Annotated in this window: 51 protein-coding genes, 2 tRNA genes and 3 rRNA genes (2 of these 56 running past the window's edge); 25 read left to right on the plus strand and 31 right to left on the minus strand. The window is 60.5% G+C overall.

Annotated elements, in window-relative coordinates:
* Positions 1 to 1,937: the 5' portion of a PAS domain-containing sensor histidine kinase gene (locus tag FIV35_RS01970; RefSeq protein WP_034136722.1), read on the minus strand. The gene continues 808 nt to the left of window position 1, outside the view; only the first 1,937 of its 2,745 coding nucleotides appear in the window; the start codon lies at positions 1,935 to 1,937; its stop codon lies off the left edge, out of view.
* Entirely contained in the window at positions 1,934 to 2,377 is a 444-nt protein-coding gene (locus FIV35_RS01975) for a TadE/TadG family type IV pilus assembly protein (RefSeq protein WP_034136723.1), read from the minus strand. Before FIV35_RS01975 ends, FIV35_RS01970 begins: the two co-directional genes overlap by 4 nt.
* Positions 2,378 to 2,449: 72 nt before the next feature.
* Here FIV35_RS01975 and FIV35_RS01980 point away from each other — a divergent pair, with 72 nt between their 5' ends.
* Both FIV35_RS01980 and FIV35_RS01985 read left to right on the plus strand, forming a co-directional pair.
* Positions 2,450 to 2,899, plus strand: a complete 450-nt coding sequence (locus tag FIV35_RS01980) for a prepilin peptidase (protein ID WP_034136724.1) — start codon at positions 2,450 to 2,452, stop codon at positions 2,897 to 2,899.
* A gap of 125 nt (positions 2,900 to 3,024) precedes the next feature.
* Positions 3,025 to 3,807, plus strand: coding sequence for a response regulator transcription factor (locus FIV35_RS01985; RefSeq protein ID WP_034136725.1), 783 nt, complete (start codon positions 3,025 to 3,027; stop codon positions 3,805 to 3,807).
* Between the two features lie 7 nt (positions 3,808 to 3,814).
* Here FIV35_RS01985 and FIV35_RS01990 read toward each other — a convergent pair whose 3' ends face one another.
* Genes FIV35_RS01990 through cpaB form a run of 8 tightly spaced genes read right to left on the minus strand, consistent with a single transcriptional unit; the run spans position 3,815 to position 11,221 of the window.
* Complete coding sequence (locus FIV35_RS01990) at positions 3,815 to 4,084, minus strand: DUF3613 domain-containing protein (RefSeq protein ID WP_034136726.1); 270 nt, start codon at positions 4,082 to 4,084, stop codon at positions 3,815 to 3,817.
* Positions 4,085 to 4,095: 11 nt separating this feature from the next.
* A complete protein-coding gene (locus tag FIV35_RS01995; protein WP_034136727.1) occupies positions 4,096 to 4,806 on the minus strand; it encodes a tetratricopeptide repeat protein in 711 nt (236 codons plus the stop codon).
* An 11-nt stretch (positions 4,807 to 4,817) separates the two neighbouring features.
* On the minus strand, positions 4,818 to 5,705 hold the full coding sequence (locus tag FIV35_RS02000; RefSeq protein WP_034136728.1) for a type II secretion system F family protein: 888 nt from the start codon (positions 5,703 to 5,705) through the stop codon (positions 4,818 to 4,820).
* A 1-nt stretch (position 5,706) separates the two neighbouring features.
* Entirely contained in the window at positions 5,707 to 6,588 is an 882-nt protein-coding gene (locus FIV35_RS02005) for a type II secretion system F family protein (protein WP_034136729.1), read from the minus strand.
* Positions 6,589 to 6,599: 11 nt separating this feature from the next.
* Entirely contained in the window at positions 6,600 to 7,865 is a 1,266-nt protein-coding gene (locus tag FIV35_RS02010) for a TadA family conjugal transfer-associated ATPase (RefSeq protein WP_034136730.1), read from the minus strand.
* The gene (locus FIV35_RS02015) at positions 7,862 to 9,055 is read right to left on the minus strand and encodes a CpaE/TadZ family protein (RefSeq protein ID WP_034136731.1); all 1,194 of its coding nucleotides are present in this window, start codon (positions 9,053 to 9,055) and stop codon (positions 7,862 to 7,864) included. Before FIV35_RS02015 ends, FIV35_RS02010 begins: the two co-directional genes overlap by 4 nt.
* A complete protein-coding gene (locus tag FIV35_RS02020) occupies positions 9,052 to 10,269 on the minus strand; it encodes a type II and III secretion system protein family protein (RefSeq protein ID WP_034136732.1) in 1,218 nt (405 codons plus the stop codon). The genes FIV35_RS02015 and FIV35_RS02020 overlap by 4 nt, the downstream gene beginning before the upstream one ends.
* Before the next feature lie 19 nt (positions 10,270 to 10,288).
* Positions 10,289 to 11,221 carry a Flp pilus assembly protein CpaB gene (cpaB, locus tag FIV35_RS02025; protein ID WP_034136733.1) on the minus strand — a complete coding sequence of 311 codons (933 nt, stop codon included), beginning with the start codon at positions 11,219 to 11,221 and terminating at the stop codon, positions 10,289 to 10,291.
* A 331-nt stretch (positions 11,222 to 11,552) separates the two neighbouring features.
* On the opposite strand from cpaB, the gene FIV35_RS02030 reads away from it, so the two are divergent.
* A complete protein-coding gene (locus tag FIV35_RS02030) occupies positions 11,553 to 11,744 on the plus strand; it encodes a Flp family type IVb pilin (protein ID WP_034136734.1) in 192 nt (63 codons plus the stop codon).
* 60 nt (positions 11,745 to 11,804) lie between these two features.
* Entirely contained in the window at positions 11,805 to 12,215 is a 411-nt protein-coding gene (locus FIV35_RS02035) for a response regulator (protein ID WP_034136735.1), read from the plus strand.
* A gap of 14 nt (positions 12,216 to 12,229) precedes the next feature.
* Here FIV35_RS02035 and FIV35_RS02040 read toward each other — a convergent pair whose 3' ends face one another.
* Positions 12,230 to 13,078 (minus strand): MaoC family dehydratase, encoded by an 849-nt coding sequence (locus FIV35_RS02040; protein ID WP_034136736.1) that lies wholly within the window; start codon positions 13,076 to 13,078, stop codon positions 12,230 to 12,232.
* A 2-nt stretch (positions 13,079 to 13,080) separates the two neighbouring features.
* Positions 13,081 to 14,433, minus strand: coding sequence for a 3-oxoacyl-ACP reductase (locus FIV35_RS02045; protein WP_083377912.1), 1,353 nt, complete (start codon positions 14,431 to 14,433; stop codon positions 13,081 to 13,083).
* Between the two features lie 117 nt (positions 14,434 to 14,550).
* Between FIV35_RS02045 and FIV35_RS02050 the strand changes: the two genes are divergently transcribed.
* Positions 14,551 to 15,828 carry an acetyl-CoA C-acetyltransferase gene (locus tag FIV35_RS02050; protein ID WP_034136738.1) on the plus strand — a complete coding sequence of 426 codons (1,278 nt, stop codon included), beginning with the start codon at positions 14,551 to 14,553 and terminating at the stop codon, positions 15,826 to 15,828.
* Between the two features lie 135 nt (positions 15,829 to 15,963).
* A complete protein-coding gene (locus FIV35_RS02055) occupies positions 15,964 to 16,863 on the plus strand; it encodes a PA4780 family RIO1-like protein kinase (protein ID WP_034095704.1) in 900 nt (299 codons plus the stop codon).
* Positions 16,864 to 17,236: 373 nt separating this feature from the next.
* Here the strand turns inward: FIV35_RS02055 and cueR are convergent, their stop codons facing one another.
* The 3 genes from cueR to FIV35_RS02070 form a co-directional block, all read right to left on the minus strand.
* On the minus strand, positions 17,237 to 17,638 hold the full coding sequence (cueR, locus tag FIV35_RS02060) for a Cu(I)-responsive transcriptional regulator (protein WP_034136739.1): 402 nt from the start codon (positions 17,636 to 17,638) through the stop codon (positions 17,237 to 17,239).
* Positions 17,635 to 19,836: a heavy metal translocating P-type ATPase gene (locus tag FIV35_RS02065; RefSeq protein WP_034136740.1), complete on the minus strand. Its 2,202-nt coding sequence runs from the start codon at positions 19,834 to 19,836 to the stop codon at positions 17,635 to 17,637. The genes cueR and FIV35_RS02065 overlap by 4 nt, the downstream gene beginning before the upstream one ends.
* Positions 19,837 to 19,902: 66 nt before the next feature.
* A complete protein-coding gene (locus FIV35_RS02070; protein WP_034095721.1) occupies positions 19,903 to 20,283 on the minus strand; it encodes a hypothetical protein in 381 nt (126 codons plus the stop codon).
* Positions 20,284 to 20,431: 148 nt separating this feature from the next.
* Here FIV35_RS02070 and FIV35_RS02075 point away from each other — a divergent pair, with 148 nt between their 5' ends.
* Both FIV35_RS02075 and FIV35_RS02080 read left to right on the plus strand, forming a co-directional pair.
* Positions 20,432 to 20,623, plus strand: coding sequence for a heavy-metal-associated domain-containing protein (locus tag FIV35_RS02075; RefSeq protein WP_034095722.1), 192 nt, complete (start codon positions 20,432 to 20,434; stop codon positions 20,621 to 20,623).
* Positions 20,624 to 20,708: 85 nt separating this feature from the next.
* The gene (locus tag FIV35_RS02080; RefSeq protein ID WP_034111610.1) at positions 20,709 to 21,902 is read left to right on the plus strand and encodes a multidrug effflux MFS transporter; all 1,194 of its coding nucleotides are present in this window, start codon (positions 20,709 to 20,711) and stop codon (positions 21,900 to 21,902) included.
* 9 nt (positions 21,903 to 21,911) lie between these two features.
* Here the strand turns inward: FIV35_RS02080 and FIV35_RS29530 are convergent, their stop codons facing one another.
* The 3 genes from FIV35_RS29530 to FIV35_RS02090 form a co-directional block, all read right to left on the minus strand.
* Positions 21,912 to 22,085: a hypothetical protein gene (locus FIV35_RS29530; protein WP_167389858.1), complete on the minus strand. Its 174-nt coding sequence runs from the start codon at positions 22,083 to 22,085 to the stop codon at positions 21,912 to 21,914.
* Between the two features lie 145 nt (positions 22,086 to 22,230).
* A complete protein-coding gene (locus FIV35_RS02085; RefSeq protein ID WP_034095724.1) occupies positions 22,231 to 23,244 on the minus strand; it encodes a zinc-binding alcohol dehydrogenase family protein in 1,014 nt (337 codons plus the stop codon).
* A gap of 24 nt (positions 23,245 to 23,268) precedes the next feature.
* Positions 23,269 to 23,562 (minus strand): putative quinol monooxygenase, encoded by a 294-nt coding sequence (locus FIV35_RS02090; protein ID WP_034136741.1) that lies wholly within the window; start codon positions 23,560 to 23,562, stop codon positions 23,269 to 23,271.
* Positions 23,563 to 23,666: 104 nt separating this feature from the next.
* On the opposite strand from FIV35_RS02090, the gene FIV35_RS02095 reads away from it, so the two are divergent.
* The 3 genes from FIV35_RS02095 to FIV35_RS02105 all read left to right on the plus strand — a co-directional run bounded on the left by FIV35_RS02095 (position 23,667) and on the right by FIV35_RS02105 (position 26,892).
* A complete protein-coding gene (locus FIV35_RS02095) occupies positions 23,667 to 24,596 on the plus strand; it encodes a LysR family transcriptional regulator (protein WP_034136742.1) in 930 nt (309 codons plus the stop codon).
* 134 nt (positions 24,597 to 24,730) lie between these two features.
* A complete protein-coding gene (locus FIV35_RS02100) occupies positions 24,731 to 25,420 on the plus strand; it encodes an ArsR/SmtB family transcription factor (protein ID WP_034136743.1) in 690 nt (229 codons plus the stop codon).
* 101 nt (positions 25,421 to 25,521) lie between these two features.
* Positions 25,522 to 26,892, plus strand: coding sequence for an MFS transporter (locus tag FIV35_RS02105; RefSeq protein WP_034136744.1), 1,371 nt, complete (start codon positions 25,522 to 25,524; stop codon positions 26,890 to 26,892).
* A 49-nt stretch (positions 26,893 to 26,941) separates the two neighbouring features.
* On the opposite strand, the gene FIV35_RS02110 is transcribed toward FIV35_RS02105, so the two are convergent.
* Positions 26,942 to 27,895, minus strand: a complete 954-nt coding sequence (locus FIV35_RS02110) for an adenosine deaminase (protein WP_034136745.1) — start codon at positions 27,893 to 27,895, stop codon at positions 26,942 to 26,944.
* Positions 27,896 to 28,088: 193 nt separating this feature from the next.
* On the opposite strand from FIV35_RS02110, the gene FIV35_RS02115 reads away from it, so the two are divergent.
* A complete protein-coding gene (locus FIV35_RS02115; RefSeq protein ID WP_034136746.1) occupies positions 28,089 to 29,180 on the plus strand; it encodes a calcium:cation antiporter in 1,092 nt (363 codons plus the stop codon).
* A gap of 34 nt (positions 29,181 to 29,214) precedes the next feature.
* On the opposite strand, the gene FIV35_RS02120 is transcribed toward FIV35_RS02115, so the two are convergent.
* The 6 genes from FIV35_RS02120 to FIV35_RS02145 form a co-directional block, all read right to left on the minus strand.
* Positions 29,215 to 30,573: an 8-oxoguanine deaminase gene (locus tag FIV35_RS02120; RefSeq protein WP_034136747.1), complete on the minus strand. Its 1,359-nt coding sequence runs from the start codon at positions 30,571 to 30,573 to the stop codon at positions 29,215 to 29,217.
* A gap of 174 nt (positions 30,574 to 30,747) precedes the next feature.
* Positions 30,748 to 31,434 carry an SDR family oxidoreductase gene (locus FIV35_RS02125; protein WP_034111622.1) on the minus strand — a complete coding sequence of 229 codons (687 nt, stop codon included), beginning with the start codon at positions 31,432 to 31,434 and terminating at the stop codon, positions 30,748 to 30,750.
* Between the two features lie 57 nt (positions 31,435 to 31,491).
* Positions 31,492 to 32,073: an IMPACT family protein gene (locus FIV35_RS02130; protein ID WP_034111623.1), complete on the minus strand. Its 582-nt coding sequence runs from the start codon at positions 32,071 to 32,073 to the stop codon at positions 31,492 to 31,494.
* Between the two features lie 12 nt (positions 32,074 to 32,085).
* Complete coding sequence (locus tag FIV35_RS02135) at positions 32,086 to 32,745, minus strand: TetR/AcrR family transcriptional regulator (RefSeq protein ID WP_034095734.1); 660 nt, start codon at positions 32,743 to 32,745, stop codon at positions 32,086 to 32,088.
* 87 nt (positions 32,746 to 32,832) lie between these two features.
* Complete coding sequence (locus FIV35_RS02140; RefSeq protein WP_034136748.1) at positions 32,833 to 34,227, minus strand: uracil-xanthine permease family protein; 1,395 nt, start codon at positions 34,225 to 34,227, stop codon at positions 32,833 to 32,835.
* Positions 34,228 to 34,315: 88 nt separating this feature from the next.
* Complete coding sequence (locus FIV35_RS02145) at positions 34,316 to 35,236, minus strand: LysR family transcriptional regulator (RefSeq protein WP_034095736.1); 921 nt, start codon at positions 35,234 to 35,236, stop codon at positions 34,316 to 34,318.
* 124 nt (positions 35,237 to 35,360) lie between these two features.
* On the opposite strand from FIV35_RS02145, the gene aptA reads away from it, so the two are divergent.
* From aptA to FIV35_RS02200, 10 genes are all read left to right on the plus strand, one after another.
* Complete coding sequence (gene aptA, locus FIV35_RS02150) at positions 35,361 to 36,710, plus strand: omega-aminotransferase AptA (RefSeq protein WP_034136749.1); 1,350 nt, start codon at positions 35,361 to 35,363, stop codon at positions 36,708 to 36,710.
* Positions 36,711 to 36,749: 39 nt separating this feature from the next.
* Entirely contained in the window at positions 36,750 to 38,243 is a 1,494-nt protein-coding gene (locus FIV35_RS02155; protein WP_034136750.1) for a CoA-acylating methylmalonate-semialdehyde dehydrogenase, read from the plus strand.
* A 633-nt stretch (positions 38,244 to 38,876) separates the two neighbouring features.
* Positions 38,877 to 40,413 (plus strand): 16S ribosomal RNA (locus FIV35_RS02165).
* A gap of 81 nt (positions 40,414 to 40,494) precedes the next feature.
* Positions 40,495 to 40,571 (plus strand) — tRNA-Ile (locus tag FIV35_RS02170).
* 30 nt (positions 40,572 to 40,601) lie between these two features.
* Positions 40,602 to 40,677: transfer RNA gene (locus tag FIV35_RS02175), tRNA-Ala, on the plus strand.
* 247 nt (positions 40,678 to 40,924) lie between these two features.
* A 23S ribosomal RNA gene (locus FIV35_RS02180) occupies positions 40,925 to 43,816 on the plus strand.
* Between the two features lie 155 nt (positions 43,817 to 43,971).
* Positions 43,972 to 44,087 (plus strand): 5S ribosomal RNA (gene rrf / locus FIV35_RS02185).
* The 16S, 23S and 5S rRNA genes sit together here with 2 tRNA genes alongside, the layout of an rRNA operon.
* Before the next feature lie 224 nt (positions 44,088 to 44,311).
* Positions 44,312 to 44,971, plus strand: coding sequence for a paraquat-inducible protein A (locus FIV35_RS02190; protein ID WP_034136764.1), 660 nt, complete (start codon positions 44,312 to 44,314; stop codon positions 44,969 to 44,971).
* Positions 44,958 to 45,581 (plus strand): paraquat-inducible protein A, encoded by a 624-nt coding sequence (locus FIV35_RS02195; RefSeq protein ID WP_034095740.1) that lies wholly within the window; start codon positions 44,958 to 44,960, stop codon positions 45,579 to 45,581. The genes FIV35_RS02190 and FIV35_RS02195 overlap by 14 nt, the downstream gene beginning before the upstream one ends.
* Entirely contained in the window at positions 45,574 to 47,877 is a 2,304-nt protein-coding gene (locus FIV35_RS02200; RefSeq protein ID WP_034136765.1) for a PqiB family protein, read from the plus strand. Before FIV35_RS02195 ends, FIV35_RS02200 begins: the two co-directional genes overlap by 8 nt.
* Positions 47,878 to 48,021: 144 nt before the next feature.
* Here FIV35_RS02200 and mksF read toward each other — a convergent pair whose 3' ends face one another.
* The 3 genes from mksF to mksB are packed head-to-tail and all read right to left on the minus strand — an operon-like array spanning position 48,022 to position 52,833.
* Positions 48,022 to 50,862, minus strand: coding sequence for an Mks condensin complex protein MksF (gene mksF / locus FIV35_RS02205; protein WP_034136766.1), 2,841 nt, complete (start codon positions 50,860 to 50,862; stop codon positions 48,022 to 48,024).
* The gene (mksE, locus tag FIV35_RS02210) at positions 50,859 to 51,566 is read right to left on the minus strand and encodes an Mks condensin complex protein MksE (RefSeq protein WP_034136767.1); all 708 of its coding nucleotides are present in this window, start codon (positions 51,564 to 51,566) and stop codon (positions 50,859 to 50,861) included. The genes mksF and mksE overlap by 4 nt, the downstream gene beginning before the upstream one ends.
* Positions 51,556 to 52,833: an Mks condensin complex protein MksB gene (gene mksB, locus FIV35_RS02215; RefSeq protein WP_017529959.1), complete on the minus strand. Its 1,278-nt coding sequence runs from the start codon at positions 52,831 to 52,833 to the stop codon at positions 51,556 to 51,558. Before mksB ends, mksE begins: the two co-directional genes overlap by 11 nt.
* Before the next feature lie 186 nt (positions 52,834 to 53,019).
* Here mksB and FIV35_RS02220 point away from each other — a divergent pair, with 186 nt between their 5' ends.
* Positions 53,020 to 53,763 (plus strand): hypothetical protein, encoded by a 744-nt coding sequence (locus tag FIV35_RS02220; protein ID WP_052198902.1) that lies wholly within the window; start codon positions 53,020 to 53,022, stop codon positions 53,761 to 53,763.
* Entirely contained in the window at positions 53,756 to 54,208 is a 453-nt protein-coding gene (gene rimI, locus FIV35_RS02225; protein ID WP_034136769.1) for a ribosomal protein S18-alanine N-acetyltransferase, read from the plus strand. The genes FIV35_RS02220 and rimI overlap by 8 nt, the downstream gene beginning before the upstream one ends.
* 56 nt (positions 54,209 to 54,264) lie before the next feature.
* On the opposite strand, the gene FIV35_RS02230 is transcribed toward rimI, so the two are convergent.
* Positions 54,265 to 54,669 (minus strand): hypothetical protein, encoded by a 405-nt coding sequence (locus tag FIV35_RS02230; protein ID WP_034095747.1) that lies wholly within the window; start codon positions 54,667 to 54,669, stop codon positions 54,265 to 54,267.
* 138 nt (positions 54,670 to 54,807) lie between these two features.
* On the opposite strand from FIV35_RS02230, the gene can reads away from it, so the two are divergent.
* Positions 54,808 to 55,452 (plus strand): carbonate dehydratase, encoded by a 645-nt coding sequence (can, locus tag FIV35_RS02235; RefSeq protein WP_010213394.1) that lies wholly within the window; start codon positions 54,808 to 54,810, stop codon positions 55,450 to 55,452.
* Here the strand turns inward: can and FIV35_RS02240 are convergent.
* Both FIV35_RS02240 and FIV35_RS02245 read right to left on the minus strand, forming a co-directional pair.
* Positions 55,449 to 55,970 (minus strand): SET domain-containing protein, encoded by a 522-nt coding sequence (locus FIV35_RS02240; RefSeq protein WP_034136770.1) that lies wholly within the window; start codon positions 55,968 to 55,970, stop codon positions 55,449 to 55,451. The genes can and FIV35_RS02240 overlap by 4 nt on opposite strands.
* Before the next feature lie 145 nt (positions 55,971 to 56,115).
* On the minus strand, positions 56,116 to 56,285 hold the 3' end of the coding sequence (locus tag FIV35_RS02245; RefSeq protein WP_034136771.1) for a hypothetical protein. The gene runs 1,000 nt beyond the window's last position; 170 of the gene's 1,170 nt are visible here — the last part of the coding sequence; its start codon lies beyond the right edge, outside the window; it ends in the stop codon at positions 56,116 to 56,118.

The following is a 56,285-nucleotide window of genomic DNA, read 5'->3' on the forward strand; positions in this document are numbered from 1 at the left end:
TCCGACCACACCCACCAGGCATGTTCGCGCCCCGGTAATTCCAGGCTGATTTCCGCCGTGCTCACCGGGAACTCCGGGGTCAGCTGATGGATGCGCTGCACAAAGGCCTGGCGCTGTTCGTCCGACAACCAATGGCCCAGGTTCATACCCGGCAACTGGGCGGGTGGGCATTCGAGGTAGTTGGCCAGCGGCGTGTTGCCGAAGGTGAGGGTCAGGTCCGGGCGGTAGCGGCAGATCATCGCCGGCGAGTCTTCCACCAGGATGCGGTAACGCTCTTCGCTTTGTTGGATGCGGTCGGCGGCCAGGGTCGCTTCGGTGACATCCAGCCACAAGCCCACGGCTTCCACCGGTATGCCAAGGTCGTCGCGCAGCAACTTGGCCTCGTCGAGCAGCCAGTGGTAATGCCCGTGTTTGTCGCGCACGCGGTAGCGGCTGCGCACACTGCCGTCGCGCAGCAGTTGGCGCGTGCGCTCGAAGTAGAGGTCGCGGTCGTCGGCGTGGATCAGGGCCGGCAGGTGTTCGTGGTCGCAGTCGGGCAGGGTCCAGCCGAGCAGCGGCAATAGGCTGTCGCTGAAGAATGCCGAGTGCAGCGCGCCGCTGACATAACGCTGCACATAGATCACCGCCGGGGCGCTGGCGATCAGGTTGTCCAGGCGCGCATGGGCGGCGGCGGCGTGCAGTTGCTGGTTCTTGATGTCGCTGATGTCCAGCATAAAACCGACCCAGCGCCGGTTTTCGCCTTCGCCCAGCACCTGGCCTTGCACGCGATACCACAGCGGGTTTTGCGTGGCGTCGCTGCGTTGCAGGCGCACCCCTGCCAGCAGCGGTGTGCCTAGGGTTTGCAAGTCGTGCAGGCGGCTGTGCAGCTCCTGGCGGTCGGCGGGATGGATCAGTTCCAGCCACCGCGCCAACGGTTGCCGGGTGGGGCCGTGTTCCAGGCTGAGGCTGTGCAGCAACTGCGGAGCCAGTTGGATTTCATCCGTGCCGGGCAGCAGTTCCCACCAGCCGGTGCCGAGCAGGCCTTGCAGGGCTTCGACCCGTTCCAATTGCTGGTGATGGTGCTGTTCGCGCAGGCGGCTGAGCAGCGGACCGGCGAGGGCGGCGGCCAGGTCCAGCCAGTCCTGGTCGCGCATAGGCGCCTGGCCTCGGTAGAAACCGCACAGCAACCAGGCGGCGACCCCCTGGCCGTCCCGATATGGCACCAGAAAACCGTCTGCTTGCCCGAATACGCTGTGCAGACGCGGGTTGTCGCTGCGGCCTAGTGTTTCGTCCAGGCGCAGCGGTACGTTGCCGTGGATGCTGTCCAGGCGCGTGCCCAGACGCTGGCCGGTTTGCCACAGCGCGGGTGCGTCGTGGGCGGCGTACTGGCTGTAGATCCGCCAACCCTGATCTTCTTCATCCAGCAGCGCCAGGGCCACGCAAGGAATTCGCCAGCGCTGCGCCAGGCTGCGCAGGTGCTCATGGAACACTTCGGGCAAGCGGCTGAGGCTGCACACCCGCAGTTGCTGGCTTATCTGGCAGGCCAGCAGATGGTTCTGTTCGCGGTCCTGGGCCAGTTGCTGGCCGGCGAGCAAATCGCCGACGTCCTGCACACGCAACACCCAGCCGTCGCTGTTCGGTTCGACCCAGCCACGGGTGTGCAAGACCTGGCCGGCGGTGCCTTGGAAATCCAGGTCCAGGTTCTGATGCTGCCACTCGGCCGGGTTGCCTTCGATGCTCAGGGCACTGCTGGCACATAACAAGGCGCTCAGGTGGGGCCGAGGCTCGTTTAAAGCGCCCGGTGCCAGTTGCGCCCTTAACGCGACGCTGAGTGTCAGGACATGGCCTTGATGATCCAACTGCACCGACAGGCCTTTGCCTGTGCTGGCATGCGGCTCGACGCTTACCGCGCCAGTACGGCCGAGCAGCCTGTCGAAGAGGTTTTCGCCCGGGGTCAAAATTGCAGGCTCGAACGGGCGGACAGGTTGGTTGGCAGCCTGGGGACGGTACCCACGCCCGGCAGCACCAACGCAGGGAACACCGCATAGAGTTGGCTGGTGGGGTAGGCGATCTCGACGGTCAATGTGTTGGCGCTGTAGGTCGCGTTTACGTACTCACGCTTGAATTGGAAGCTGGAGGGGATCCAGCTCAACTGGCTCACCACGGTGTCTTTGGCGCGTTGGGTCAGCTGCGTCCCGTAGGCGTTGCCGGCGCTCGTCGGGTCCACCGCCATGGCCTGGCGCACGGCCTCGGCGGCGGCCTGGTTGAACGACTGCATCAACAGCAGCGGCAGGCTGAAGCTGATCAACCCGTAGAACACCGCAAAGAAAATTCCGAAGACCAAGGCAAATTCGATGGCGGCTGCGCCTTTTTGCAGGCGAGGGAGGCCGGTTTTCATGACTGCGTCTACCCTGACGGCTACTACTTGATATCAGCATAGAATCAATCAGCGAAAAGGGACTTTTTTTACGTGATTCAGGGCGTGGTGATACTGGTGTGGCTGGGCCTTTGTGCCGTGCAGGACGTGCGCCAGCGGCAGATCGCCAACCCGTTGACCCTGGGCGTGGCCTTAGTGGCGCTGATCTACCTGAACGCCAGCGGCACCACTTGGCTCGGCGCGCCCGCCGCTGACGGCGGTTGGGCATTGGCCCTGGCGCTGCTGTTGACCCTGCCAGGCTACGCCCTGGGACGGTTCGGCGCGGGGGATGTGAAGTTGCTCGCAGCGCTGGGCTTGGCCAGCGAGGTGGACTGCCTGCTGTGGTCGTTGATCGGCGCGGCCTTTGTGCAAGGTGGCTGGGTGCTGGTTCATCAACGGCTTGCGGTGCGCCCACCGGGAACGGCCGCGAACCCGCCAACAAAGCAGCCGTTCGCACCCTGTGTACTGGTGGGGTTTGCACTCTATTGGCTGTGGGCCCATTAGTCGCAGGAACGGCCCGGTGCGGTGTACAGAGTGACAAACTGCGTCTAGGTTTAGGAGGGACAGGCAATCGCCGTAGTCGTCAAATGGATAGGTCGCCCTTAGGCTTGCCAGGCATGGAGTAGCGCGTGAACAGGCTGACATCGGCAGTGAAAGTGCTCGTGGTCGACGATCAACCCCTGATCGTTGAAGAGCTGTGTGAGTTTCTTGAAAGCAGCGGTTATGGCTGCGTCCCCTGTGAATCGAGTCACCATGCGTTGCAGTGTTTTAGCGACGACGTCGAGATCGGCCTGGTGCTGTGCGACCTGCATATGCCGGACATGAATGGCATCGAACTGGTGCAGGCTATGCAGAAGATTGCCGGCAAGCAGCGCGCGTTCGAAGCGATCATGCTCACCGGTCGCGCCGACAAACAGGACGTGATCAAAGCGCTGCGCGCGGGGATCGCGGATTACTACCAGAAACCCATCGACCTCCACGAATTGCTCGAAGGCATCCAGCGCCAGGAAGCCGCCTTGGACGAGCGCCAGAAAGAGCTGCAACTGGGGCACCTGAACCAGAAGTTGCAGTATCTCTCGGCCTCGATCAATGACCTGTACCACGACCTCGACAAGGTGCGACGCGGCCCTGGAAGCACCGAACACGGCGAACTGCCGGTGGAGGGTGCCGCGCCGTTGGCGCTATCGCCGATCCTCGCGCAGTTGTCCCCGCGCCAGGCCGATGTGGCGCGGTTGGTGGGCAAGGGCCAAACCAACTACCAGATCGCCTGTGAGCTGGGGATCACCGAAAACACGGTCAAGCTGTACGTGTCCCAAGTGTTGCGCCTGACCCATATGCACAATCGCACTCAGTTGGCATTGGCCCTGTCGCCGAACGGGACGGCTCTGCGCCAGCGCGTTACGGCGCACTGACGGCGCTTTATCGGCCGGTGCCGCCGGACGCGGCGGCGCCACTGCCCTGTTCGAAGAACTCCGGGATCGGATGCTTGTTGCTGTCCAGCCAGCGCTGCAATGCCTGCTCACGCTCGACGGGGCTGCTGCTTTGCGGCGTGGGCGAGGCGGCGTGGCCGTTGACCTGCAACGTCAGCCACTGTTCAGTCTCGGCTTGCTGCGGCGAGGACGGCCCCGGTTCGATAGCTGACGCCGCCAGGGGCAGCAAGGCCAGGCATAGCAGATGCTGGGTTTTCATGGTGTCGACTCCTAGCGCAGGTTCATCGGCGGCGCGTCGCTAGCGGCCGCTACGTTATGAGCGGCCGTGCTGGAACCCTTGAGCTTTTGCGCACGAGCCTGGGCCTCGGTGACCTGCTCCGGGCTCAGCCCCAATTTGCTGACCACCGTCGCCGCTTGGCCCCAATCGTCTTGGTAGATCAGCAGAGTCACCAGATTGACGGCTGCGAGCAGGTCGTCCTGCTTGAGCTCGATAGCGGTCATAAACTCAAAGCGCGCGTCTTCCAGCCGCTGTTGTTTGAGGTACACCACGCCCAGGTCATTGCGGATTTTTTCGTCGGTGGGCGCCAGCCGGGCAGCCCGTTGCAGGTGGGCCAGGGCCTGGGCTGCATCGCCTTGTGTCGCGGCCAGTTGCCCCAGGCCGTGTTCGCCTTCGGCGGTCATGCAGGTGCCGAGCAGGCTGCGATACAACGGCTCGGCCTCGCTGCGTCCGAGCAAGCGGTAAGCTCGGGCCTTGCGCTGGCGCACCTGGGGCAAGGCATCGGGCAGATTTTGCAGGTTGGCCAGGCTGGCGTGCAGCTTGCCTTCGTTGGCCAAGTCATCGGCCAGGTTCAGCGCCAGTTCCTGTTCCGAACCGGGCTTGGCGCATTGGCCGGGCGTGGTTAGCGCGGCCCACGGCGATTGACCGTTGCTGGCGCAACCGCCGAGCATCATCACGACCAATGTGGCAATCAGAGCTTTCATCAGGGCTTTCCTCAAAAGTGGCTCAAGGCGCGGGCGATGCCGATAAAGGCCGGGCCGCCGAGCACGATCAGCAAGGCCGGAAACAGAAACACCATCATCACCACCGACATTTTTGCCGACATCTTCGAGATGTATTCCTGCAAACGGGTCAGGCGTCGGTCGTCGAGTAATTGCTTGAGGGCCAGCAGCGATTTCATTGCGCCGCCGCCTTGCAGGATCAGTTGCTGGAGGATGGTGCAGGTGTCGTTGAACTCATCCACCGCCAGCAGCCGTGCAGTCTTGCCCAATTCCTCGCCCAGCTCCAGGCCCGAGTCGACGCGGGCCAGAATCAGGCGTAGTTCCTGGGTCAGTTCCGGCAGCAGGCGCTGCCCTTCGGTGCTGAGCACGCGCAGGGCCTGTTCAACCGCCATGCCGGACTCGAACAAAATGCGCAGCAGCGGAATAAAGGTCGAGACCTCCACGGCGATGCGCTGCTGCCGATGCTTGGCGGTGGACGCCAGAATGCGCTTGGGCAACAGGTAGCCCAGGCCGAGTGCCACCAGAGGAGCAATCCACGGCGAGGACGTATGCGGGTACAGCAATTGCTGGCCCACCAGCGTCACCCCCAGCAGCACCAGCGGCGTGCCGACCTGGCAGGCGGCGAACATCGAGCGCTGGCTGGCCTTGCGCCAGCCGACACGGTTGAGCAGGGTCTGGGTCTCGGTGTCCAGGGTCACTGAGCGTTGCGCCAGGGGGCTGGTGCCGAGATGGCGCATCAGGTTGCCGAACCGCGCTTCGCGGGTCATGTGGCCGAGCAGACGCTGATTCACCAGGCGCTGGCGGCGGCGCTGTTCCAGCCAGTGGCCGGCCACCAGCACCAACGCCGCAAGAAACATCAGCACGCTCGCCAGCAGGGCCATTTCAGATACTCCGCAACATGCGCCACATCACGAAGCTGCCCGTCAGCTCCATGGCCAGGGCGCCGAACAGCATGTAGCGCCCGGTTTCGTCGTTCCACAGGGTCATCAGGTAGTTCGGGTTGGCCACCATGAAATACCCCACCATGCACACCGGCAGCCCGGCCAGCACATACGCGGTCATGCGCGTCTCGCCGGTCATGGCCTTGAGCTGGCGCGCGCCTTGTTCCTTTTCGCGGATCATCTTGATCAGGTTTTCCAGCAGCTCGCTGGCATTGCCGCCGTAGCGATGGTTGACCTTCAGGCCCAGGGCGAACAGGCGAAATTCATCGCGTTCGTAGAATTGCGCGAAATCATGCACGGACTCCGGCAAACTCACCCCCAGTTGTACGTTGCGCTGGATACGGCCCATGGCTTGCTTGAGCGGTTCGTCGGACGCCTCGATACCGCCGAGCACCGCATCGGCCAGGGTGCGTCCCGACTTGAGGCTGCGCACGGTGTAATCGAGCAAGGACGGCAGTTGTCCGATCATTCGCGCCACACGGTGCTGATAGCGCCAGGCGATATAGCCGCGCGCGGCCAGTGGCGGCAGCACGATCATCAACAGCAGCCCAGGCCACTCGGCCGCCAGCAGCCCCAACAACGCGCCGAGTGCCCAACCGACCAGCCACAGGCCCAGGCGCTCGCTAGGTTTACCCAGGCCGGCGCGTTGAAACATGCGCTCCAGGCCGACCCAGGCGGCGCGGGTAGGCACCGTCGTGGGCTGGCCTTTGGCAAGCCGTTCCAGCACACGGTCGGTGCTGGCGCGGCGCACGCCATTTTGGAAAAGGCTGTAGGACAGGCCCACCAGAACGATGCAGATCAGCAGCAGGATCGGGCCGGTCATGGTGCGTCTCCTTACAGCGTGATTTCGCGGCGCAGTTTGTCGCCCGCCGGGTTGAGTGCTTCACGGGCGAAGCCGAAGCCGGTGCGGCGGTCGAGGCGAAACAGCGTGTTGGTCACGTAGATGTCATCGCGCACACCCACCACTTCCACGACTTCGCTCACGCAGCGTCGACCATCGGGCAGGCGGGTGAGCTGGATCACCACATCCAGCGCCGCGCAGATCATCTGCCGCAGGGTTTTTTCCGCCACCGCGCGACCGGTGAGGCCCACCAGGGTTTCCAGGCGCAGCAGTGCATCCTGGGCGTTGTTGGCGTGCACGGTGCTCATGGACCCGTCGTGACCGGTGTTCATCGCAGTCAGCACATCGAGCACTTCCACGCCGCGGATTTCACCGAGGATGATGCGGTCCGGGCGCATGCGCAGGGCGTTGCGAATCAGGTCGCTGGCCTTGACTTCGCCATGCCCCTCGGCATTCGGCGGCCGGGTTTCCAGGCGCACCACATGGGGATGGCCCAGTTGCAGTTCGGCGACATCTTCGATGGTCACCAGGCGTTGATGAGGGTTGATCAATTGGCTGAGGATATTCAGCAACGTGGTCTTGCCGGTGCCGGTGCCGCCGCTGATCAAGATGTTGCACCGCTTGCCCACCGCTTCCTGGAAAAACTCGAAGATGTTCTGGTCGATGGTCTGCATCGCCACCAAGTCGCTGCTCTTGAGCATGTCCTTGCGGAATTTACGGATCGACAGGCATGGGCCGTCCAGCGCAATCGGCGGAATGATCGCGTTGACCCGGCTGCCGTCGGGCAAGCGCGCATCGACCATCGGCGACGATTCGTCCAGGCGCCGGCCCAGCGGCGCGAGGATACGCTGCATCACCCGCTCCACATGGTGCGCATCGATAAAGCGCAAGTCGCTCTGATGCAGCAGGCCGTCGCGTTCGATAAAGACCCGGTGCGGCCCGTTGACCAGGATTTCGGTCACCGACGCGTCGCGCAACAGCACTTCCAGCGGCCCGAAGCCGGTCAGTTCGTCAACGATTTCCTCGGCCAGGCGCTCCATTTCATAACGGGAAATCGCCAGGTGCATGCGCGTGATGTATTCCGAAACCTTGTCGATCACCAGTTGTGCCAGGGTTTGGCGCGTGCCTTCCAGCAGGTTTTTGCCCGACTCTTCGATGGCGTCGATGATGTAGCGGTGCAGCACCAGTTTCAGGCCATCGTGATCGTGATGGCCTGGGGTGCCGGCAGCGGGGCCGCCGAAGAGTTTTTCGCCGTTCACCGGGCAGTCCTGCGCAGGCGTTCAAACCAGCGTGTTGACGGTTTTTGCAGACCTTCTGAGCGTCTGGCCAGGCGCTCGCCAAGGGTGCGCAACGCCAGGGTCAGGGGTTCGCGGGGGGCGAGGCTGAACAGGCTCTGGCCCTGATTTTTGGCGTTCATGCGCAGTTCCGCGCTCAGGGGCAGCACCGCGATGCACTCCAGCCCGAAGCTTTTTTCCAGGGTGCCGGTGTCGGGGGGGCAGGCTTTGAGGTAGCGGTCCACCAGCAGCTTGGCGTGTTCGAGTTTCATGCCTTTTTCCCGCCACAGGTTCAGCACCGCCAGGTTGCGCCGACAGTCGAGCACGCTCTGGTCGGTGCACCACAGCAGCTTGTCGCAGTGGCTGACAAAGGTACGCAGGGCTTCGCTGTCGGCTTGCCCGGTGAGGTTTACGACGATGTGCTGGAAGTGTTGACGTAGGGCACTGAGCAGCATGTACACCTCGGCGGCGCTGGTCAGTTCCAGCGGCTCGTCATTGCCGGCGTAGGCGAGGATGCGCAGGTTGTCGTCGGCGCGGGCGAAGGCACTGTCGATCAAGGTGGGGTCCAGGCGCCGCAGATGGCGCAGGGCGTCGCCGAAGTTGAAGGTGCTGTCCAGGCCCAGCAGCGCAAGGCTGTCGCCGCGCGGCAGGCCCAGGTCGAGCAACAAGGTTTGCTGCCCACTCTTTTGCACCACCATGGCCAGGTGGCTGGCCAGCAGGGCGCCATCAGCGTTGCCCTGGGTGCCGTAAAGCACCGTAAGGCCTCCCAGGTGAGCGCTCGGCGCGCTGGGCGGCAGGCGTTTGCTCAGGCGGCGCACCAGCCCCGCCACTTCGCTGGAGCGCGAGCCATAGGCGACAAAATCCCGTGCGCCGGCGCGCATCGCGTTGAGCACCAACTGGTTGTCCATGCCGTCGCCCAGGGCGACGATTGCCAGCATCGGTTTGGCTTCCAAAGCGCCCTCGATCAGCGCGGTCTGGGCCACTACATGCTCGCGGTCCAGGCCGATGAACACCAGGTTGGCGAAGGTCACATCCACCAGCGCGAGCAACTCATCCAGGCTGCCGCCACCGGCGCCCACCACTTGGCCGAGGGGCGCGAGGGCTCCTTGCAGCCATTCCAGGTCGATGTTGTTGCGGGTGATCGCCAGGAAGGTCTGGCTCAGGCTATCGCTCATTGGGACAGTCCACTGCTGCGGTCGAAGTGACCGTTTTCCAGAAAAAACAGGCGGTACCAGTTCGGGTCGTAATTGCGCAGTTTTTCACCGGGCAGAGACGGCAGTTGTGCGTTGGCGGCCAGCGGTTGCACCAGATGCGGGGTGACGATCATCAACAACTCCTTTTCTTCGCGACTGGTGGTGGCGTCGCGAAAAAACGCGCCGAGGATCGGGATATCACCCAACCCCGGAAACTTGTTGATAGTGGAACGGTTATTGGTGCTGATCAGGCCGCTGATCACAAAACTTTCGCCATCGGCCAGGGACACGCTGGTGTCGGTGCGGCGCACGGTCAGCGCCGGCACTTGGATGCCCTGGATCTGTACAGCGTTGCTGTAGTCCAGCTCGCTGACTTCCGGCGCGACCTTGAGGCTGATGCGGTTGCGGTCGATCACCGTGGGCGTGAGCGTCAGGCGAATGCCGAACTCCTTGTATTCGATGGAGATGCTGTCGCTGCCAGCGCTTGGCACCGGCACCGGCACTTCGCCGCCCGCGAGAAAACTGGCGCTCTGGCCGCTCATCGCCACCAGGCTGGGGCGCGCCAGGGTGTAGGCAAAACCGCTGCGCTCCAAGGCGTTGATCATGGCCTTGACCCGCCCGCCGCCGAAACCAATGTTAAAGCTGTCGGCGCTCACCGGAAGTTTGAACACACCCTCTGACGGTGACAGCAGGTTGGGGCTGCCGAAGAAAAAGTTGCTGCCGTTGCCAAGCAGGCGGGTACTGGCTTCCTTGAGCTTGCTGCGGCTGACTTCGACAAAGCGGATGTCGGTTTGCACTTGGCTGGGCAGCAGCGGGTCCTGGGACGGCGACAGCGACAGGCTGGTGAGCGCCGAGGTGGCCTTGCCTTTGACGAACACCATGCTCTGGCGCGGCGCGCTGGCGCAGGCGGTCCAGACCATCAGGCTGGTGGCGCCGCTGGCGACGCCGGTGAGCAGAAAGTGGCGGTCGCCGTTGACCCGCACATCGGCAATCTTGGGATCGCCAATCGCCAGGCGGGTGATGGCGACCGGCGATTGCAGTTCCTGTTGCAACCCTTCGCCCACCTCCAGCACGGCGGGCAGTTGGCCCAATGCGCTGCAATTGCCCTGCGCCGCCAGGACAATGCCCGCCGGCAAGCACGTCAGCAGCACGGCCCAGGCCATTTGCGCGAGCGAGGGGGCGTAGCGATGGCTCATTCACTGCATCCTTGCATGGTCACGGGGTTTGTTGAGTGGCTTGGGCGCCACGTATCACTTCGATACCTCGGCGAACGGCAGGGGCGGTGTCGGTCTGCGCGAGACTTTTAGGCGGGCCGATCAGCGCCAGTTGGGTGAATTGGTAAAGGTCGCGATTGGCTTCGGCGAGTTTGCTCGCCGCGTCGGTTTCGCCGGCCCAATAGCGGCCGAGCAGTTGTTCATCGGCGCTGCGTACGGCCAGGCGCAAAGTGCCGGCTTGTGCCGCAAGCATCAGGCGGCTCAATAGCGGCTCGGGCACCGCCAGCACCACGGTGCGCGCGGCAGCGCGGCGTTGGGCGGCCTGCACACGTTCCTCCACGGTTGCCGGCGCCGGCACGGCGGGCTGGCCGTCGTTGGCCAGGCCCAATTGATCGCCGACGCTGAGCAGGCGCAGCGCGGGAATGATGATCTGGGCCGACTGTTCTGCGTTCCCGGTGTCCCGCCCCAGAAACAGCAACACATCCACGTAATCACCGGGGCTCAGTTGCCCGCCCGCACCGATCACCTCATCCACCGCGACGGCCAGCGCGCGCTCGTCCGGGCGAATCATGCGTGCCAGCGGGCCGCCTTCGCTGAAGCTTTGGTCGTTGAGCCAGGTGCCAGCGCCCAGGGCACGCAACGGTATGCGGCCGATGGCCTGATCGACTTCCGTGAGGCTACCGGCGGGCACTGTGCGCAGTTTTTCCAGCGCCAGGTCGGCAGCGGTAAGAGGCGCGAATGCTGGCACATCATGCACCAGCACCACCACGGGGCGACGGGTCTGGTCTTCGACGGCGGCAGCGGTGCTTTCCACGGAAACCACCGGGGCGGCAACAGGCTCCGGCGTGCGGCTCAACACCAAGCCCCAATACCCGGCGATCAATGCACCGACGAGCAGCAAGCCAGCCAGCGCCATGCTGATACGACTGTTCATGACGGCTCTCCCTTTCCCGTTGCACTGCCTGCCCGTGTATCCAAACGGGTGAAATCGCAACCTGGCTGTGATGAACATCTAACGATTTGGCTATTTGACGGTAGCTCAGCTAGGACGAAACGCCATTACCGTCTGGAAAATTAATCCGTACTTTCCTTCTCGCCTCTTAATAACGGCAACACAGCGGCGATAACCGTACGACTAATACTTTGTGATTAATTAGTTCTTACAGTTGTGAGGGGTAGGTTTGTTGTCAATGCTCTAAAGGCATGCCGCGATCAACCGCGCTAGAGCCGTACCGGCTTGCTGTGTCGTATTAGGGAGAAGCCTTATGTTCCTTGACCAGATGTTGAAGCTTTATGTGCAGGCGCAACTTTTCTTCAAGCGCGAAGAGGGGGCGTCAGGTATTGAATACGCCATTATCGTGGCGTTAGTTGCACTGGTAATTGTTGGCGCCGGCGCGGGGCTTGGCGATAAGATCAAATCGATCTTCGACAGTATTGCCACCAAGATGACCACTTAAATAACTTCACGAACTATTCGTGGCCATCATCCTTTAGGCTTTTTGATTTCAGGAATGTCTATGAGCGCCTCTTCGCCAACCCGCCAGCAAATTCTTTTGGTGGACGACGAAGAGGACGCCCTGGTCGAGCTTGCCGAGTCCCTCGAAAACGAAGGATTCGAATGCTACACCGCCACCTCCGTCACCTTCGCCTTGCAGGAACTGACCCTGCACCCGGACATCGCCCTGGTGATCACTGACCTGCGTATGCCCGAGGAAAGCGGTATCTCCTTGATCAAGCGCCTGCGCGAACACACGGACCGCTCGCACTTGCCGGTGATCGTTATGTCCGGTCATGCCGAGATGGATGACGTCAGCGACTTACTACGCTTGCAAGTGCTGGACCTGTTTCGCAAACCGATCTATCTGGCGCGGCTGGTCGATACATTGAACAGCCTGTTTCCCAAACACGTCACACGGTTCAAGCCTTGAGCGGCCAACGGTGCTCAGCCGATGGGCTGCCACCTGCCGACCATATGCTCAATCCCGCCCGCACCGTTCAACACCCACTCGCCACTCGAACCGGCGGCGCTGGCCGATAGGTGCACTTCGCTGGGCAGCCGCACCGGTTTTCTGAACTCCACAAACAGTTCGATATTGGCCGCAGGCAGATGCTCACCCAGGGCCGCCAAGCTGCGCGCCTTGTTCCATAAGCCATGGGCGATGGCCTGGGGAAACCCGAACAGTCTGGCGGTGAGGGCGCTGAGGTGGATCGGGTTGTAGTCGCCGGACACCCGTGCGTAGCGGCGGCCGATGTCGCTGGGGGCGTTCCAGCGCGTCAGTTCGCTGACCTGGGCGGGCGTGGGCAGAGGCTCATCCTCTGCCGGGCCTGACAGCTTCACGCCTCGGCACAGCATGCGGCTCTCGCCTTCCCACAGCAGGCCAAGGGCGTCCTCGACGGTGGTGATCAGGTCGAACGTCGCGCCTTTGGCGTGTGGCTTGAGGTTCTGTGCGTGCACGCCAATCCACAGTTCGCCCACGCCGCCCAAGGGGCGGTGCACGCGGATGCGGTTACTCAAGTGGATCAGCCCGAGCAGGGGAAACGGGAACGCTTTGTCGGTGAGCAATTGCATCTGCACGCCGAAGGCGAGGATATGCGGGTAGGTGGCCGGCAGCATCGGGCTGTCGGCAAAGCCGCACACCTTGCGATAGACCGCCACCGCCTTGGGATCGACGCTGACCCGGCAGCGCAACCCCAGGTCCGGCAGGCTGGTGCCGCTGATCTTGCGCTTGAGCGCTGCACGCCAATACAGCGGCGGCAGGAACGGTCGGTTGCTTAAGGTCTGCCACTGCATGCTCACGCTCCCAATAGACTTTGCCCACACACCCGTAGGGCTTGCCCGCTGACCGCGCCGGAGCCTGGCTGGCCTAGCCACGCCACGGCCTCGGCGACGTCCTGAGGCAAGCCGCCCTGGCCCAACGAACTCATGCGCCGCCCGGCTTCGCGCAGGGCGAAGGGAATATGCGCGGTCATCTGGGTTTCGATAAACCCGGGCGCGACGGCATTGATGCTGATGCCCCGCTGCTTGAGCAACGGCGCCCAGGCTTCGGCCAGGCCGATCAAACCTGCCTTGCTCGCCGCGTAATTGGTTTGCCCACGGTTGCCGGCGATGCCGCTGATGGAGGCCAGCAGCACCACGCGGGCGTTGTCGCGCAGTGTGCCGCTGTCGAGCAGGGCTTTGGTCAGTACTTGCGGCGCATTCAGATTGACCGCCAGTACGGCATCCCAATATTCCGGGGTCATATTGGCCAGGGTTTTGTCGCGGGTGATGCCGGCGTTATGCACCAGAATGTCGAGGCCGTCAGGCAGGTGTCCGATCAACTGCGTGGCGGCGTCTTCGGCGCAGATATCCAGGATGACGGTGCGCGCCCCCAGGCGTGCGGCCAGGGCTTCCAGATCGGCCTTGGCCTGGGGCACATCGAGCAGTATCACCTCGGCGCCGTCGCGGGCCAGGGTTTCGGCGATGGCCGCACCGATGCCACGGGCGGCGCCGGTGACCAGGGCCTTGCGCCGCGCCAGGGGGCGGGTCCAGTCCTCTACCGGGGTGGCGCAGGCTTGCAGGCGAATCACCTGGCCTGAAATGTAGGCGCTCTTCGGCGATAGGAAGAAGCGCAGCGCGCCTTCCAGTTGCGCCTCGGCGCCGTCGCCGACATACAGCAACTGCAACACGCCGCCAGTGCGCAGTTCTTTGGCCAAGGAGCGGCTGAAGCCTTCCAAGGCGCGCTGGGCACTGGCGGCAAACGGATCGCTGAGGCTTTCCGGGGCGCGGCCGAGGATCACCAAGTGGGCGCTATGGTCGAGATTTTTCAGCAGCGGCTGAAAGAATTCGCGCAGTTGCTTGAGCGAATCGGTGTGCTGCAGGCCGCTGGCGTCGAACACCACCGCTTTGAGCTTGGGGCCATGGCCGGGGATCCATGCGGGGGCTTCCAGCGGTTCGGCGCCATAGCTGTAAATGGCATCGGTGAGTCTGTTGGCGAACGGCAGCACTTGGGCCGCCAGTGCGCCGCCGCCGAGCAGCAAGGCGCCCTCGACCGGCCGCAGGCGCCCGGCCTGCCAGCGCTCCGGGCGTCCCGGCGACGGCAGGCCAATGGCGGCGACCAGGCGCTGGCCGAGGCTGGAGTTGGCGAAGTCGATATAACGGTCAGACATGGAACGCTCTCCGAAGGCTGGGGTTCAAAGGGTTGACCATCCCAGGGTAGCAGTCGTTCGACTAGGCTTATCCTTCCAGGCCACGGCGGCCGGCCCACCACACACAGGGAGCTTTCCATGACTCAATTGCGGCGTGTAGCGATCATTGGCGCAAATCGCATTCCTTTCGCCCGCTCCAATGGCCCCTACGCTACTGCGAGCAACCAGGCGATGCTGACGGCTGCACTGGAAGGTTTGATCGAACGCTACAACCTGCACGGCTTGCGCCTGGGCGAAGTGGCCGCCGGTGCGGTACTCAAGCATTCGCGGGATTTCAACCTGACCCGCGAATGCGTGCTGGGCTCGCGCCTGTCGCCGCAAACCCCGGCCTACGACATCCAACAAGCCTGCGGCACCGGGCTGGAGGCGGCGCTGCTGGTGGCCAACAAAATCGCTCTGGGCCAGATCGAATGCGGCATTGCCGGCGGCGTGGACACCACTTCCGACGCGCCGATCGGTGTGAATGAGGGGTTGCGCAAGATCCTGCTGCAGGCCAATCGCAGTAAGTCGATGGCGGATAAATTAAAAGTCCTGTTACAACTTCGTCCCCATCACCTCAAACCTGAACTGCCGCGCAATGGCGAACCGCGTACTGGCCTATCCATGGGCCAGCACTGCGAGTTGATGGCTCAGACCTGGCAGATCCCCCGGGCAGAACAGGACCAACTTGCTCTTGAGAGCCATCAGAAAATGTCCGCCGCCTACGCCGAAGGCTGGCACGACGATCTGATCACGCCGTTTTTGGGCCTGACCCGCGACAACAACCTGCGCTCCGATCTGACGCTGGAGAAACTCGCCGCCCTCAAACCGGCCTTTGAACGCAGCGAGAAGGGCACCCTCACCGCAGGCAATTCCACGCCGCTGACCGACGGCGCCTCCCTGGTGCTACTGGGCAGTGAGGCATGGGCTCAGGAGCGTGGCCTGCCGGTCCTGGCTTACCTGCGCGATGGCGAAGCGGCCGCGGTGGATTTCGTCAACGGCGCCGAAGGCTTGCTGATGGCGCCGGTGTATGCGGTTCCGCGCCTGCTGGCCAGGAACGGTCTGACGCTGCAGGACTTCGATTACTACGAGATCCACGAAGCCTTCGCCGCCCAAGTGTTGTGCACACTCAGGGCCTGGGAAGATGCCGATTACTGCAAGACCCGCCTGGGCCTCGACGCGCCGTTGGGCGCCATCGACCGCAGCCGGCTCAATGTCAAAGGCAGCTCCCTGGCGGCGGGGCATCCGTTTGCCGCCACCGGCGGGCGCATTGTTGCCAACCTGGCGAAATTGTTGGAGACGGCGGGCAAGGGCCGTGGGCTGATCTCGATCTGCGCCGCCGGCGGGCAAGGGGTGACCGCGATCATTGAGCGTTAACGGCGCCCCGGAATTGGCCTATTGGTTGCATTCTTAAACGGGCAAAGATCAGTCGCCTCTCCCACCCGCGAGCCGATTGCCGTATAACGAGTGCCATACGCGTATTTGGTAACAAAGGACCCACAATAAAAGCTGATGAAGACTCCTAAACGCATTGAACCCCTGATCGAAGACGGTCTGGTCGACGAAGTGCTGCGCCCACTCATGAGTGGGAAAGAAGCAGCTGTTTATGTGGTGCGCTGCGGCAACGAATTGCGTTGCGCCAAGGTTTACAAGGAGGCGAACAAACGAAGTTTTCGTCAGGCATCCGAATACCAGGAAGGCCGCAAAGTCCGTAACAGCCGCCAGGCCCGCGCCATGGCCAAGGGCTCAAAGTTCGGCAAGAAGGAAACCGAAGACGCCTGGCAGAACGCCGAAGTCGCGGCGTTGTTCCGCTTGGCCGGTGCCGGTGTGCGCGTGCCGCAGCCGTATGACTTCCTCGAAGGCGTGCTGCTGATGGAGCTGGTGGCCGATGAGTATGGCGATGCCGCCCCGCGTCTGAACGACGTAGTGCTGGAGCCGGATCAGGCCCGCGAGTACCACGCTTTCCTGATTTCCCAGATCGTGCTGATGCTGTGTACCGGCCTGGTGCACGGTGACCTGTCCGAGTTCAACGTGCTGCTCACGCCGACCGGCCCGGTAATCATCGACCTGCCCCAGGCGGTGGATGCGGCGGGCAACAACCACGCATTCAGCATGCTGGAGCGGGATGTGGGCAACATGGCTTCCTACTTTGGGCGCTTCGCCCCGGAGTTGAAAAAGACCAAGTACGCCAAGGAAATGTGGGCGTTGTATGAGGCCGGCACCTTGCACCCTGGCAGCGTCTTGACCGGTGAATTCGACGAGCCGGAAGAACTGGCGGACGTGGGGGGTGTGATCCGCGAGATCGAAGCGGCGCGGCTCGATGAAGAGCGTCGCCAGGCGATTCGGGCGGCGGATGATGCGCCGTCGAGCAAAGTCCCCGACGAACCGCCACCGCCGCCTTGGATGCAATAGTCTTCGGTTGCATGCAGATCAACAGGTGGGAGGGGCGGTGCGACGATTCGACTTGCCCCCGGTGGCACACAGCTTCGGTCGAAAACATAACCTGAGAAAGTGAGATTTTTTGTGGTGAGCAGGCTTGTCCTGCGCTGGGCTGCGAAGCGGCCCTGAAACCTGACAACCGGTATGGCCTGATATGCCGCAGTGTGCGGAGAGGGGGCCGCTTCGCGCCCCAGCGCAGGGCAAGCCTGCTCGCCACAGCGTTATGTGTCCGCCTTTAAGACTTGAAGATACCTATGCCCCGATGGCAGCGTTTCAGTCACCGCAACGGCTGGCTGATCCACCGCTGTCGGGCAAGCTCTCTCCCACATTGGTTTTGCGTATGGCCTTAGGAGCAGCAAGAGCCGGACGCCAGCTCCTTGAGGATCGGGCAATCGGGCCGATCATCGCCTTGGCAGTGTTCCACCAGGTCCTGCAAGGTGTCGCGCAGTTGGCCCAGTTCCAGGATCTTCTGATTCAACTCGTCGATATGCTGGCGCGCCAAGGCTTTTACGTCGGCGCTGGCGCGGTGGCGGTCTTGCCACAGGGCCAGCAGTTTGCCGACCTCTTCCAGTGAAAACCCCATATCCCGCGAGCGTTTGATAAACGCCAACGTATGCAGGTCCTCCGCGCCGTACACGCGGTAGCCGCTGTCGGTGCGGTGAGCCGCTTTCAGCAGACCGATGGATTCGTAATAGCGAATCATCTTGGCGCTGAGGCCGCTCTGACGGGCGGCTTGGCCGATGTTCATGGGTGTCGATCCTCCAAATCCTTGGGTTTCCAGGTTTTCAACAGCAAGGCATTGCTCACTACGCTGACGCTGGACAACGCCATCGCCGCGCCCGCCAACACTGGGTTGAGCAGGCCGAAGGCCGCCAGGGGAATGCCAATCAAGTTATACACAAAGGCCCAGAACAGGTTCTGCCGGATCTTGGCGTAGGTCTTGCGGCTGATTTCCAGCGCGGCCGGCACCAGGCGCGGATCGCCGCGCATCAGGGTAATGCCGGCGGCATGCATGGCCACATCGGTGCCGCCGCCCATGGCGATGCCGATATCGGCGGCGGCCAGGGCCGGGGCATCATTGATGCCGTCGCCGACCATCGCCACCACGCCGGTTTTTTTCAGCGCGGCGACGGTGGCGGCTTTGTCGGCGGGCAGCACTTCGGCATGCACATCGTCGATGCCCAGCGCCTGCGCCACCACCTGTGCACTGCCGCGATTGTCGCCGGTGAGCAGATGGCTGCTGATGCCTTGAGCCGTGAGCTGCCCCACGGCCTGCAACGCACCGGGCTTGAGGGTGTCGCCAAATGCGAACAGCCCCAGCACCCGCGGTTGTGCGCCTTGCTCGATCAACCAGGACAAAGTGCGACCTTCGGCCTCCCAGGTCTGAGCGGTTTGCGTCAGATCGCCAGGGTTCAGGCCGCTGTCTTCCAGCAGGCGGCGATTGCCCAAGGCCAGTGGCCGGCCATCGAGGGTGCCGGCGATACCGCGCCCGGTCAGGGATTGGCTGGCGCTGACATCGGCAACGTTCAGCCCCTGTTCGGCGCAGGCTTCCAGCACTGCGTTGGCCAATGGGTGCTCGCTGCCGCGTTGCAGCGCGCCGGCTTGTTGCAACAGTTGGGCTTGATTGCCATCCACCGCGATCATATGCGCGATTTTGGGCGTGCCGGAGGTGAGGGTGCCGGTCTTGTCGAACACTACGGCGCTGACTTCATGGGCACGTTCCAAGGCTTCGGCGTCCTTGATCAGAATGCCGTGTCGCGCGGCGACGCCGGTGCCGGCCATGATCGCGGTGGGTGTGGCCAGGCCCAGGGCGCATGGGCAGGCGATCACCAGCACCGCGACCGCATTGATGATGGCGGTTTCCAACGGCGCGCCGTACAGCCACCAGCCCACCAGCGTGATCAGCGCCAGCACCAGCACGGTCGGCACAAACACCTGGCTGACTTTGTCCACCAGTTTCTGGATCGGCGCCTTGGCGGCCTGGGCGTCTTCTACCAGACGGATGATCCGCGCCAGGACGCTCTCGGCGCCCAGCGCGGTGGTGCGCACCAACAGGCGGCCTTCACCGTTGATGGCGCCGCCAGTGACCTTATCGCCCGGTTGTTTCGGCACGGGCAAGCTCTCGCCGCTGATCAGGGCTTCGTCGGCATGGCTCTGGCCTTCGATCACTTCACCGTCCACCGGGAAGCGTTCGCCGGGTTTGACGCTGACCACATCGTTGAGGGACAGGGCGTTGATCGCCACCTCTTGTTCATGGCCATCGCGCACGCGGGTGGCGCGCTCGGGGCGCAAGGCTTCCAGGGCGCGGATGGCGCTGGCGGTCTGGCGCTTGGCGCGGCTTTCCAGGTATTTGCCCAGCAGGATCAGGGCGATCACCACTGCGGAGGCTTCGAAATACAGGTGCGGCATGCTGCCGGCGGGGGCGTTGAGCCATTCGTATAGGCTCAGGCCGTAACCGGCACTGGTGCCGATGGCCACCAGCAAATCCATATTGCCCGCCCCGGCGCGCACGGCTTTCCAGGCGGCCACGTAAAAGCGCGCGCCGAGGATAAATTGCACCGGGGTGGCCAGGGCGAATTGCACCCAGGCCGGTAGCATCCAATGCAGGCCGAACGGCTGCACCAGCATCGGCAGCACCAGGGGCAGCGCCAGCACGATGGCCAACAGCAAGGCCCAGCGCTCGCGGTGCAGGCGCTGGGCTTGATCGGCGGCGGTGCGGGTTTCGGTCTGCGGCAGGCTGGCGCTGTAACCGGCCTTGTCGACGGCGGCGATCAGCACGCTGGGGTCCATCTGGCCGAGGACTTCGACGTGGGCACGTTCATTGGCCAGGTTGACGCTGACGCTCTGCACCCCCGGCACCTTGCCCAGCGCGCGCTCGACACGCCCGGCGCAACTGGCGCAGGTCATACCGCCGATGGGCAGGTCAAAGGTGGTGGTTCCATTCATGGGGCAATCCTCCAAGAGAAGTGGCCCCTAGGATCAACCTTGTCCTGTGGGTAAGGTCAAGCGCCTTCAGTATTCCAATGCCGCAGGCTTGAGGTACATGCCGTCCGGACCTTGGGCGATCCGCAGTTTGCGTACGTCTCCGGCCTTCAACGTGATGTTCTGCGCCGGCGGTGCCAGCAGACCCGGCAAGCAGCCCGGCGCCTGGCCCGGCAGCAACTTGAGGCGCAATGACAGGTTACCCGCCGGCAAGTTGAACGAGGTGGACTGCTCCTGGAACAGCCGGCCGGCCAACTGGTCGTTGAGGTACAGGCCAATCTCGCAATTGGTCGGCACTTCCAGGCGTTCCCGGGAAATGATCAGCACCGCATAGTCTTCTGCGGCCAGGGCCTGGGGCGCGGCGGCAGACAAGCTCATCAGGCCCACAAGGCCAAAAAACGACCAGCGCATGGCGAGTACTCCGTGGTTCACAGCTTGAGAAAGTTGAAGCTTGGCCGACGTGGCCGCCGAATACCAGCCCGGCCGATTTCTCAGGAACTTGACCTTGCCATCGTGGCAAGGTCGAGACTGGGTCCAACCTCATCAAAGGAGTCATGTCATGCAAGTATTCACTGTGGAAGGAATGACCTGCGGCCATTGCGTCAAAGCGGTGACCCAAGCGGTACAGAGCCAGGACCCGACAGCCGAAGTGAAGGTGGACCTGGCGGCGAAGCAGGTCAGCGTGCAGAGCCAACTGAGCCGTGAAGCGATTGCCGGGCTGATCAAGGAGGAAGGCTACAGCGTCGTCTGAAATTTAATAGTTAGCGAGCTATCGTAATGTTCAAGGCACCCAAGCACGGCTAGACTGTCGGGCTGCCGACTCACTTGGGTGCCTGATGAACCTTCGCATAATTCTGATCCTGGGCGCCCTGAGCGCCTTCGCTCCACTGGCGATCGATTTTTACTTGCCGGGTTTTCCGGCGATGGCCACCGCGTTTGCCACCGATGAAAAACATATCCAACTGACTTTGGCGGTGTATTTCGCCGGCCTGGCTATCGGCCAATTGATCTACGGCCCCCTGGCAGACCGTTTCGGTCGGCGCGGGCCGCTGCTCAGCGGCGTGACCCTGTTTACCTTGGCCTCCTTCGCCTGTGCCTTTGCGCCGTCCCTGGAATGGCTGATCGGCGCGCGCTTTGTGCAAGCCCTGGGTGGCTGCGCGGGCATGGTGATTTCCCGCGCGGTGGTCAGCGACAAATGCGATGCCGTGGGCTCGGCCAAAGTGTTCTCCCAACTGATGCTGGTGACCGGCCTGGCGCCGATCCTCGCGCCGCTGGCCGGTGGCTTGATGGTGGGGTTGTGGGGCTGGCAGTCGATCTTCCTGGCGTTGTCGATCTTCAGCGTGATGGCGGCAGTCGCCGTGGCGGTTGGGTTGCCGGAAACCTTCCCGGCCCATCAACCCCGCCAGCCATTGTCCGGCTCGCTGCGTCGTTATCTCGGGTTGCTGTCGGACCGGGTCTACCTCGGCTATGCCCTCACCGGCGCGCTGTCGATTGCCGGGATGTTTGCCTACATCGCCGGTTCACCTTTCGTATTTATCAAACTCTACGGCGTGCCCGCCGAGCATTACGGCTGGGTGTTCGGATCCAACGCCGCCGGTTTTATCCTGGTGGCCCAGCTCAATGCCCGGCTGTTAGCCAAACGTGGCCCGGCATTTTTGCTGTCGCGCACAGTGTGGGTGTACGTGGCGGCGGCGCTGACGCTGCTGGGAGTGGCCGCGCTGCGCACCCAAGCGCTGTGGCCTCTGCTGATACCGCTGTTTATCTGTATCGCCAGCCTGGGTTGCATCCTGCCTAACACCTCGGCCTGTGCTATGGCAGGCCAGGGCGCGCGGGCCGGTAGTGCTTCGGCATTGCTCGGTTGTATTCAGTTCGGCGTGGCGGCGGGGGCGGCGTCGTTGGTGGGGGCGTTGCACGATGGCACAGCGATGCCGATGGCGATGGTCATCAGCTTGTGCGGGCTATTGGCGGTGACAGTGGCCATGTCGACCTTGCGCCTGCAACGGGCCAGGGCCGTGCAGGCGCAGGGCTGACCGAGGGGGTCAGCCAGCGGCGGCGCGCTGCTGGTTGACCCGGAAATTGTGCGGCGCCTGAATGCGCGCTTGCAGGGTCTCGGCAAAGGCGCGGGCCTCGGCTTCACTGCGGAAGGTAATGGTTCTCTGGTCCAGACGGACCTCCCATTGAGATTTTGCTAACGCTTTTATCAGGATCTTCATTGCTGACTTCCTCACGTAAAAGAATCGTGGCAAAGGCGGCCAATATAAACCCGAATGCGCTCGCAAATATGACAAAGGTCAACTGTCTGACTAGCGGCGTCGTCCTTCACTCACACGAGTAACAGACGACGCCTACAGACCTGTTTCAGAAACCTTCCAACACGATCTTACCCTTGGCCTTACCGCTTTCCAGCAGCGCGTGAGCCCGACGCAGATTGGCCGCGTTGATCGCACCGAAGTGCTCGCCCACGGTGGTTTCCAGCGTGCCGGCGTCGATCAGTTCAGCCACGCGATTGAGCAGGTGGTGTTGTTCGATCATGTCCGGCGTCTCGAACATTGAGCGGGTGTACATAAACTCCCAATGCAGCGACAGGCTCTTGCGCTTGAGCTTGCTGACGTCCAGTGCCTTGGGGTCGTCGATCAGCGCGAGCTTGCCCTGAGGTTGCAGCGCTTCGACCAACTGATCCAGGTGGTGCTCGGTCTGGGTCAGGCTGGCGACATGGGTCACCTGCGCTTCGCCTGCCTGTTGCAAGGCTTGGCTCAGCGGCTGGCTGTGGTCGATCACCCGATGGGCGCCCAGTGCCTTGGCCCATGCTTGGGTTTCCGGGCGCGACGCGGTGCCGATCACTTTCAATGCCGTCAGTTGCCGGGCCAGTTGGGTGAGGATCGAACCCACACCGCCGGCGGCGCCGACGATCAGCAGGCTCTGGCCTTCATCTTCCTTGCCCTCGCGAATCTGCAGGCGCTCGAACAGCAGTTCCCAGGCCGTGATAGCGGTCAGCGGCAGCGCGGCGGCTTCGGCAAAGTTCAGGCTCTTGGGCATATGCCCGACGATGCGTTCGTCCACCGTGTGCAGTTCGCTGTTGCCGCCCGGGCGGGTCAGGGAGCCGGCGTAGAACACCTTGTCGCCAGCCTTGAACAGGGTCACGTCGCTGCCGACCGCCTTGACCACCCCGGCGACGTCCCAGCCCAGCACCTTGGCAGCGCCGTGTTCGGGGGCGACGTTCTGGCGCACTTTGGTGTCCACCGGGTTGACCGAGATGGCTTTGACTTCCACCAGCAGGTCGCGTGGGCCGGCGACGGGGGCCGGTAGTTCGATGTCTTGCAGGGACAGAGGGTCGTTGATGGGCAGTGATGCGTAGTAGGCAATGGCTTTCATGGAGGCTCCGGAAAATAGCGGTGATCAGGCGAGAAAATTCAGGCGTTTGAGTTCGAAATGTTCGAGTACCTGCGCCGCCTCGGCGCGGAAGTGCTGGATATGCGCACTCTGGTCGTGGGCGGCCAGGGCTGCGTCGTCGCGCCAGCGTTCGAGCATGTAGAAGGTCTCGGGGTGTTGCTGGTCCTGATGCAGGTCGTACTGCTCGCAGCCGTCTTCACGGCGTGTGGGTTCAAGCAGACCGCGCAGCAGGGTTTCCAGGGCGGCCTGTTGGCCAGGTTTGGCGATCAGCGTGGCGATCACGTTAAAGGCAGCGGACATAAGCGACTCCTGGCACGTTAAACACGGGGTGGGCAGATGATTGGCTATTTCACGCCATCATAAAAGCGGCTAAAACAGAGGGCTGTTTCAACGGAATTTTGATAATGCTGCGCTTCGATGATTTGCAATTGTTTGTACGAGCGGCGGACTTGGGCAGCCTGTCGGCAGCGGCGCGGGTGATGGACCTGTCGCCGGCGGTGGCCAGTGCGGCGCTCAAGCGCATTGAGCAGCAGTTGGGCGCGCGTTTGCTGGCGCGCTCCACTCGCAGCCTGCGCTTGACCGCCGAGGGTGAGGGGTTCCTGGAGTATGCCCGAGCTGCGTTGGGTTCCTTGGATGAGGGCCGGCGCTTGCTGGCCAGCGGTCAGGACCATGTCAGCGGCGTGCTGCAACTCTCGGCACCGTCGGACTTTGGCCGTAACCAATTACTGCCCTGGCTGGATGAGTTCCAGCGTGAATATCCACAGCTCAACGTGCGCCTGTTGTTGGGCGATCGAATCGCCGACCTGTTTCGCCAACCGGTGGATATCGCCCTGCGCTACGGCGAACCCGAGGACTCCAGCCTGGTGGCGCTGCCCGTGGCGCCGAGCAACGTGCGTGTGCTATGCGCCGCCCCCAGTTATTTGGCGCGTCACGGCGAACCCCGTCACCTGGAACAACTGGCTCAGCACAATTGCCTGTTGTACATGCTCGGTAGCCGCGTGCATGACCATTGGGCGTTTCGCGACGGTAAGCGCGACATCAGTCTGACGGTCAGCGGCGACCGTTTCAGCGACGACGCCGATGTGGTGCGGCGCTGGGCGGTGGCCGGCGTGGGCATTGCCTACAAATCCTGGCTGGATGTGAGCACCGACGTGCTCGCCGGGCGCCTGCGCTTGATCCTCCCAGAGCTGCGCGGCGAGCCCACACCGCTCAATCTGCTGTGTGCCCATCGGGCGCAATTGAGCAAACCCGTCAACTTGCTGCGGGACATGCTGGTCACCCGTTGTGCGAACTTGACCGCGCAAATGCCGGAGCCAGCAGGGGCTGGGCAATAGCCTCCACCACAGCCAGAAATTTCACTCATGTTCTGTCCCTATTCGCGCTGTCAGACGCCGCGGAACCGGCCCATAGCGCACCTATACTTTGGCGCCAACCGCAGCAGAAAAGTGATTTAACAGGGAGTGAACCGATGGAAGCAGCACCTTGTATCAGTCAGATCGCCGGCTTGCTCGCCGAGCCGAAACGCGCCGCCATGCTCTGGGTTTTGATGGACGGCTCCGCTAAGACTTCAGAAGAACTCGCCAGCCTGACCGGGCTCTCGCCAGCGTCGGCCAATGCGCATTTGGCGCGGCTCACCGGCAGTGGCTTGCTACGGGCCGAGGCGCGGCGCGGCAAGCGTCTGTTTCGGGTGGCCGCCGCCGATGTCAGCCTCGCCATCGATGCGTTGGCCAGTACCACCCTGGCCAGTGCCGCTCGTGCTGCGCCCTGTTCGCCGGAACCGACGCTGTTGGCGCCGCCGTCACTGCGTCGGGCGCGACTGTGTCACGGCCATCTCGGCGGCGAGCTGGCGGCGGGGCTGTACGAGCGCATGATGGCGGCGAGGTGGATCGAGCGTTATGAACAACGCACCGATGTCACCGTCAAGGGGGCCCAGCAACTGGCGAACTTGGGCATTTTCACCCAGGCACTGAGCTCGCCGCTGACCTGCGATTGTTTCGACTGGAGCCAGCAGCATCCGCACTTGGGCGGTGCGCTGGGGGCGGGGTTGCTGCAATTGTTTCTGCAATCGAACTGGGTCAGCCTGATCAATGATTCCCAAGCGCTACAGGTCAGTGACATCGGGCAGCAGGAAATCGCCCGGCTGGCCGCTTCTGAATAGTCGTGGCGTCGTTGAGAGTTTTAATCAGGTCGCATCCAGCAAAAATCTGGAAAAAGCATGCCGCACACTCGTCTTCAGGCTTTTCTTACTGAGGGTGTGGCATGGGTATGCAAGGTTTTAGTGCAGCGGAACGCCTCGAACGGTTACCCATCAGCGGTTACCACCGAGTGATTTTTATCATCATTGCCTTGGCGTTTTTTTTCGACTCCATGGATCTGGCAATGATGACGTTTCTGTTGGGCTCGATCAAAACCGAGTTCGGGCTGAGCACCGCCCAGGCGGGTTTGCTCGCCAGTTCGAGTTTTTTCGGCATGGTGGTGGGGGCGTCGTTGTCCGGGATGCTCGCCGATCGCTTCGGGCGTAAGCCGGTGTTTCAGTGGAGCATCGTGCTGTGGGGCTTGGCCAGCTATCTGTGTTCCACGGCGCAGACCGTGGAGACATTGACGCTGTTTCGTATCCTGCTGGGGATCGGCATGGGCATGGAGTTTCCGATTGCGCAATCGATGCTGTCCGAGCTGATCCCGGCCAAGGCGCGCGGGCGCTATATCGCGTTGATGGATGGTTTCTGGCCGCTGGGCTTTGTGGCGGCGGGGGTGCTGTCGTATTTCCTGCTGCCGGTGATCGGCTGGCGTGAAATCTTCCTGGTGTTGGCGGTGCCTGCGGTGTTTGTGTTGGCGATCCGTTTTTTCATCCCCGAATCGCCGCGCTGGCTGGAGCAGGCCGGCCGCCATGACGCAGCGGACAACGTGCTGATTGGGATCGAGAACAAAGTGCGTACCTCCCTGGGCCGCACCGACTTGCCGGAACCGATTCGCCTGCCACGGGTACAGAGCGTGCCGGGGAATTTCTTTTCGGCGTTCCAGCAATTGTGGTCCGCGCAGTATCGCCAGCGCACGCTGATGATCTGGAGCGTCTGGTTCTTTGCCCTGCTCGGTTTCTACGGCCTGACTTCGTGGCTGAGCGCGCTGTTGCAGCAGTCCGGTTTCGCGGTGACCCAATCGGTGTACTACACGGTGATCATTTCCCTGGGCGGGATCCCCGGCTTTTTGATGGCGGCCTGGTTGGTCGAGCGCTGGGGGCGTAAACCGGTGTGTGTGGTGACATTGCTCGGTGGCGGCTTGATGGCGTTTCTGTATGGGCAGAGTGCGGTGTTTGGCGGCAATGTCGGCTTGCTTATCACCACGGGGCTGTTGATGCAGTTCTTTTTGTTTGGCATGTGGGCGGTGCTCTACACCTACACCCCGGAGTTGTACCCCACGTCGGCGCGGGCGACCGGGTCCGGGTTTGCCTCGGCGATTGGCCGGGTCGGTTCGTTGCTGGGGCCGTTGGTGACCGGGCTGGTGTTTCCGGTGACCGGGCAGGGCGGAGTATTTGCCTTGGGCGCGCTGTGTTTTGCGGTGGCGGCGCTGGTGGTGTGGGTATTTGGGATGGAAACCAAGGGCAAAACGTTGGAAGAGTTGGCCGAAGCCTGAAAACCGCTGCGCAAAAGAAGGGAGGGTGCAAGCACCCTCCCTTTTTTCGTTACGGCTTGATCAAGCGCGCATCCAGGCTGTTCTGGGCCAGGCGTTTGGCCTGGTCCTGGGTCATGCCCAGTGATTCATACAGCGCATAGAAATTTTCGGTGACATAACCGCCGAAGTACGCCGGATCATCCGAATTCACCGTCACCTTCACGCCCCGCTCAAGCATGTCGAGGATGTTGTGTTGGGCCATGTCGTCGAACACGCAGAGCTTGGTGTTGGACAACGGGCACACGGTGAGCGGAATTTGCTCGTCGATGATGCGCTGCATCAGGCGCTCGTCTTCGATGGCGCGCACGCCGTGGTCGATACGCTGGATTTTCAGCAGGTCGAGGGCTTCCCAGATGTATTCCGGTGGGCCTTCTTCGCCGGCGTGTGCCACGGTGAGGAAGCCTTCATTCCGTGCGCGATCGAACACGCGTTGGAACTTGCTTGGCGGGTGGCCCATTTCCGAGCTGTCCAGGCCAACGGCGACGAACGCATCGCGGAACGGCAGGGCCTGGTCCAGGGTTTTCTCGGCTTCTTCTTCGCTCAGGTGGCGCAGGAAGCTGAGGATCAAACCGCTGGTGATGCCCAATTGCTGCTCGCCATCTTTGAGCGCGGCGGCGATGCCGTTTAGCACCACTTCGAACGGGATGCCGCGGTCGGTGTGGGTTTGCGGATCGAAGAACGGCTCGGTGTGGATCACGTTCTGGGCTTTACAGCGCAGCAGGTAGGCCCAGGTCAGGTCGTAAAAATCCTGGGAGGTGCGCAGCACATCGGCGCCCTGATAGTACAGGTCGAGAAATTCTTGCAGGTTATTGAAGGCGTAGGCCTTGCGCAGGGTGTCGACGTCTTTCCACGGCAGCGCGATTTTGTTGCGCTCCGCCAGGGCAAACAGCAGCTCAGGCTCCAGCGAACCCTCCAGGTGCAGGTGCAGTTCGGCCTTGGGCAGGGCGTTGAGCCAATCGTACATGTCTAAATTCTCATCAGGTGCAATCGCCGCATTCTACAGGCCATGGCTGAAATAATCGGCAAAACCTGACCAGCAGGAGAGTATTCGTTTTATTCGCGCAAGGGCGACGTGAACTAAGGTGTAACGAAACGTTAGCGGCGTGGCGCAGTCTGTACCCCATCAATGACTGATTTGCCGCATTAAAAGGCCCGGAATGCTCACATCCCTCAAGCAAGAAAAATTTATGCTGCTGGCGCTGATTGCCGCCATCGCCGCCTACCCGTTGGAGCATTGGATGCTGCACAGCGGGCAAGTGGTGGCGTTGCTCGCGGGGGTGGCGCTGATCGCGTTTATCGTGATGGCTTCGATGCGTGTAGCCCACCACGCTGAGCAACTGGCGGAAAAAGTCGGCGACCCCTACGGCACCATGATCCTGACCCTCGCGGCCGTGCTGGTGGAGGTGGTGATCCTGGCGATCATGATGAGTAACGAACCGTCACCGACCCTGGTGCGCGACACCATTTACTCGGCGGTGATGCTCGACATCAACGGCATCCTTGGCCTTGCCGCGCTGATGGGCGGGATCAAGCATGGTGAACAGTCCTACAACGACGATTCGGCGCGGACCTACAGCGTGATGATCCTCACCGCCATGGGCGTGTCGATGGTGGTGCCGGAATTTATCCCCAGGGGCGATTGGAAAATTTACTCGGCCTTCACCATCGGCGCGATGGTGGTGCTGTACACCTTGTTCCTGAGGATGCAGGTGGGGCCGCACAGTTACTTCTTCAGTTACAGCTACCCGGAAAAACGCCGTAAGCAGTTGCCGGCAGACGCGGAAGCGCCGCCGGTCAGCCTGGCGTTTTCCATTGGCACTTTGGTGTTCGGTGTGGTGGTGATTGGTGCGTTGGCAGAGGTCATGTCCAAGACTCTCGACCTTGGCCTGGAAGGCACGGGCGCGCCGCCGGTAGTGACGGCGATTGTGGTGGCGGCGATTTCGGCGGCGCCGGAAATTCTGACGGCATTGCGCGCCGCGTTGGCCAACCGTATGCAGTCGGTGGTCAACATCGCGTTGGGTGCTTCGTTGTCAACAGTGATCCTGACCGTGCCAGTAATGGAGGCCATGGCGCTCTACACCGGCCAGCCGTTCCAGATGGCAATGACCCCCGTGCAAACCGTGATGGTGTTTATCACGCTGATCGTCAGCGCGATCAACCTCAACGATGGCGAAACAAACGCCATCGAAGGGATGACCCACTTTGTGCTGTTTGCGACGTTTATCATGTTGTCGCTGCTGGGCCTGTAAGCGCAGCAGCGTAAGGTGGGTGAGGACGCCGGGATCAGCTCCCGGCGATCAACGCCCGCGCCGCCTGGCTGTGATCGGCAATCAAGCCTTTCAGATCCAGGCCTTCTATCTGCCCGTCGATGACTCGCCACTGCCCGCCGACCATCACGCGATCCGCTCGGTCCGCGCCGCACAGCAGCAGCGCCGAGATCGGATCATGGCTGCCGGAAAAGCGCAGCTCATCCAGCTTGAACAGCGCCAGGTCGGCTTGTTTGCCAACGGCCAACTCGCCGATATCCGTACGCCCCAATAACTGCGCCGAGCCTTTAGTGGCCCAGCCGAGCACGCCTTCGGGGGTGATGTGCTGCGCGCCATAACGCAAGCGCTGGATATACAGGGCCTGGCGCGCTTCGAGGATCATGTTCGACGCGTCGTTGGAGGCCGAGCCGTCCACGCCCAGGCCGATTGGCGCGCCGGCGGCGATCAGGTCCAGGGTCGGACAGATGCCCGAGGCCAAGCGCATATTGGAGCTTGGGCAGTGACAGATACCGGTACCGGCCTCGCCCAGGCGCGCGATTTCATCCGGGTTGAAGTGAATGCCGTGGGCCAGCCAGGTGCGCGGGCCGAGCCAGCCGACGCTGTTGAGGTAGTCCACCGTGCGCAGGCCGAAGCGCTGCAGGCAGAAGTCTTCTTCGTCGAGGGTTTCGGCCAGATGGGTGTGCAGGCGCACATCGAGTTGAGTGGCCAATTCGGCACTGGCGCGCATGATTTCCGGCGTGACTGAAAACGGCGAGCAGGGTGCCAGGGCTACCTGGATCTGTGCGCCGTCGCCGCGCTGGTGGTAGGCGCGGATCAGGCGCTGGCTGTCGTCCAGGATCACCTGGCCTTGCTGCACGGTTTGCTGCGGTGGCAGGCCGCCATCGGCTTCGCCCAAGCTCATGGAGCCGCGGGTGAGCATGGCGCGCATGCCCAGTTCGCGCACGCTGTCCACTTGCACATCGATGGCGTGTTCCAGGCCGTCGGGGAACAAATAGTGATGGTCGGCCGCAGTGGTGCAGCCGGACAGCAACAGCTCGGCCAATGCCACTTTACTGGCCAGGGCGAGTTTTTCCGGGGTCAGCCGCGCCCATACCGGGTAAAGGGTTTTCAGCCACGGAAACAACGGCTGATTGACTACCGGCGCCCAGGCACGGGTGAGGGTCTGATAGAAGTGATGGTGTGTGTTGATCAGGCCCGGCAGGACCACATGTTCACGGGCATCGAAGACCTGTTCGCAAGGTTGCGTAGGGACTTGGCCAGCCGCCAGTACTTCGGCGATCACACCGTCTTGCAGCACCAGGCCGCCACGGGCATCAAGGCCATTGGCAGTAAAAATCGCGAGGGGGGTTTTTAACCAGATACGGGTCGCAGGCATTGGCCGGCTCCTCTGAATGATGGGTTCAGGTTTGCCAGCTCAGTGTTGCCCTGTCTGCTGATCCAGGGTCGCCGGTGGGGGCGAGGGGCTAGATTACGTGGAGTTCGGTTTGTAGGAAAGCGGATTGATTTGTGTGGGAAGGATAAGTCCCTCCCACATTTTCTTCGTGTGTACTTACCAGGCGATTGTGTCGCCTTTGTAGTCCACGAAATGATGGCCACCTTTGCCGGCGAAGGCATTCACTTGATCCACCAGGCCACGCACGCTGGTATCGACATCGATATGGGCGTTTTCGCCGCCCATATCGGTTTTGACCCAGCCCGGGTGCATCGACAGCACCGTTAGCCGATGGTCGCCCAATTGGGTGATAAAGCTGTTGGTCATGGAATTGAGCGCAGCCTTACTGGCTTTGTACAGCGCCATCTCCGAACCGTCGGGAATGGTGACGCTGCCCAGTACCGAGCTCATGAACGCCAACACACCGCTGTCTTTGCGGATCTGCCCGACAAAACGCTGGGCCAGGTTGATCGGCGCTACGGCGTTGGTGAAGAACAGCTGGCCGACTTCGGCCAGGGTGGCGTGGCCGGGCTCCTGATTGTCCGGGCCTTTGACGCCGGCATTTATGAACAGCAGATCGAAGGTGCGCTCTTTGAGGCGCTGGTTCAGGGCGATCACGGCTTGTTGATCGTCCATGTCGAGTTTCTCGATCTGTACCGGGCCAACGGCTTTCAGCGCATCGGCTTTGCTCGGATCGCGCACGGTGGCGGTCACGTCCCAGCCGTCCTGGAGCAGTTGCTTGACCAGGCCAAGACCCAGCCCACGGGAGGCGCCGATGATCAGTGCGGTTTTTGGCGTAGACATGAAAGGCTTCCTTTGAAATCGCGGTTCAGGGAGATTCAGCGCACAACAGTAGCAGTTTCAGCGTTGCAGGAGGATGCGGCCACGGCTCAAGTCGGCGAGCTGGGTTTGCAGGGTTTCGATCTGCGCTTCCCCCAGGGCCAGTTGCAGTTCGACACCATTGGCGGTGAAGGTTTCTTCCACCACCAGCCCGCCCAATTCGGCCACGCGCAGTTTGACCAGGTTCAATTCGGAGAAGCCGCACGCACAGCGCAACGGCACGCGGCTGATCAGCTCGATGCGCTCGGCGTTTTGTAAGCATTTATTCGCGCCACCACCATAGGCACGGGCAAGCCCACCGGTGCCCAGTTGGATACCGCCGTACCAGCGGATGACCAGCACGGCGACCTGGTCAAAACCTTGGGCCTCGATGGCGGCCAGGATCGGCCGCCCGGCCGTGCCGCCGGGTTCGCCGTCGTCGTTGCTTCGGTATTGATCGCCCAATTTCCAGGCCCAGCAGTTGTGCGTGGCATCGAGAACGCTGTGCTCCTGAAAAAACGCCTGGGCGTCCTGTGGGCTGGTGATCGGTACAGCGAGGGTGATGAAGCGGCTTTTGCGTATCTCTTCACGAAATTCGCAAAGGCCGGTGAGCGTGAAAGGCATAGGTTGCTTCGTCTAGAGGGCCGGCTTGATGCCGCAGCCTTTGAGAATGATATGGATCAGGTTGGTGCCGGCGTCTTCCATGTCTTGTTTGGTCAGGCGCGTACGCCCGGTGACGCGGCAGATCTGGGTAGCGAAATCGGCGTAGTGCTGGGTGCTGCCCCACAGCAGGAAGATCAGGTGTACGGGGTCCACGGGGTCCATTTTGCCGGCGTCGATCCAGGCCTGGAACACCGCCGCACGCCCGCTGAACCAGGCGCGGTAGTCCTGGCTGAAATATTCGGTGAGGCATTCGCCGCCGCTGATGATTTCCATGGCGAAGATCCGCGAGGCCTGGGGCTGGCGCCGTGAGAACTCCATCTTGGTGCGGATGTAGCGGGTCAGGGCCTCGGCGGGATCGTCCTCGGCGGTCAGCGTGTTGAAGGTGCTGTCCCATAGCTCGAGGATATTGCTGAGCACCGCGATATACAGGCCCAGCTTATTGGTGAAGTAGTAGTGCAAGTTGGCCTTGGGCAGCCCGGCGCTGGCAGCAATGGTGTTCATGCTGGTGCCCTTGTAGCCATGGCGCGCGAACTCATCCTCAGCAGCCTGGAGAATCGCTTGTTCGTTCTTTTGCCGGATGCGGCTGGCGGGCTTACCGGCGTGGTGGCTGTGGGCAGGAACTTCGAGGCTCATGGAGATTACCGTGCTGATCGATAGAGACGACGTGTGCACAGATAACCCACCCTCAAGCCCCAGACAAGTCCCGATGCAATAAAACCGTCAAAGCGGCTCCAGCGTGTCGCTTTCGGTTGCGTGGTTTACGGCGGTGCCGGGGGTTTTGGCCTCCGGCAATAGCACGCACAACACAATCGCGGTCAGGCCGCCGCTGGTGATGGCGGAATCGAACAGATTCTGTATCAGCGCGGGCATCAGGTGTAGCAGGTTTGGCTGGGCAGCGATCCCCAGGCCGACGCCGAACGAAGTTGCGATGATCAGCATGCTGCGCCGGTCCAGTGGCGCCTGCGCGAGGATGCGCACCCCGGCGGCGGCGACACTGCCGAACATCACCAGGGTCGCGCCGCCCAATACCGGCTTGGGGATTTGCTGCAGCACGGCCCCAATCAGCGGAAACAAACCGAGGCAGAACAGCACCACGCCGATATATAAGCCGACGTAACGGCTGGCGACGCCGGTGAGTTGGATCACCCCGTTGTTCTGCGCGAAGGTAGTGTTGGGGAACGCACTGAAGGTGGCGGCGATCATGCAGCTCACCCCGTCACCCAGCACGCCGCCTTTGAGCCGGCTTATATAGGAAGGGCCACTGATGGGTTGGCGGGCGATCATGCAATTGGCAGTCAGGTCGCCGACAGTTTCGATGCTGCTGATCAGATAGATCAGCGCAATCGGCAGGAAAGCGCTCCAGTCGAAGTTGAAACCAAACCGAAACGGTATCGGCAAGCTGACCAGAGGCAAGTCCGGCAAGGCCTGAGGCACCAGTTTGCCGCTGAACCAGGCCGCCAGACTGCCCAGGGCCAGGCCGATGACAATCGCCGAAAGCCGCACCCACGGTGTGTTCGAGCGATTGAGCAGAATGATCGTTAGCACCACGAACAGCCCCAATGCCAGGTTGGTCGGAGCGCCGAAATCGGCGGCGTTGAAACCGCCGCCCAGGTCGGTAATGCCGACTTTGATTAGGCTGATGCCGATCAGTGTTATCACGATGCCGGTGACCAGCGGCGTAATTACCCGGCGCAACTGCCCGATGAAGCGGCTGAGGACGATCTGCACGGCCGCGCCGAAAAAGCACACGCCGAAGATCATCGCCATGATGTCTTCCGGGCTGCCGCCGCGTTGCTTGACCAGAAAACCGGCTGACAGCACAGCGCCGAGAAACGCAAAGCTGGTGCCTTGCAGGCAGATCATTCCGGCGCCGATACCAAACGGCCTACGCGCTTGGATGAAGGTGCCCACACCGGAAACCATCAACGCCATGCTGATCAGGTAGGGCAAATGCGCGGTAAGGCCGAGGGTGGAGCCGATTATCAGCGGCGGAGTGATGATACCGACGAAGGCGGCCAACACATGCTGCAAGGCGGCCAATAGGGCGGGGGCGGGTTTTGGGCGGTCGTTGAGGCCGTAGATCAGGTCGCTGGGGCTGGAGGATTCTGGTGGCATGGCGGGCAAACTCAAGGCGGACGGTTCTAGGTCCTGATGCCCTTGCAAAAAGCTGTCCAGTTGCTCAGCTTTTGCGCCGAGGCCCGATTTAGCGTGTTGCAGCCAAGCTGTCGAGAAAGCTTTCCAGCACCAAATGAGGGCGACGGCCCTTGCGCGTGACCGATGCCAGGCTCAAATCGTAAAAACGTGTAGCCGGTTTCAGCGCACGCAGTCGGCCTTGTTGTACCCATAGGTTGGCGTAGTGATCAGGTAAATAGCCGATATAACGACCAGTGAGGATCAGAAACGCCATGCCTTCGCGGTCCGACGCGCTGGCGGTGCAGTTGAGCGCCTGGTAGTGAGCCTGGATGTCTGCGGGCAGGCGAAAGGTCGGGGCGATTGCGTCCTGGCTATCGATGCGGGTGTCGTCCAGCGCTTTGTCGTCGGCATAGAACAGCGGATGACCGACTGCGCAGTAAAGCAGCGAACGTTCGCTGTAGAGCGGCTGGTATTCCAGGCCGGACAGCGCGCTGGCTTGGGGCACAACTCCCACATGCAGGCGGCCGTCGAGTACGCCTTGCTCCACTTCATTGGGCGCGATCATGCGGATCTGAATCTGCACGTCCGGGCCCCGTTCCTTCAATTGTGCCAAGGCGTGTGTGATGCGCATGTGAGGCAGGGTGACAAGGTTGTCGGTGAGACCGATGATTAATTCGCCGCGTAAGTGCTGGTGCAGGCCGTTGACCTCGGTGCGAAAGCTTTCCAGCGCGCTCAACAACTGCAGGGCCGACTGGTACACCTCGCGCCCCTCCTCCGTGAGCGAAAACCCCGCGCGGCCACGCTGGCAGAGCCTCAATCCCAGCCGCTGTTCAAGGTCGCTCATTTGCTGGCTGATGGCCGAGCGCCCGATGCCGAGCACGGTTTCTGCCGCCGAGAACCCGCCGCATTCCACCACGCTGCGAAAGATGCGCAATAAGCGGATATCGAAGTCGCTGACTTGAGCCAGAGGATCGGGACGACGGATGCTCATAGTTTAGTGAAGCCCTGACTGAAGGTTAGAAAAGTTGGATTTCACCGACTTTATCGCCATGGCAATTTAGCTGCAAGAACGCTTTCAATCCCGACGCTGCCTTTTGCCCTGCGAGGTTTTGCTGATGAACATGCCCGAAAACGCCCCTTCGTCCCTGGCCAGCCAACTCAAGTTGGATGCGCATTGGATGCCGTATACCGCTAACCGTAATTTCCAGCGCGATCCACGCCTGATCGTGGCCGCAGAGGGTAGCTGGCTGACGGATGACAAGGGGCGCAAGGTCTACGATTCGTTATCAGGTCTGTGGACCTGCGGCGCCGGGCACACCCGCAAAGAAATTCAGGACGCGGTGGCCAAGCAATTGGGCACTTTGGACTACTCGCCGGGTTTCCAATACGGTCATCCGCTGTCCTTTCAACTGGCGGAAAAGATTACCGATCTGACCCCCGGAAACCTCAATCATGTGTTTTTCACCGATTCTGGCTCCGAGTGCGCCGACACCGCAGTGAAGATGGTGCGGGCTTACTGGCGCTTAAAAGGCCAGGCTACCAAGACCAAGATGATAGGCCGCGCACGGGGTTATCACGGGGTGAACATCGCCGGCACCAGCCTTGGCGGTGTGAACGGTAACCGTAAGATGTTTGGCCAGGCGCTGATGGATGTTGACCATCTCCCGCACACCTTGCTGGCAAGCAATGCGTTTTCCCGCGGCATGCCTGAGCAGGGCGGCATCGCCTTGGCGGATGAGTTGCTCAAGTTGATCGAGCTGCATGACGCGTCGAACATCGCCGCGGTGTTCGTCGAGCCAATGGCCGGTTCGGCGGGCGTGCTGGTGCCGCCACAGGGTTACCTCAAGCGTCTGCGGGAGATCTGCGATCAGCACAATATCCTGCTGGTATTCGATGAAGTGATCACCGGTTTCGGCCGCACCGGCTCGATGTTCGGTGCGGACAGCTTTGGTGTGACCCCGGACTTGATGTGCATCGCCAAACAAGTCACCAACGGCGCGATCCCCATGGGCGCAGTGATTGCCAGCAGCGAGATCTATCAAACCTTCATGAACCAGGCGACGCCGGAGTACGCAGTGGAATTCCCCCACGGCTACACCTACTCGGCGCACCCGGTCGCTTGCGCGGCGGGCTTGGCGGCGTTGGACCTGTTGCAGAAGGAAAACCTGGTGCAGAGCGTAGCCGAAGTCGCTCCGCACTTTGAGAATGCGCTGCACGGTTTGAAGGGCAGCAAGAACGTAATCGACATTCGCAACTATGGCCTGGCCGGCGCGATCCAGATCGCCCCGCGTGACGGAGACGCCATTGTGCGTCCATTCGAGGCCGGCATGGCTTTGTGGAAGGCGGGGTTCTACGTGCGCTTTGGTGGCGACACGCTTCAGTTCGGGCCAACCTTCAACAGCAAGCCGCAGGACTTGGATCGCTTGTTCGACGCGGTCGGCGACGTGCTGAACAAAATCGACTGATTTCTCCTTCTATATAGAACAACTTTTCAGGAGCCCTGCATGAGCCTTATCCAGCATTTGATCAATGGCGAGTTGGTCAACGACAGCGGTCGCAGCGCCGATGTGTACAACCCGTCCACTGGCCAGGTGATTCACCAAGTGCCGTTGGCCAGCCGTGAAACTATCCAGCGTGCAATCGACTCAGCGAAGGCGGCCTTTCCGGCCTGGCGCAATACGCCGGCGGCTAAGCGCGCTCAGGTGATGTTTCGTTTCAAGCAATTGCTGGAGCAGAACGAAGCCCGCATCTCGCAGTTGATCAGCGAGGAGCATGGCAAAACGTTGGAAGACGCCGCCGGCGAGCTCAAGCGCGGGATCGAAAACGTCGAGTATGCGTGCTCGGCGCCGGAGATTCTCAAGGGCGAATACAGCCGTAACGTTGGGCCGAACATCGATGCGTGGTCGGACTTCCAGCCCCTGGGTGTAGTGGCCGGTATTACGCCGTTCAATTTCCCGGCGATGGTGCCTTTGTGGATGTACCCGTTGGCGATCGTCTGCGGCAATTGCTTCATTCTCAAACCTTCGGAGCGCGATCCAAGTTCGACGCTGCTGATCGCACAACTGTTGCAAGAAGCCGGTCTGCCCAGAGGCGTCCTCAATGTGGTGCACGGAGACAAAGGGGCGGTGGATGCGTTGATCGAAGCGCCTGAAGTAAAAGCATTGAGCTTTGTAGGATCGACGCCGATTGCTGAGTACATCTATTCCGAAGCGACCAAACGCGGCAAGCGCGTACAGGCGCTGGGTGGAGCGAAGAACCACGCGGTATTGATGCCGGACGCCGATCTGGATAACGCGGTCAGTGCCTTGATGGGGGCTGCCTACGGATCATGCGGCGAGCGTTGCATGGCGATCTCGGTGGCGGTGTGCGTGGGGGACCAGGTCGCCGATGCTTTGATTGCCAAGTTGGTGCCGCAGGTCAAGGCATTGAAGATTGGCGCAGGCACGTCTTGCGGCCTGGATATGGGGCCGTTGGTCACTGGGCAGGCCCGGGAGAAGGTCAGCGGCTATATAGAAGACGGCGTGGCTGCCGGCGCTGAGCTGGTGGTCGATGGTCGCGGGTTGAGTGTTGCCGGTCATGAGCAGGGCTTCTTCCTGGGCGGTAGCCTGTTTGATCGCGTAACCCCTGAGATGCGTATCTATAAAGAAGAGATCTTTGGGCCGGTGTTGTGCGTGGTCCGAGTGGACAGCCTGGAAGCTGCGATGCAACTGATCAATGATCACGAGTATGGCAACGGCACTTGTATCTTCACCCGCGATGGTGAGGCGGCACGTCTGTTCTGTGACGAAATCGAAGTGGGCATGGTGGGTGTGAACGTTCCACTGCCGGTGCCGGTGGCCTATCACAGCTTCGGTGGTTGGAAGCGTTCGCTGTTTGGCGATTTGCATGCGTATGGGCCGGATGGTGTGCGGTTTTACACTCGGCGCAAGGCGATTACCCAGCGTTGGCCGCAGCGGGCCAGTCATGAAGCGTCACAGTTTGCTTTTCCCAGCCTTTAGCCCTCATTAGGTAGGCGGAAAGCCGGCCCATTAGGGCCGGCTTTCGTGTTTTTGGGCATTTTTTGACCAGTGCGACAGAAATATGAAAATAGTGGTTGACGGCAGATTCCAGAAGTCTATAATTCGCCCCACTTCCGGCGCAGTCGAAACGGAAAACTCCTTGGTAAACAAAGAGTTACGCAATATTCGACAGCGGATCGCTTCAGTTTATCGAAGCCCAGAAGGAGTTGGTAGAGCAGTGTTGTTTGGCTCTATTGGCGTTTCGATCTTCTCGGTCGAAAGCGGAGAAAAAGAGGTGTTGACAGCAGCGTGTAACGCTGTAGAATTCGCCTCCCGCTAACGAGAGATCGGAGGCGCAAGTGGTTGAAGTTGTTGAAGAAATCTTCTAAAACTTCTGAAAATAATCACTTGACAGCAAATGAGGCTGCTGTAGAATGCGCGCCTCGGTTGAGACGAAAGATCTTAACCAACCGCTCTTTAACAACTGAATCAAGCAATTCGTGTGGGTGCTTGTGGAGTCAGACTGATAGTCAACAAGATTATCAGCATCACAAGTTACTCCGCGAGAAATCAAAGATGTAACCAACGATTGCTGAGCCAAGTTTAGGGTTTCTTAAAAACCCAAAGATGTTTGAACTGAAGAGTTTGATCATGGCTCAGATTGAACGCTGGCGGCAGGCCTAACACATGCAAGTCGAGCGGTAGAGAGAAGCTTGCTTCTCTTGAGAGCGGCGGACGGGTGAGTAATGCCTAGGAATCTGCCTGGTAGTGGGGGATAACGTTCGGAAACGAACGCTAATACCGCATACGTCCTACGGGAGAAAGCAGGGGACCTTCGGGCCTTGCGCTATCAGATGAGCCTAGGTCGGATTAGCTAGTTGGTGGGGTAATGGCTCACCAAGGCGACGATCCGTAACTGGTCTGAGAGGATGATCAGTCACACTGGAACTGAGACACGGTCCAGACTCCTACGGGAGGCAGCAGTGGGGAATATTGGACAATGGGCGAAAGCCTGATCCAGCCATGCCGCGTGTGTGAAGAAGGTCTTCGGATTGTAAAGCACTTTAAGTTGGGAGGAAGGGCCATTACCTAATACGTGATGGTTTTGACGTTACCGACAGAATAAGCACCGGCTAACTCTGTGCCAGCAGCCGCGGTAATACAGAGGGTGCAAGCGTTAATCGGAATTACTGGGCGTAAAGCGCGCGTAGGTGGTTTGTTAAGTTGGATGTGAAATCCCCGGGCTCAACCTGGGAACTGCATTCAAAACTGACTGACTAGAGTATGGTAGAGGGTGGTGGAATTTCCTGTGTAGCGGTGAAATGCGTAGATATAGGAAGGAACACCAGTGGCGAAGGCGACCACCTGGACTGATACTGACACTGAGGTGCGAAAGCGTGGGGAGCAAACAGGATTAGATACCCTGGTAGTCCACGCCGTAAACGATGTCAACTAGCCGTTGGGAGCCTTGAGCTCTTAGTGGCGCAGCTAACGCATTAAGTTGACCGCCTGGGGAGTACGGCCGCAAGGTTAAAACTCAAATGAATTGACGGGGGCCCGCACAAGCGGTGGAGCATGTGGTTTAATTCGAAGCAACGCGAAGAACCTTACCAGGCCTTGACATCCAATGAACTTTCTAGAGATAGATTGGTGCCTTCGGGAACATTGAGACAGGTGCTGCATGGCTGTCGTCAGCTCGTGTCGTGAGATGTTGGGTTAAGTCCCGTAACGAGCGCAACCCTTGTCCTTAGTTACCAGCACGTAATGGTGGGCACTCTAAGGAGACTGCCGGTGACAAACCGGAGGAAGGTGGGGATGACGTCAAGTCATCATGGCCCTTACGGCCTGGGCTACACACGTGCTACAATGGTCGGTACAGAGGGTTGCCAAGCCGCGAGGTGGAGCTAATCCCATAAAACCGATCGTAGTCCGGATCGCAGTCTGCAACTCGACTGCGTGAAGTCGGAATCGCTAGTAATCGCGAATCAGAATGTCGCGGTGAATACGTTCCCGGGCCTTGTACACACCGCCCGTCACACCATGGGAGTGGGTTGCACCAGAAGTAGCTAGTCTAACCTTCGGGGGGACGGTTACCACGGTGTGATTCATGACTGGGGTGAAGTCGTAACAAGGTAGCCGTAGGGGAACCTGCGGCTGGATCACCTCCTTAATCGACGACATCAGCTGCTCCATAAGTTCCCACACGAATTGCTTGATTCATTGAAGAAGACGAAAGAAGCAGCCCGAAATTGGGTCTGTAGCTCAGTTGGTTAGAGCGCACCCCTGATAAGGGTGAGGTCGGCAGTTCGAATCTGCCCAGACCCACCAATTTTGTGTGGGAAACGCCTGTAGAAATACGGGGCCATAGCTCAGCTGGGAGAGCGCCTGCCTTGCACGCAGGAGGTCAGCGGTTCGATCCCGCTTGGCTCCACCACTACTGCTTCTGTTTGTATAAAGCTTAGAAATGAGCATTCCATCGCGTGGATGGTGAATGTTGATTTCTAGTCTTTGACTAGTTCGTTCTTTAAAAATTTGGGTATGTGATAGAAAGATAGACTGAACGTTACTTTCACTGGTAACGGATCAGGCTAAGGTAAAATTTGTGAGTTCTCTTAGTTGAGAAATTCGAATTTTCGGCGAATGTCGTCTTCACAGTATAACCAGATTGCTTGGGGTTATATGGTCAAGTGAAGAAGCGCATACGGTGGATGCCTTGGCAGTCAGAGGCGATGAAAGACGTGGTAGCCTGCGAAAAGCTTCGGGGAGTCGGCAAACAGACTTTGATCCGGAGATGTCTGAATGGGGGAACCCAGCCATCATAAGATGGTTATCTTGTACTGAATACATAGGTGCAAGAAGCGAACCAGGGGAACTGAAACATCTAAGTACCCTGAGGAAAAGAAATCAACCGAGATTCCCTTAGTAGTGGCGAGCGAACGGGGACTAGCCCTTAAGTGGCTTTGAGATTAGCGGAACGCTCTGGAAAGTGCGGCCATAGTGGGTGATAGCCCTGTACGCGAAAATCTCTTAGTCATGAAATCGAGTAGGACGGAGCACGAGAAACTTTGTCTGAATATGGGGGGACCATCCTCCAAGGCTAAATACTACTGACTGACCGATAGTGAACTAGTACCGTGAGGGAAAGGCGAAAAGAACCCCGGAGAGGGGAGTGAAATAGATCCTGAAACCGTATGCGTACAAGCAGTGGGAGCAGACTTTGTTCTGTGACTGCGTACCTTTTGTATAATGGGTCAGCGACTTATTTTCAGTGGCGAGCTTAACCGAATAGGGGAGGCGTAGCGAAAGCGAGTCTTAATAGGGCGTCTAGTCGCTGGGAATAGACCCGAAACCGGGCGATCTATCCATGGGCAGGTTGAAGGTTGGGTAACACTAACTGGAGGACCGAACCGACTACCGTTGAAAAGTTAGCGGATGACCTGTGGATCGGAGTGAAAGGCTAATCAAGCTCGGAGATAGCTGGTTCTCCTCGAAAGCTATTTAGGTAGCGCCTCATGTATCACTGTAGGGGGTAGAGCACTGTTTCGGCTAGGGGGTCATCCCGACTTACCAAACCGATGCAAACTCCGAATACCTACAAGTGCCGAGCATGGGAGACACACGGCGGGTGCTAACGTCCGTCGTGAAAAGGGAAACAACCCAGACCGTCAGCTAAGGTCCCAAAGTTATGGTTAAGTGGGAAACGATGTGGGAAGGCTTAGACAGCTAGGAGGTTGGCTTAGAAGCAGCCACCCTTTAAAGAAAGCGTAATAGCTCACTAGTCGAGTCGGCCTGCGCGGAAGATGTAACGGGGCTCAAACCATACACCGAAGCTACGGGTATCACGTAAGTGATGCGGTAGAGGAGCGTTCTGTAAGCCTGTGAAGGTGAGTTGAGAAGCTTGCTGGAGGTATCAGAAGTGCGAATGCTGACATGAGTAACGACAATGGGTGTGAAAAACACCCACGCCGAAAGACCAAGGTTTCCTGCGCAACGTTAATCGACGCAGGGTTAGTCGGTCCCTAAGGCGAGGCTGAAAAGCGTAGTCGATGGAAAACAGGTTAATATTCCTGTACTTCTGGTTATTGCGATGGAGGGACGGAGAAGGCTAGGCCAGCTTGGCGTTGGTTGTCCAAGTTTAAGGTGGTAGGCTGAGATCTTAGGTAAATCCGGGATCTTAAGGCCGAGAGCTGATGACGAGTGTTCTTTTAGAACACGAAGTGGTTGATGCCATGCTTCCAAGAAAAGCTTCTAAGCTTCAGGTAACCAGGAACCGTACCCCAAACCGACACAGGTGGTTGGGTAGAGAATACCAAGGCGCTTGAGAGAACTCGGGTGAAGGAACTAGGCAAAATGGCACCGTAACTTCGGGAGAAGGTGCGCCGGTGAGGGTGAAGGACTTGCTCCGTAAGCCCATGCCGGTCGAAGATACCAGGCCGCTGCGACTGTTTATTAAAAACACAGCACTCTGCAAACACGAAAGTGGACGTATAGGGTGTGACGCCTGCCCGGTGCCGGAAGGTTAATTGATGGGGTTAGCTAACGCGAAGCTCTTGATCGAAGCCCCGGTAAACGGCGGCCGTAACTATAACGGTCCTAAGGTAGCGAAATTCCTTGTCGGGTAAGTTCCGACCTGCACGAATGGCGTAACGATGGCGGCGCTGTCTCCACCCGAGACTCAGTGAAATTGAAATCGCTGTGAAGATGCAGTGTATCCGCGGCTAGACGGAAAGACCCCGTGAACCTTTACTATAGCTTTGCACTGGACTTTGAATTTGCTTGTGTAGGATAGGTGGGAGGCTTTGAAGCGTGGACGCCAGTCTGCGTGGAGCCATCCTTGAAATACCACCCTGGCAACTTTGAGGTTCTAACTCAGGTCCGTTATCCGGATCGAGGACAGTGTATGGTGGGTAGTTTGACTGGGGCGGTCTCCTCCTAAAGAGTAACGGAGGAGTACGAAGGTGCGCTCAGACCGGTCGGAAATCGGTCGTAGAGTATAAAGGCAAAAGCGCGCTTGACTGCGAGACAGACACGTCGAGCAGGTACGAAAGTAGGTCTTAGTGATCCGGTGGTTCTGTATGGAAGGGCCATCGCTCAACGGATAAAAGGTACTCCGGGGATAACAGGCTGATACCGCCCAAGAGTTCATATCGACGGCGGTGTTTGGCACCTCGATGTCGGCTCATCACATCCTGGGGCTGAAGCCGGTCCCAAGGGTATGGCTGTTCGCCATTTAAAGTGGTACGCGAGCTGGGTTTAGAACGTCGTGAGACAGTTCGGTCCCTATCTGCCGTGGACGTTTGAGATTTGAGAGGGGCTGCTCCTAGTACGAGAGGACCGGAGTGGACGAACCTCTGGTGTTCCGGTTGTCACGCCAGTGGCATTGCCGGGTAGCTATGTTCGGAATAGATAACCGCTGAAAGCATCTAAGCGGGAAACTAGCCTCAAGATGAGATCTCACTGGAACCTTGAGTTCCCTGAAGGGCCGTCGAAGACTACGACGTTGATAGGTTGGGTGTGTAAGCGCTGTGAGGCGTTGAGCTAACCAATACTAATTGCCCGTGAGGCTTGACCATATAACACCCAAGCAATTTGAGTCGAAAGGCCAGATTGCGGTGTGTGAAGACGCAATGAACCGAAAATTCGATGCTCACAAAACACCGATAGCTGTCACATACCCAATTTGCTGAAGCGAGGCCAACCAAAAGGTCACGAGTCAGTACCCGAATTTCTTGACGACCATAGAGCATTGGAACCACCTGATCCCATCCCGAACTCAGCAGTGAAACGATGCATCGCCGATGGTAGTGTGGGGTTTCCCCATGTGAGAGTAGGTCATCGTCAAGATTAAATTCCGAAACCCCAATTGCGAAAGCAGTTGGGGTTTTGTTTTGCGCGCTCGAAAAGCCGTGGGCATCATCAGCGCCGACTTCGGTGCTAGGAAGCTCTATTAGACATATCTTTTAATCAGCCCAAGAGCACCGCCAAATCGCCCGACAAATTTGCACAGTTATTTCTGAACCAGACCACTAGAATAGGCACCTAACCATTTTTAGAGTCAGAGCCCTACTATGCCTGATCCGGTTGATGCCACAGAGGTGTCGGATTTACCGCTGGACGACCTGGTGGCCTGCCATGAGTGCGACCTGCTGATGCGCAAACCCGCGCTCGCTCTTGGCGAAAAAGCCCAGTGCCCACGTTGCGGTTACGAGCTGTACGCTCACCGACATAAAGTGGTTGAGCGAAGCCTTGCCTTGGTACTTGCTGCACTGTTGTTGTACATCCCTGCGAACTTTCTGCCGATCATGCAGCTCAATCTACTGGGTCAGTCTTCAGAGGACACCGTGTGGAGCGGCGTTGTCGGTCTCTTCGACACGGGCATGCAGGGTGTGGCCATCGTGGTGTTCCTGTGCAGCATGGGCATTCCCTTGCTCAAGTTGCTGTGTCAGTTAGCCGTGCTGCTGAGCATACGGTGGAACATCGGCCGCAGTTATGGCCTGCTGCTCTATCGTATTTACCACCACTTGAGAGATTGGGGGATGCTGGAGGTCTACTTGATGGGCGTACTGGTGGCGATCGTCAAGCTCGCTGACATGGCGTCCATCACGATTGGCCTGGGCCTTGGCTGTTTTGTCAGTTTGTTGATGGTTCAGGTCCTGCTTGAGGTGGTGATGTCGCCCCACCAGATCTGGCAAGCGTTGTCAGGGGAGGATGATCATGCGGGCGATTGATGCGGGCATTCTGATTTGCACCGAATGCCATGAGTTGAATAAGCAAGAGCCAGATGTCGATGAGCAAGTGTGCAGCCGCTGTGGCGCGCTGGTTCATGCTCGCCGCCCTGATAGCCTTACTCGTACTTGGGCGTTGTTGATTACCGCCGCTTTGCTCTACATCCCTGCCAATATGCTGCCCATCATGACGGTCAACTCCTTGGGGCAGGGCGATCCCAGTACCATCATGGCCGGTGTTATCCAGCTGGTGCAGCACGGTATGTACCCGATTGCGGCAGTGGTATTCATTGCCAGTATTCTTGTGCCGACATTCAAGCTGGTGGGTATCGGTCTGCTACTGTTCTCGGTGCAGCGCCATCAACCACTCTCGGCGCAACAACGTATCGTGATGTACCGTTTTATTGAATTCATTGGCCGCTGGTCCATGTTGGATATCTTCGTGATCGCCATCCTCGTGGCGGTCGTAAACTTCGGACGACTTGCCAGCGTTGAGGCCAACCTCGGCGCTGCGGCGTTCGCCAGTGTGGTGATCTTGACGATGCTTGCCGCTGTAACTTTCGATCCCCGACTGATTTGGGATAACACGGAGTCGGACGACGACCATGAGTGACTTGCCTAAAGCTAAAACCCGCCCTGCTTCCAACTGGTCAGCCATATGGGTGTTGCCTCTGATTGCCCTGATTATCGGCGGATGGCTGGGGTGGCGTGCTTACTCCCAGCAGGGCATCGAAATCCAGGTGCGCTTTGAAAGCGGCGAGGGCATCCAGGTCAACAAAACCGAAGTGGTTTATAAAGGCATGCCCGTGGGCAAGGTCAAAGCCTTGGCACTTGATGACGAAGGCAACAATCGCGGGGTGATCGCCACCATCGAGATGGGTAAGGACGTCGAGCAATACCTCAAAACCAACACGCGCTTCTGGCTGGTCAAGCCCAGCGTCAGTCTCGCGGGCATCACCGGTCTGGAAACCCTGGTATCAGGCAACTACATCGCTGCCAGCCCTGGTGATGGCGAACCCACTCGCAAATTCAAGGCGCTCTCCGAAGAACCGCCTCTGTCCGACGCCAAGCCCGGCCTGCACCTGACCGTCAAAGCCGACCGCCTCGGCTCACTCAACCGGGGCAGCCCGGTGTTCTACAAGCAGATCCAGGTGGGTCAGGTCAAAAGCTATCTGCTGTCCGAAGACCAAAGCACCGTTGAGATCAAACTCTACATCGAGCCGACTTACGCGCACCTGGTGCGCAAACACACGCGTTTTTGGAATGCCAGCGGTATCAGCATCGACGCTAACCTCTCCGGCGTCAAAGTGCGCAGCGAGTCGCTTTCCAGCATCGTGGCCGGTGGTATCGCCTTCGCCACGCCAGAAAATCGCAAAGACAGTCCACCCACCGATCCAAGCCTGCCGTTCCGCTTGTACGAAGATTTCGACGCGGCCGCCGCCGGTATTCGTGTGAAGGTCAAGCTGGCTGACTTCGAAGGCCTGCAAGCGGGGCGCACGCCGGTCATGTACAAGGGCATCCAGGTCGGTAGCCTGAAAACTCTGAAGATCGATCCGGATCTGTCCAGCGCCAATGCGGAATTGACCCTCGACCCCTTGGCTGAAGATTACCTGGTGCAGGACACGCAGTTCTGGGTGGTGAAACCTTCCATCTCCCTTGCCGGCATTACTGGTCTGGAAGCCTTGGTCAAAGGTAACTACATTGCCATCCGCCCTGGTGACAAAGGCAGTGCCCCGCAACGTGAGTTTGTCGCGCGGGCCAAAGCGCCGCCGTTGGACCTGCGTTCTCCGGGCCTGCATATGGTGTTGTTCACCGACAACCTGGGCTCCCTGGATGTCGGCAGCCCGATCCTTTACAAGCAGGTCAAAGTCGGTTCGGTGCAGAGCTATCAATTCTCGCGCAAGAGCAAGCAACTGGTGATTGGCGTTCACATCGAGAAGGAATACGAAAACCTCGTCAACGGTTCGACTCGGTTCTGGAATGCCAGCGGCGTCACTCTGACCGGCGGCCTGACCGGCGGTATCCAAGTAAAAAGTGAGTCCCTGGCGAGCCTGATGGCCGGCGGTATCGCTTTCGAAACCCCGCAAGCAAACGTTCCGCTGAAAAAACGTATCCCTCGTTTCCGTCTGTTTGCTGACCGTGAGGCCGCCAATCAACATGGGACCCTCGTCACCATCAAGGTCGACCGCGCCGATGGCCTGCGCCCAGGAACCCCGGTGCGTTTCAAGGGCTTGGATGTGGGCAAGATCGAGAGTGTCGACCTGAGTGCCGATATGCAGTCGGTCATGCTCAGTGCGCGTATCACCCAAGTGGCCGATCGCGTCGCGCGCGTCGGCAGTCAGTTCTGGGTGGTCAAGCCTGAGTTGGGCCTGATGAAAACGTCCAACCTCGACACCCTGGTCACCGGTCAGTACATCGAGGTGCAACCGGCGGCGAAAAATGCCGGCCCGCAGAAAAATTTCGTCGCGCTGAATCAACCGCCGGAAGTCGTGAACCAAGAAGCTGGTTTGAGACTGGTCCTGAGCGCAGCGCGTCGCGGTTCGCTTAAGGAAGGCGTGCCGGTTACCTACCGTGAAGTCACCGTGGGTAAAGTCACCGGTTACGAGCTGGGCCAGACCGCCGACCGTGTGTTGATCCATATCCTGATTGAACCCAAGTACGCGCCGTTGGTGCGCAGTGGCAGCCGTTTCTGGAACACCAGTGGGTTCGGGATCGACTTCGGCCTGTTCAAAGGCGCAACGGTACGCACCGAGTCCCTGGAGACTCTAGTGGCGGGTGGTATTGCATTCGCCACGCCGGAGGGTGAGCGCATGGGTAACGCCGCGCGTGCCCAACAAACCTTTCCGCTGTTCGACAAGTTCGAAGATGAATGGCTGACCTGGGCGCCCAAGATTCCACTGGGCAAATAAACCGAGGCGCGGCAATCGGGGGCAAGCCGCCTCCCACATAAATCAGGATGTGGGAGGGCTTGCTCCCGACAAGAGCCTCAACGCAACCACAAAAAAGGCCGCGATCCATAAGATCGCGGCCTTTTTGCATTTCAGTGCAACCGGTCAGACTTCATCCAGCTCCGGTTCATCCGCCTGCACGTTTACCGTGGCCTTCACCACATCACGACGACGGATGTACTTCCAGTCCGCCTCGTCGATGTAGATACCATTCGGTCCGCTACCGCCTTCCAAGTCGATAGCCACCTGGGCGGAAACCTGGGGTTTCACACTCGCCAGGATCGGCACGAAGCCCAACTGCAAACTGGTTTCCAGCAGCGCGGCCTGGTTCTTCTCGTCAATATCCGCCGCTTCATCCAGGTAGTACGGCAAACGCACACGACCGGCCTGGTCGCGGTCCATCAAGTGCAGCAACAAATACATGTTGGTCAGCGCCTTGATCGTCATGGTGGTGCCGTTGGACGCCGCGCCATCGATATCGGTGTGAATCACCGGCGGGCCGTTGACCTTAGTGATTTCGAAGGCCAGCTCGAACAGATCCTTGAGACCCAACTGGTTATGGTTGGCGGCCACCAGGCGAGCCAGGTATTCCTTGGCTTCTTCGTTCTTGTTGTCCTGCTCGGCGCTCTGGCTGAGATCGAACACCGACAGGGTTTCGCCTTCTTCGTATTGACCGGCGCTGTGGATGATCTGGTCGATATGCTTGAGCGCTTCCTTGTTCGGTGCCAGTACGATGCGGAAGCTCTGCAGGTTGGACACCTGACGCTTGTTGATCTCGCGGTTGAACAGCGCCAGTTGGTGTTCCAGGCTGTCGTAGTCGCTGCGTATATTGCGCAAGGTGCGCGCGATATCGGTGACCGCCGCACGGCGTGCCTTGCCCAGGGTCAGAGCTTCATCGGTGCGGTGGGCATAGGCGTTGATCAGCAATTGCAGGCGACGTTCCACATCATCCTCGCTGTCGAATTTGGCCACACCCTTGAGGCGCACCTGAGCGTACAGCGCTTCGATCTGACCATCGGCGCGCAGCAGGCCCTGCCAACTGTCCTGATAGTCATTGAGCAGCGGCAGCAGGTTGTCCATGGAATCGTCGATAGGGTCCATGAACGGCGTGCCGAACGGCAAGTCCGCAGGCAGTAACTGACGACGACGCAACGCGTCATCCAATGTGCGTTGCTTGGCTTCCATGTCGCCGATTTGACGCCCGACCAGTTGCAGCTTGGCCGACAGTTGCTGGACCCGTTCGGTAAACGCGTCGCTGGAGCGCTTCAACTCGTCCTGGGCCGCTTCCATCTGCGCCAGGCTTTCCAGCTTCTCACCTTCTTCAGCGCTCAAGGTCTGCGCGCGACGGAAATCCTCCAAGGCTTTCTGTGCGTCCAGCACCTGCTGGTACAGCGCTTCGGTCTGGGTTTTGCTCGCGGCGCGGTCAGCTGCCACGGCTTGCTGGGTTTTGAGCTGCTTGAGTTCTTTTTCCAAGCGCTCTTTCTGGTCGCGCAACGCCGCACGGTCTGCCAAAGCCTGCAATGCCGGCGGTTCGATGTGGGAAATGTCGATAGACAACCCCGGTACTTCAAAGCGCTCGCCCTTGAAGCCATCAAGGATCTGCTCCAGGGATTTAACCCACAGACCATCCTCATCCAGCGTGATGCCATGCTCGCCCAACGGCAGGCTGAACAACGAACTGTTGAACAGTCGCATCAGACGCTCGACATCCTGCTGTGAGAATTCTTCGCGCAGCTTGGCGTAGCTGTTGTTGTCCGCATGGTCTAGCTGCTGCTTGACCGACTTCAGGCGCTTTTCCAGGTCACGCAAGCGCTCGTCCAAGTCTTCGGCGCTGAACTGTCGCGACTGCGCCAGCGCGCCCGCGAGTTCGTCGTGAGCATCCTTGGCTGCGAGCAATTGCTGCTCCAGCACTTTCACATCGTCCACCAACGCGAAGCGATGTTTGAGCACCGACAATTCACCCAGCCAACGCTGGATGCCGCTGATCTCCCGCTCCAGGCGCATCAGCTCTTGAGTGCCGCCGCGCTGGTCGTTCTGCAGCGCATCCTGTTCGTTGCGGTAATGCTCGGCCTGGATGGTCAGCTCTTCCTTGCGTGCACTGGCGTAGTCCGACCAGGTGCCCAGCAGCGAATCCAACAGTGGCGACAGGCGATGCAGTTTGCCGCGCAGGATGTCGCGGTGCTTCACGCCATTGGCCAGGGCTTCGACCAGCGGCCCGGCGGCCACCAGGGCGTTGTAGTCCTGTTCCATGCGTCGCACATCGCGGAAGGCTTCTTCGCACGCGGCGATGTAATCCACACTGCCGGAACGCAGGCTGTGTTCAAACGCATCGAGGAACAGCTGCTTGAGCTTGGCCGCGGTGATTTCGCGCATGTGCAGCAGGTTGATAAACAGCGCGCGGAAGGTTTTCAGGCTCTGCTCGCTGGTGGAGCGCAGCGGGATCAATGTCAGGTCCAGCGGGATCGATGTGTGACCGCCGACCAGCAAACGCCGCAGTTCATCCGGCTTGAGTTCGTAAGCCTTGAGGCCCTCGCGCTCAAGGTTGGTGAACAGTTCTTTCTGACGCAGGCAGGTGTCGTTTTTCTGGTAGTGGGCCAGGTCGAGTTTGCCGGCATAGGCAAAGAATTGGTGGCCGAAACCACCGCCCGGCCCGCGACCGACCACACCGATCACATGCGGGCCGTGGGGCAGGGAGACTTCCACGAGGATGTAGCTGGTGTCGCTGGCAAAGTAGAAACGTCGCGATTGTTCCAGGGTGTACTTGCCGAAACTCATGTCCGACATGCGTGCCAGGATCGGGAACTGCAGGGCGTTGATCGAGGCGGACTTACCCAGGTTGTTCGCGCCGTACACCGACAGCGGCTCTTCCAGCGGAAACAAGCCCAGGCTGTAACCGGCGGTGTTCAATAGGGCGAAGCGGCGGATGCCGTAGCGTTCCTTACTCATGCGTCGGTCTCCTGTTCTTCGGCAATGGCGCGGGCCAGGGCGTCTTCTTCGCTCTCGTTGTCAAACTCGCTGAGGTCCAGCGGGTCATCGGTCTTCAGCAGTTTCTCATCGCTGTCTTCGTCGATGATCACCGGCACCGGCAGAGGCAAGACGCTGTGCACACTGGCTGCCAGGTCGCGGTCCTGCTGCACCGACAGGCACACGTCGAGGAAACGGTGCATCGGCGGCAGGAAGCGGTACACGCCGTTGTCTTCGCTGGCGAATCCGAGCTGGGTCATGCGGCGCATGATTTTTTCTTCGAGTTCTTCCTGGGTCTGCACTTCGGCCTGGATAAACAGGTCGCGGTACTTTTCAAGCAGCGACGGCAGTTCGTCGCGGCCCAGGCTGCCACCGTCCAGCACAGCGATTGGGTCGCGGCCCTGGTCGGCCAGGTGCTCGACAATGATGAAGGTGAACAGCGCCAGGCGCTGCGCCGTTTTGTTGACCTGTGCGGCAGCCACGGCGGTGTCGGGCACGAAGTAGTAGAAGCCCCGAGTGTCGCAAACCAGCTCAAAGCCCAGGGCCTTGAACAACGTGCGGTACTGGTCCTGGAAGTTCGACAGTTGGGCGTACAGCTCCGGGTCGCGGCGGCTGACATGGTAACCCTTGAACAGCTCGCGGAAGATCGGCGCCAGCTGGGACAGTTCGGATAGATCAAGATGCATGAGGAGTGCTCGCAGAATGCTCGGCCGCGTCAGGCGTGGCCGGGAGCAGGGCGAAGGAGCGCAGGCTGACCTGGTGCTCGTGGGTGTGATAGTCGCGACGTTCCAGGCGTTCGCGCTTGAAGCGTTTTTCGCGGGACAGGCGCGAGAACCAGTACAGCAATTCGTCGGTGGCGCCGTCCGGTTCCTGCTCCAGCAGCCAGGTCATCAAGTCTGGCATCGGCAACGCGTCTTCGCAGCGTTCGAGCATCTCTTTGACCGTGCGCGGCGCGCGTTGGGCTTCGCCCTTGTGGGACTTGTGAGCCTTGGGAAACCGCGCAGGCTTGGGCTCGAAATTCGCCAGGGCATACACATAGGCTTCGACCTGGCTCGCACTGCCCAGGAACGTGCTTTGCGGTCGGGTAAACATCGGCATTGCCGCTTGCGGCACCGCGTCCAGGCCCTTGCGTCGAATGGCCGACAAGGCCAGCGCCGCGCCACGGGTCACGGCGTTGTGCCGGCGCGCTTCTTCACGCAGCGGCAGCAGCAGTTCCCGCGCATGGCGCAAGGTCAGTTGGGCGCTGGTCTGCATTTCGAGGATGCGCGCGTGGGTACGCAGCAGCATGTCATCGTCCACCAGATGGCCGAGGCGCTGCTGTTCGGTGAGCAGGCGCAACAGCACGTTTTCCACTTTGCGCACGCCTTGTTCGAAGGCGCCGTCGGCGTTCACCAGTTGGATCATCGGTTCGACGTATTCGTCCCAGGTCGCCAAGACCTCGGCGTAACGCTGGCGCAACGGGATCTGCCGGTCACTGGTCTTGGCGCGGTCGGCCACGGCGGCCAGGGCCTGTTCGTCGTTGGCGAGTTTCTTCAGCACGTCGCGCACGCGCATGTCGAGCAAGCGCAGCTGGCGGGCCAGGTCGTGGCCGTCGCGGATGTCGAAGGCGTCCTGGATATAACCGGCCAGGCGCTCAAGGTGGCGCAGGTAGGCTTCGATCTCCAGGCACAGGCCCAGCCGGTGCTCCTTGCGAAGATAGGCCAGGAAATCGTGGATCTGCGCGTTAAGCTCGAAGCGATTCGGGCTCTTGGCCACAGGTACGAGGATGTCGAGGCGAATCCACACGTCCAACAGGCTGGTGATGTCCTGGGGCGTGCTGTCCAGTTGTTGGGCGGCCAGTTGCGCGCGCAGCTCGCCGAGGCTCAGGGTGCCTTGGTCGAAGTGTTCGCACAGTGGCTCAAGTAAGGCCCAGTGTTCGGCGAGGGCGCGCAGGACGCGCTTGGGTTCGATCATGGGAATGGCCGCTGGTTGGCGATTAAAAGTCGCGATTGTACTGCATCGGACGGGGGATTTATCCACAGCCGGTCAGTGTGCAGTGGGCGATTGTGAGCGAACAGCGGTAGAATCCCCGCTCTTTACTTATCCACAAGTGGCCGAGCTGTGCTTATCGAGTCCCGACGTCGCGCTTACTTGACCGCCATGCAGGTGGTCAATTGGCTGCCCCGTACCGAACTGCCGTTTGCCGCACCGTCGCGGCCCGAGTTGCTGCAAGCGCTTGAGCCCGACGCGGTGTTCGAGTCTTCGGGGGAGGAAGCGGCCCCGCCGGTCGCGGTGATCAAGTCTGCGCCCGAGGCACGCCCAACGGTGGAGCGGGCCAAGATCGAAGTCCCGCGGCCCTCGCCAGTGGCCAAGCCGGCCGTGGTCGAAGAGGCTGCGCCGGTGGTCAAGGCGCCGGTGGTGCCGCCGCCGCGTTTTGCCCTGCAATTGCTGCGCGCCGGGCGTTGCCTGCTGCTGGTGGAGCTGCCCACCGGCGAGCGCTTCCAGACCCGCGACCCGGCCTACCTATTGCTCAAGGACATGCTGCGCGCCGCCGGCCTGCCCGACAGCCCGCAGATCGTCGGCGACCCGGTGCGCTGGCCGCTGCTGACGCGCGGCACCATGGATCAAGGCCCCGAGGCTGCGCGCGACTTCGTGCAAGGCTTTGTGGCGGCGCGCCTGGAAGACGAGCCCAGCGTGTGTGTGTGGTTGATCGGCCTGCCTGCTGTGCGTTTTGCCGGTGAAGCCAACGCCGAGGCGTGGTATCGCGAGCTGCAGGTCGACAGCCTGGGCTCGGTATGGGCCCTGCCGGGCCTGGAACTATTAATGGAAGAGCCACAGCGTAAGGCTGATGTCTGGCAAGCCATGCGCCGGCTGATGGCGCGCTGGAAAACAACCGATGAGTGAGGCTTTATCCTTCCGCCCGATGACCGAGGCCGACCTCGACGCCGTGCTGAAAATCGAATATGCGGCGTTCAGTCATCCCTGGACCCGTGGGATTTTTCTCGATGGGCTGGGCAGGTACCAGATCTGGTTGATGTTCGAAGGCGAGCAGCAAGTGGGGCACGGTGTGGTGCAGATCATTCTCGACGAGGCGCATTTGCTCAATATCACCGTCAAGCCGGAAAACCAGGGCCGCGGTCTGGGCCTGGCATTGCTCGAACACCTGATGTCCCGCGCACATGCCGCGAACGCGCGGGAGTGCTTCTTGGAAGTGCGGGACAGCAACACCGCAGCGTTCCGGTTGTACGAGCGCTACGGTTTCAACGAAATCGGCCGTCGCCGGGATTACTACCCGACCGTGGGTGGCCGGGAAGATGCGGTGGTCATGGCCTGTACTCTGGTCGACTGACCACCCGAGCCAATGTGGTAGGGGTTAAGCCGACTCCCACAGGTGAACCGCGCCAGTCAGCGTTTGCCACCTATAGGGTCGATATCCGCCAGTTCTGCCTCATCCAGTCCATTCCCACCGCCGATATCGTCCTCGTCTACAACACTGAGATCGAAATCGGCAGGGCTGTCTTCCCCGGCCTCTCGCGCATCCCGCGCGCCGTCTTCGTGGATCAGGGTTTCCGGGCTCATGTCGTCGTCGGTGGCTTCATGATCGTCGGTGGAGGCTCCGGTCATCCCGGCTTCACGCACGCGTTCATCAGGCATCAGGTGTTCGCGCTCGCCACGGGGGATTTCGTCGCCGATTTCTGCGCTGGGTGCCTCGTCGTCGAAATCCAGCTCGCGCATTGAGCCCATGCGGTCTTCGTTGTCATCAATCGGTTCGGGCTGGGTAGCGCCGTAGGGACGTCGTGATTCAGTCATGGCCAATCCTCATACTGTGGGGCATATAGTGTGTGGACAGGCACCGCGCCCGAAAGATTCAAGCTAATTGCCGCGCGGCGTGACCTGGACGAGTGGTCGTGTGTCACACAGCTGCGCATCATTCCTGAGGCTTTCCTGATGAACGAACTACAAGACCTGCTTGATAACAACGAACGCTGGGCGGATGCGATCAAACAGGAAGATCCCGAATTCTTCGCCAAGCTCGCCCGCCAGCAAACCCCGGAATACCTATGGATCGGCTGTTCCGATGCACGGGTGCCGGCCAACGAGATCGTCGGCATGTTGCCGGGCGATCTGTTTGTGCACCGCAACGTGGCCAACGTGGTGCTGCACACCGACCTCAATTGCCTGTCGGTGATCCAGTACGCGGTCGATGTGCTCAAGGTCAAACATATCCTCGTCACCGGCCACTATGGCTGCGGTGGCGTGCGGGCTTCGATGCAGGACCGCCAGTTCGGCCTGATCGATGGCTGGCTGCGCACCATTCGCGACCTTTACTACGAAAACCGTGACCTGCTGGCCCAGTTGCCGACCGAAGAGGAGCGCGTCGACCGCTTGTGCGAGTTGAACGTGATTCAGCAGGTGGCCAACGTCGGTCACACCAGCATCGTGCAGAACGCCTGGCATCGCGGGCAGAGCCTGTCGATCCACGGTTGCATTTACGGCATCAAGGATGGCCGCTGGAAGAGTTTGAACACCACCATCAGTGGCTTCGAGCAACTGCCGCCGCAATACCGCCTGCGTCCGTTGGGCGAAGCCTAAGGCCGCTTGCGTTCGCGCCATCGAGCCATGAACGCCTGCCCTTCGGCGTTCAGTGGCTCATCGCGACCGGTGATCCAACCCCGGCAGTTCAACTCGCCGCACTGGCAGGCGAATTGCCGGAACAGCACGTCTTCGGTGTTGGCGTAATCGCGGGTCAGTGGGGCGCCGGCAGGGATGTCGCACAAGGTCCAGACTTCCAGGTAATGCAGGTCGAGAAACACATTCGGCGTGCAGGAGTGCGGGAACAGGCCGCTGAACCAACCATCGTAAAGATGAATGCGCGACGACAGTTGCAGGGTATGCAAGCGCCGCTCACTCAAGGCGTAGCCCGATATCTTGGCGATGCAAACGCGGCTTTCGAACGGTACGCGCGCAGTGATCCGCATGGTCAGCCCATCGGCCGATGGCACGACGTCGAAGTCGCGTGTGGAGGGGTAGTCGTTTCCAAGCGCGGGCTTGAACGGGTAAAGACAGTCACTTCTGGCGTTTTTAGCCTTAGCCATGGCCTGAGTCTTCATAACTCTCCTTGGTCAGGCTGCATCGACTCCGTTGGTGGCTGACGACCAGTCTTGCAGCAGATGGGCTCCGGGCAAGACTCGCTGATGTTGGATCCGATTTCTACTGTCAAATCTGACAGTAGAAATCGGCTGTTTTTTGTGCCTTTTACAGCGCTGGCGCCGTGATCGTGGGGGTTGGCGCCGGTTCCTTCAGCTGTTTTAGATGAGTTTTGATCGGCGGCGTGGCGCATTTGGCATTGGCTTGTTCCGGCGTCAGCTTGCGTACCGAGGTGTAGAACAGCTCACAGGTCTGCTCCTTGCGCGTGACTTGCCAGG

This window comes from Pseudomonas rhodesiae (assembly GCF_007858255.1).
GTDB lineage: Bacteria > Pseudomonadota > Gammaproteobacteria > Pseudomonadales > Pseudomonadaceae > Aquipseudomonas > Aquipseudomonas rhodesiae.

Coding starts and splice junctions, on each gene's coding strand:
- FIV35_RS02015 (WP_034136731.1), bottom strand. CDS start 9,055: ATGAGCGATAGCCTGAGCCAGACCTTCCTGGCGATCACCCGCAACAAC.
- FIV35_RS02195 (WP_034095740.1), top strand. CDS start 44,958: ATGCGGGCGATTGATGCGGGCATTCTGATTTGCACCGAATGCCATGAG.
- FIV35_RS02190 (WP_034136764.1), top strand. CDS start 44,312: ATGCCTGATCCGGTTGATGCCACAGAGGTGTCGGATTTACCGCTGGAC.
- can (WP_010213394.1), top strand. CDS start 54,808: ATGAACGAACTACAAGACCTGCTTGATAACAACGAACGCTGGGCGGAT.
- FIV35_RS01975 (WP_034136723.1), bottom strand. CDS start 2,377: ATGAAAACCGGCCTCCCTCGCCTGCAAAAAGGCGCAGCCGCCATCGAA.
- FIV35_RS02140 (WP_034136748.1), bottom strand. CDS start 34,227: ATGCCACCAGAATCCTCCAGCCCCAGCGACCTGATCTACGGCCTCAAC.
- cpaB (WP_034136733.1), bottom strand. CDS start 11,221: ATGAACAGTCGTATCAGCATGGCGCTGGCTGGCTTGCTGCTCGTCGGT.
- FIV35_RS02130 (WP_034111623.1), bottom strand. CDS start 32,073: ATGCCTTTCACGCTCACCGGCCTTTGCGAATTTCGTGAAGAGATACGC.
- FIV35_RS02035 (WP_034136735.1), top strand. CDS start 11,805: ATGAGCGCCTCTTCGCCAACCCGCCAGCAAATTCTTTTGGTGGACGAC.
- FIV35_RS02005 (WP_034136729.1), bottom strand. CDS start 6,588: ATGACCGGCCCGATCCTGCTGCTGATCTGCATCGTTCTGGTGGGCCTG.
- FIV35_RS01990 (WP_034136726.1), bottom strand. CDS start 4,084: ATGAAAACCCAGCATCTGCTATGCCTGGCCTTGCTGCCCCTGGCGGCG.
- FIV35_RS02075 (WP_034095722.1), top strand. CDS start 20,432: ATGCAAGTATTCACTGTGGAAGGAATGACCTGCGGCCATTGCGTCAAA.
- mksE (WP_034136767.1), bottom strand. CDS start 51,566: ATGCATCTTGATCTATCCGAACTGTCCCAGCTGGCGCCGATCTTCCGC.
- cueR (WP_034136739.1), bottom strand. CDS start 17,638: ATGAACATCGGCCAAGCCGCCCGTCAGAGCGGCCTCAGCGCCAAGATG.
- FIV35_RS29530 (WP_167389858.1), bottom strand. CDS start 22,085: ATGAAGATCCTGATAAAAGCGTTAGCAAAATCTCAATGGGAGGTCCGT.
- mksF (WP_034136766.1), bottom strand. CDS start 50,862: ATGAGTAAGGAACGCTACGGCATCCGCCGCTTCGCCCTATTGAACACC.
- FIV35_RS02120 (WP_034136747.1), bottom strand. CDS start 30,573: ATGCCTGCGACCCGTATCTGGTTAAAAACCCCCCTCGCGATTTTTACT.
- FIV35_RS02055 (WP_034095704.1), top strand. CDS start 15,964: ATGAAGACTCCTAAACGCATTGAACCCCTGATCGAAGACGGTCTGGTC.
- FIV35_RS02135 (WP_034095734.1), bottom strand. CDS start 32,745: ATGAGCCTCGAAGTTCCTGCCCACAGCCACCACGCCGGTAAGCCCGCC.
- FIV35_RS02230 (WP_034095747.1), bottom strand. CDS start 54,669: ATGACTGAATCACGACGTCCCTACGGCGCTACCCAGCCCGAACCGATT.
- FIV35_RS02105 (WP_034136744.1), top strand. CDS start 25,522: ATGGGTATGCAAGGTTTTAGTGCAGCGGAACGCCTCGAACGGTTACCC.
- FIV35_RS02020 (WP_034136732.1), bottom strand. CDS start 10,269: ATGAGCCATCGCTACGCCCCCTCGCTCGCGCAAATGGCCTGGGCCGTG.
- FIV35_RS02095 (WP_034136742.1), top strand. CDS start 23,667: ATGCTGCGCTTCGATGATTTGCAATTGTTTGTACGAGCGGCGGACTTG.
- FIV35_RS02040 (WP_034136736.1), bottom strand. CDS start 13,078: ATGCAGTGGCAGACCTTAAGCAACCGACCGTTCCTGCCGCCGCTGTAT.
- FIV35_RS02090 (WP_034136741.1), bottom strand. CDS start 23,562: ATGTCCGCTGCCTTTAACGTGATCGCCACGCTGATCGCCAAACCTGGC.
- FIV35_RS02200 (WP_034136765.1), top strand. CDS start 45,574: ATGAGTGACTTGCCTAAAGCTAAAACCCGCCCTGCTTCCAACTGGTCA.
- FIV35_RS02125 (WP_034111622.1), bottom strand. CDS start 31,434: ATGTCTACGCCAAAAACCGCACTGATCATCGGCGCCTCCCGTGGGCTG.
- FIV35_RS02155 (WP_034136750.1), top strand. CDS start 36,750: ATGAGCCTTATCCAGCATTTGATCAATGGCGAGTTGGTCAACGACAGC.
- FIV35_RS02110 (WP_034136745.1), bottom strand. CDS start 27,895: ATGTACGATTGGCTCAACGCCCTGCCCAAGGCCGAACTGCACCTGCAC.
- FIV35_RS02050 (WP_034136738.1), top strand. CDS start 14,551: ATGACTCAATTGCGGCGTGTAGCGATCATTGGCGCAAATCGCATTCCT.
- FIV35_RS02000 (WP_034136728.1), bottom strand. CDS start 5,705: ATGGCCCTGCTGGCGAGCGTGCTGATGTTTCTTGCGGCGTTGGTGCTG.
- FIV35_RS02085 (WP_034095724.1), bottom strand. CDS start 23,244: ATGAAAGCCATTGCCTACTACGCATCACTGCCCATCAACGACCCTCTG.
- FIV35_RS02065 (WP_034136740.1), bottom strand. CDS start 19,836: ATGAATGGAACCACCACCTTTGACCTGCCCATCGGCGGTATGACCTGC.
- FIV35_RS01995 (WP_034136727.1), bottom strand. CDS start 4,806: ATGAAAGCTCTGATTGCCACATTGGTCGTGATGATGCTCGGCGGTTGC.
- FIV35_RS02220 (WP_052198902.1), top strand. CDS start 53,020: ATGCAGGTGGTCAATTGGCTGCCCCGTACCGAACTGCCGTTTGCCGCA.
- rimI (WP_034136769.1), top strand. CDS start 53,756: ATGAGTGAGGCTTTATCCTTCCGCCCGATGACCGAGGCCGACCTCGAC.
- aptA (WP_034136749.1), top strand. CDS start 35,361: ATGAACATGCCCGAAAACGCCCCTTCGTCCCTGGCCAGCCAACTCAAG.
- FIV35_RS02100 (WP_034136743.1), top strand. CDS start 24,731: ATGGAAGCAGCACCTTGTATCAGTCAGATCGCCGGCTTGCTCGCCGAG.
- mksB (WP_017529959.1), bottom strand. CDS start 52,833: ATGATCGAACCCAAGCGCGTCCTGCGCGCCCTCGCCGAACACTGGGCC.
- FIV35_RS02115 (WP_034136746.1), top strand. CDS start 28,089: ATGCTCACATCCCTCAAGCAAGAAAAATTTATGCTGCTGGCGCTGATT.
- FIV35_RS02240 (WP_034136770.1), bottom strand. CDS start 55,970: ATGAAGACTCAGGCCATGGCTAAGGCTAAAAACGCCAGAAGTGACTGT.
- FIV35_RS02070 (WP_034095721.1), bottom strand. CDS start 20,283: ATGCGCTGGTCGTTTTTTGGCCTTGTGGGCCTGATGAGCTTGTCTGCC.
- FIV35_RS02145 (WP_034095736.1), bottom strand. CDS start 35,236: ATGAGCATCCGTCGTCCCGATCCTCTGGCTCAAGTCAGCGACTTCGAT.
- FIV35_RS02045 (WP_083377912.1), bottom strand. CDS start 14,433: ATGTCTGACCGTTATATCGACTTCGCCAACTCCAGCCTCGGCCAGCGC.
- FIV35_RS02030 (WP_034136734.1), top strand. CDS start 11,553: ATGTTCCTTGACCAGATGTTGAAGCTTTATGTGCAGGCGCAACTTTTC.
- FIV35_RS02080 (WP_034111610.1), top strand. CDS start 20,709: ATGAACCTTCGCATAATTCTGATCCTGGGCGCCCTGAGCGCCTTCGCT.